The sequence below is a fragment of the Oerskovia turbata genome, assembly GCF_000718325.1.
GTDB lineage: Bacteria > Actinomycetota > Actinomycetes > Actinomycetales > Cellulomonadaceae > Oerskovia > Oerskovia turbata.
In genome coordinates this window covers 57,672-115,342 of record NZ_JOFV01000012.1, presented here as the reverse complement: position 1 = coordinate 115,342, position 57,671 = coordinate 57,672, and the positions used below count along the sequence as shown (strand labels likewise).

Here is a 57,671-nt window from a genome sequence, read left to right as displayed (position 1 = left end):
TCGTCGGTCTGGCCGGCGGGATCAGCATCGGAGCCATGGCGGTGCGGCTGTGACCCCCGAGGGCCACGCGGGGACAGGCGTGGCCCCCGGGCAGCGGACACCATCGCTCCCGGTCCGTCTCGCGGTCGTCGTGCCCGCCCTGAACGAGGCGCACGAGCACGGCATCCTCGCGACGCTGCGCGCCCTGCGTGTCCAGGAGGACCGGGACTTCGACCTGGTCGTGGTCGACAACGGCTCGACCGACGGCACCCCGGACCTCGTCCGGGCGACCGTCGCGGAGTGGGACGAGCCGCGCTGGCGCCTCGTGACCGAGGACCAGAAGGGCACGGGCGCCGCGGCGGACACGGGCATGCGCGCGGCGATCGCCGCAGGCGCGACCCACCTCGCGCGCACCGACGCGGACTGCGTGCCCCCGCCGGACTGGACGGTCCGCGTCAAGGCGGCGTTCGCCGTCGGGCACGACCTGGTGGCGGGGCGCATCGTCGCGCGCACCGACGACCTGCCCGTGTCCCGTGCGCGGCAGGCGATCCTGTCGGGGGCCGTGAGCCTCGCGAGCACGTTCGGGAAGTTCCGCCCGGGCAACCAGGACCCGTCCTACCAGGGGCCCTACGTCATGGCGCCCGGGTGCAACATGGCCATCACCGCCGACCTGTACGAGCGCGCGGGCGGATTCCCCCGCACGGCGATCGAGGACCTGCACGAGGACCGCGCCCTGGTGAACGCCGTGCGCCGCCTGACGTCGGCCTACGGCGCGCACCCCGAGGTCGTGGTGCGCGCCTCGACGCGTCGCGCGCACGCCTGGGGGCTCGTGCGGACCCTCGGCTGGTACGCCGACCACCGCTACAAGCCCGAGGTCGTGGACATCCGATGACGGCCACGTCCCCCCGGGCGCCGGGCGCCAGGTCCCGCACGGTCCCGGTCGCCGAGCGGGCCGCGCACCGTTGGGAGGAGCGCGTGCAGCGCGGCGCGCACCCCCTCGTCTACCCGGCGTTCCGTGCGCTCGCGCGCAGGGGTCCGGTCGTGCGCGTGCCGGGTCTCGGGGTCGTGGTGAACGACGCCGCCACGGCCCGCGAGGTGCTGCTCGACACCGAGCACTTCTCCAAGGTCGGCCCAGGGGCGCCGTCGGACCTGTGGACGCCCGTGCTGGGCCCGTCGGTCCTGCTCAACATGGAGGGCGAGGACCACGCGACGCTGCGGCGCGCGCTCTCCGGGCTGTTCACGCCGCGCTCGGTCGCGCAGCTCACCCAGGCCGAGGCAGGGATGTCGCTGGGCACGCTGGCGCCTCGGCTCCTCGCGGGCGAGACCGTGGACCTGGTGCGCGAGGTCGGGGCGCTCGCGGGCACGGTCATCTGCCGCATGACGGGGCTGCCGCCCACGGACGCCGCGGTGCGCGACGCGATGGTCGCGGCGCAGTCCGTCGTCGGGCTCGTGCGCCTGCACCGGCGCAGCCTCACGCCCGCCCAGGTGCGCTACGCCCGCGAGGTGCTGGGCACGCTGAGCGAGCCCGCCCGGGCCGCGTACCGCGACGGGGACCCCGCGACCGTGCCGGGGCGCATGCGCGGCCTCGGCCTGAGCGAGCGCGAGGCGCTGGGCGCGGTCGGGGCGTTCGTCATGACGGGCACGGAGACCATCCAGTCCTTCACGCCGCGTCTGGTCGCGCTCGCGGTCGACACCGGGTGGATGGACCGCCTCCTGCTCGCCGCACCCGACGACGCGCTGCGCGGCCGCGTGGTCGAGGAGGCGCTGCGCGTCACGGTCCCGACCCCTGCGATGCTCCGGTCCGTGCGCTCGGCCCACCGTGTGGGGGACGTGCCGGTGCGGGCAGGGGACCGCGTCGTCGTCGCGACCGTCACGTGCTGCCGGGCAGACGGGACGTTCGACCCCGCCCGCGACACCGACCCCGCGCTGCGCAACCTGTGGTTCGGTGCGGGCCCCCACTTCTGCCTGGGCATGCCCCTCGCGATGGCGCAGGTCGGGGCGGTCCTCGACGCGCTGCGCCCGGTCGCGGACGCGGGGCGCACGCTGCAGGTCGTGGGGCGCGAGGTCGCGCGGGGCGTCCTCATCCCGTCCTACCGGCGCCTGCGGGTCGCGTCGGCCGCGTCGTCCCCGGTGCCGGTGGAGGAGGCACCATGAGCGACCCGACGCCGGAGCACCTGCTCGCGACCATCGGCGCCCACGCGCACGGGCCTCGCGCGGACGAGGTGGCGCTGCGCTGGTGGGCGCGCCCCCCACGCCCGGGGCGTAGGCCGAGCCGATCCCGGAGCAGGGCTCCGAAGGACCGGGTCCGCGAGGAGGTCACGTACGCCGAGCTGCTGCGCCGGGTCGAGACCACGGCCGCTGCCCTGCACCGCGAGGGCATGCGACCGGGGGACCGCGTCCTGTTCTCGGTGCGCCCCCGCCCCGAGGGCGTCGTGCTCGTGCTCGCCGTCGTGCGGCTCGGCGCCGTGATCGTGTTCGTGGACCCCGGCTCGACCCCCGAGCTCTTCGCCGCCCGCGTGGGCGCCGCCGCCCCGCGGTGGGCCATGACCGAGTCGCTGCTCTACGCGATCTCGCGCGGGCCGCTGCGGCGCCTGGCACGCTCGCGCGGCCTCCTGCTGCCCGACTACGCGAGCCTGCCGCTGCGGCACGTCCGCTCGGGGCCGTGGCTGCCCGGGGTTCCGGCACGGTCGCTGTCAGCACGGGCGCTCGCGGCCGGGCCCCCTGCACCGAGCGGGCTGTCAGAACGAGCGAGCACCCCAGGGCACGCTCGTTCTGACAGCCCGCTCGGCGAGGGGGTCCCGCGCAGCGCCGACCTCTCGCTCGACGGCGAGGCGCTCGTCGTCTTCACGTCGGGCACCACGGCGGACCCGCAGGCCGTCGTCCACTCCGCGGGCTCGCTCGGCGCAGGCTGCGCCCTGCTGGGCGGGGCGTTCGAGCTCGCACCCGGCGACGTCGTGCACACCGACCAGATGCTGCTCGGCATCCCCGCCCTGCTCGGTGGCGGGACCTGGTCCGTCCCGCCGGGCACGCCGGCCCAGGACATCGAGACGTTCGCCCGGCACACGGCCGGGCGGGCCGGTACGTACCTGGTCCCGGCAGACCTCACGCTCCTGCTCGACGCCGTCGAGTCCGGACGCGCGCCCGTCGAGGGCCCGCAGGTCGCGCTCGTCGGCGGAGCGCCCGTCACACGGGCCCTGCTCGACCGGGCCGCGCGCCTGCTGCCCGGCACACGGTGGATCGGCGTCTACGGCATGACGGAGATCCTGCCCGTCGCGGTCGTCGAGGCCGCCGACAAGCTCGGCCACACGGGCGACGGAGACCTGGTCGGACGGCCCTTGCCCGGGATCGAGGCACGGATCGACACCTCCGGCGTCGAGCGCGATGACGAGCCGGGCGCGTCGACGGCCCGCGCCAGGTCGGCCGCGCCCGCACCGGTCGACCACGCCGTGGGCGAGCTCGTCCTGCGCGGTCCCTCCCTCATGACGGGATATCTCGCCAACCTCGACGGCGGACGGCCGCCCGTGACCGAGCACCGCACGGGCGACCTCGCACACCTCGACGAGCAGGGCCGGATCGTCCTCGTGGGGCGCACGCGCGACATGATCATCCGCGGCACGGTCAACATCTACCCGGGACTGTTCGAACCGCGGCTCGCAGCCCTGCCGGGCGTCGGCGAGGCCGCCCTCGTCGGCGTCCTGCAGGAGGACGGCGACGAGAAGGTCGTGCTCGTCGTCACCTCGGGCCACGCCACCACCTCCGAGGCGACGTGTCCGCCCGAGGCGACGTGTCCGCCCGAGGCGGGCGGCGCCGTCGGGCCCCGATCTCTCCCGGGTGGGCCCCGGCTGACCAGCGACCACCCCCTGCTCGCGAGCGTTCGCGCGGCCCTGCCGGACGTGCTCGACCACGGTGCCCTGCCGGACCTCGTGCTGCACGCCGACCGCCTGCCGGTCGCCGGTCGCAGCCGCAAGCCCGACCGCACGACGCTCTCCCGCGCCGCCGCTCACCACCTCGCCCGGGGAGGCCTCGCATGAGCCTGCGCATCGGGGTCACGGGGGCCTCGGGGTTCGTCGGGGGAGCGGTCGCCCGCCGCGCCGCGGCCGACGGGCACCAGGTCTGGACGTTCTCGCGCCGCGACGCGCGCGTCCCGGGCGCCGAGCACCGCACGTGGGACCTCGCCGACGGGCCGCTCGCCGAACCGCCCCCGCTGGACGTCGTCGTGCACGCAGGGGCCGCAGTGTCCGACTGGGCGCGCCACGACGTCGCACAGGCGACCAACGTCGAAGGCACGCGCGCCGTGCGGGACACGTTCCCCGCAGCACGGTTCGTGCACGTGTCCTCGGGCAGCGTCTACGACCCCTGCTCGCCCACGGTCCGCGGACGCGAGACCGAGGCACCCGTCCAGCGGTACCTCAACGCCTACGGCGCGACCAAGGCTGCCGCCGAGCGGATCCTCGTCGCCGACGCCCGCACACCCGGGCGCGGACCCGTCGTCGTGCTGCGCCCCCACGCCGTGTACGGCCCGGGAGACACGACGCTCCTGCCGCGCATCGAGCGCGCGATCCGGGGCAGGCGGCTCGTGCTCGTCGGGGACGGGTCGACGCTGCAGTCCCTCACGCACGTGGACACGCTCGTCGAGGCGGCGCTCGCGGCCGCGACCCGCGACCTGCCCGACGGGCCCCTCGTGGTCAACGTCGCGGACGCCGAGCCCGTGGTCCTGGGCGAGGTCGTCGTCGAGCTCCTGCGCCGCAGGGGGCACGACGGCGTCACGCTCGCCGGCATCCCGGCCCGCCCCGCGTGGATGCTCGCCACGTGCGCCGAGGCGCTCGCACGGTGGACGCGGCGGCCCGAGCCGCCGCGCCTGACCCGGTACGCCATCAGCCACCTCGCGGTCGAACGCACCTACGACCTGACGGTGCTGCGCGAGGTGCTCGGGGTCGAGCCCCGCGCCACGTCGCTCGCCGGGGCCGAGGACTGGTGACGCACGGGACGGGCCGCCCCGGGCCGGGTCAGAGGGCCCCGAGCGCCTGACGCACGGCCTGCGAGAGCGCCTTGCCGTCGACGCGGCCGATCCCGGCCGCCGCGGCCGTGGCCGTCTTCATGACCGTGCCCATGTCCTTCATGGACGAGGCACCGGTCGAGACGATCGCGGCCGTCACGAGCGCGTCGAGCTCCGCGGCCGTGAGGCTGGCCGGCAGGTACTTCTCGATGAAGTCGGCCTCGCGGGTCTCGTTGTCGGCGCGCTTGGTCGCCGCCGCGTCGGTGTAGATCTGGGCGCTCTCGCGACGCTTCTTGACCTCGGCGGCCAGGACGGTCTGGACCTCGGCATCGGTCATCTCGCGTGCGGTCGAGCCGGACTTCTCCGCGGTGCGGACAGCGCCGATGACCTGGCGCAGGGTGTTCTTGGCGAACTCGTCGCGGGCCTTCATGGCGGTCGTGAGGTCGGCTGTCATTCGCTCGATCGTGGTGGTCATGGGTCCATGGTGCCTGGTCCCGCGGCTCCGGCCCTACCGGATTGCCGTGCACGCACGGGGCGGGCCCACGTCGTCGGGCCGGACGTCCCAATCCCTGAGACGTCCGGCTCGACGCATGACATCGCCGGATCGAGGGCGTAGTGTGCACAACGTGCAGACGATCCTTCTCGTAGTACTTCCTGAGCGCGCCGGCTGAGGCCAAGCAACCAGGTCTCGTCAGCGCGCTCACCCCTCGAAGAGCCCTCACCGGGTACGAGGGGTTTTTTCATGTCACGACCACGACCGTCATGACCACCCCCTCCGGGCACACCCCGCTCCGGAGCCGGTCACCGGACCGCACCACCCCGCGGCAGAACAGCACGGAGAGCACCAGAAGTACCAGCACCACCACGGTGAGCTCGATCCAGCCGGTGGCAGCCAGTCGCCACCGAGAAACAGGAGATACCGATGGTCCAGGGTCCCCACCCGGCCCCGCCGACGCCGAGCGCCCCCGCGCCCGCCGGCGAGGCCGTGGCGCCGAAGCCAGCCCCTTCCCCCGCGAGCCTCGCAGCCCGCCCCGAGAACCGAGCACGCGCCTCGGTCACGGGCGAGCGCTCGGTGAGCGCCGCCGTCGGACCCGAGGAGGTCACGGGCGCGCAGTCGATCGTCCGCTCGCTCGAGGAAGCCGGTGTGGACGTCGTCTTCGGCATCCCCGGCGGAGCGATCCTGCCGACGTACGACCCGCTCATGGACTCCAAGAAGCTCCGCCACATCCTCGTGCGCCACGAGCAGGGCGGCGGCCACGCGGCCTCGGGCTACGCCCACGCGACCGGCCGCGTCGGGGTGACCATGGCGACGTCCGGCCCCGGCGCGACGAACCTCGTCACCCCCATCGCCGACGCCAACATGGATTCGATCCCGCTCGTGGCCATCACGGGCCAGGTCGGCGCGTCCCTGATCGGGACCGACGCCTTCCAGGAGGCCGACATCGTCGGCATCACCCTGCCCATCACCAAGCACAACTTCCTCGTCACCGACCCCGACGAGATCCCGCGCGTCATCGCCGAGGCCTTCCACATCGCCCAGACCGGGCGTCCCGGGCCCGTCCTCGTCGACATCGCGAAGTCCGCGATGCAGGCCCGCACCACGTTCTCGTGGCCGCAGGAGCTCCAGCTGCCCGGCTACCACCCGGTGACCAAGCCGCACTCCAAGCAGATCCGCGAGGCCGCGCGCCTGCTCGCGACCGCGCGGCGCCCCGTGCTGTACGTCGGCGGAGGCGCGATCCGCGCGAACGCCTCGGCCGAGCTGCGCCGCCTCGTGGACCTGTCGGGCGCGCCCGTCGTGACCACCCTCATGGCCCGCGGCGCACTGCCCGACTCGCACCCGCAGAACCTCGGCATGCCCGGCATGCACGGCACCGTCCCCGCGGTCGCCGCACTCCAGAAGGCCGACCTCATCGTGGCCCTGGGTGCGCGCTTCGACGACAGGGTGACCGGGGTGCTGTCGAGCTTCGCGCCGCACGCCACGATCGTGCACGCCGACATCGACCCCGCCGAGATCGGCAAGAACCGCGAGGTCGACGTCCCCATCGTGGGCGACCTGCGCGAGGTCATCACCGACCTGCTGCCCGAGCTCGAGCGCGAGCACGCGGCCAAGGGGCAGCCCGACCTCGGCGCCTGGTGGCGCCAGATCGACGACTGGCGGGAGACCTACCCCCTCGGCTACTCCGAGCCCGAGGACGGGCACCTCGCCCCGCAGCACGTCATCCAGCGCCTCGGCGAGCTCTCCGGCCCCGACTCGATCTACGTCGCAGGCGTCGGCCAGCACCAGATGTGGGCCGCGCAGTTCATCCGCTACGAGCACCCCAGGACCTGGCTCAACTCGGGCGGCCTCGGCACCATGGGCTACTCGATCCCCGCCGCGATGGGCGCCAAGGTCGGCCAGCCCGACAAGACCGTGTGGGCGATCGACGGCGACGGCTGCTTCCAGATGACCAACCAGGAGCTCGCGACCTGCACGATCAACGAGATCCCCATCAAGGTCGCGCTGATCAACAACTCCTCGCTCGGCATGGTCCGCCAGTGGCAGACCCTGTTCTACGAGTCCCGCTACTCCAACACCGACCTGCACACGGGCCGCGGCACGCAGCGCGTGCCCGACTTCGTCAAGCTCGCCGACGCGTACGGGTGCGAAGGCATCCGTGTCGAGTCCACGAGCGAGGTCGACGCCGCGATCAAGCGCGCCATGGAGATCGACGACCGACCCGTCGTCGTCGACTTCAACGTCTCGCGCGACGCGATGGTGTGGCCCATGGTCGCGTCGGGCGTGAGCAACGACAACATCCAGTACGCACGCGGCATCTCGCCCGCGTGGGACCGCGAAGACTGAGACCGGGGAGAGCCGCAACCATGTCCCGACACACCCTCTCCGTGCTCGTGGAGAACAAGCCCGGCGTGCTCACGCGCGTCGCAGGCCTGTTCGCCCGCCGCGCGTTCAACATCCACTCGCTCGCCGTGGGCCCCACGGAGCACGAGGAGATCTCCCGCATCACCGTGGTCGTCGACGTCGACCAGAACCCGCTCGAGCAGGTCACCAAGCAGCTCAACAAGCTCGTCAACGTCATCAAGATCGTCGAGCTCGACCAGCCGTCCTCCGTCCAGCGTGAGCTCCTGCTCGTCAAGGTCCGCGCCGACGGTGCCAACCGCACGGGCGTCCTCGAGGTCGTCGAGCTGTTCCGTGCCAAGGTCGTCGACGTCGTCCCCGACGCCGTGACGATCGAGGCCACGGGCACCCCGGAAAAGCTGAGCGCCCTCCTCGGCGCGCTCGACCCCTACGGCGTCCGTGAGATCGTCAAGTCCGGCACCGTGGCCGTCGGTCGCGGCGCCCGCTCCATCACCGACCGGGCGCTCGACCGCGCCCACCGGTCCGCCTGACCCCCAACCCTCCCGGTGGACGCGACCCCGCCGTCCACCGCCGTCGAACTATCGTGTTCGTCATCACCTCAAGAACCCAAGGAGTAACACCGTGGCAGAGCTCTTCTACGACGACGACGCCGACCTCACGATCATCCAGCAGAAGAAGGTCGCGGTCGTCGGGTACGGCAGCCAGGGGCACGCGCACGCGCAGAACCTCCGCGACTCGGGCGTCCAGGTCGTCATCGCGCTCAAGGAAGGCTCCAAGTCGATCGCCAAGGCGACCGACGAGGGCTTCGAGGTCAAGACCGTCGCCGAGGCCGCCCAGTGGGCAGACCTCATCATGATCCTCGCGCCGGACCAGCACCAGCGCTCGATCTACAACGACGAGATCAAGCCGCACCTGGCAGCCGGCAAGACGCTCGCGTTCGCGCACGGCTTCAACATCCGCTTCGGCTACATCGAGGCCCCCGAGGGTGTCGACGTCATCCTCGTCGCACCCAAGGCGCCGGGCCACACCGTGCGTCGCGAGTTCGTCGCGGGCCGCGGCATCCCCGACATCATCGCCGTCGAGAAGGACGCGTCGGGCCAGGCGTGGGACATCGCGCTCTCGTACGCGAAGGCGATCGGTGGCACGCGCGCCGGCGTCATCAAGACGACGTTCACCGAGGAGACCGAGACCGACCTGTTCGGCGAGCAGGCCGTCCTGTGCGGTGGCGTGTCGCAGCTCGTCCAGTACGGTTTCGAGACCCTGACCGAGGCCGGCTACCAGCCGGAGATCGCCTACTTCGAGGTCCTGCACGAGCTCAAGCTCATCGTGGACCTCATGTGGGAGGGCGGCATCGCCAAGCAGCGCTGGTCGGTGTCCGACACCGCCGAGTACGGCGACTACGTCTCGGGCCCCCGCGTCATCGACCCGCGGGTCAAGGAGAACATGAAGGCAGTCCTCGGGGACATCCAGAACGGCGCGTTCGCGAAGCGCTTCATCGACGACCAGGACGCGGGCGCCCCCGAGTTCAAGGAGCTCCGCGCCAAGGGTGAGGCGCACCCGATCGAGGCCACGGGCCGCGAGCTGCGCGGGATGTTCGCCTGGGCGAAGTCGGGCGACGACGACTACACCGAGGGCTCGGTCGGTCGCTGACCTTCGCTTCGCTGCGGCGAACCTTCTGAGGAGGGTGACCCGTCCTGCACGATCTTCCCTCCGGCCTGGCGGCCTCCCGCCAGACCTGACCACGATTGCGCAGGACGGGTCACCCTTCTCTGTGCGTCCGGCCAGCCTGCCGAGGGCGACGGCCCTGCCCGCCGAGGGTGACGACCCTGCCTGCCGAGGGTGACGTGCCCGCCTGCCGGGGGCGACGGCCCAGCCTGCCGAGGGTGACGACCCTGCCCGCCGAGGGTGACGACCCTGCCCGCCGAGGGGGACGTGCCCGCCTGCCGGGGGTGACGCATCGTCACCAAGGATGATGGTTCGACGGATTCGACGGTCACCGTCGGCGGGTTGCGCTGTCACCGTCGGCGGGCAGGGCCGTCACCCTCGACCGGGAGTGCGGTCACCGTCGGCGGGCTACGCCGTCACCCTCGACCGGGAGTGCGGTCACCGTCGGCGGGTTGTGCCGTCACCCTCGGCACGGCGAGGCACCAGGAGACACGGCGGGGCACCAGGGGAACAGGGTGGAATCGCCGACACCCCGTCGGTCAAAGCACGACAAGACGGGCACTCCGGGTGTCCGTGGTCCACCATGGACGTATGAGCCATCACGACGACCACGGACCGGACAGCACGAGCGAGGGCGCCGAGCCGGCGCCGCGGCCCGCCACGGGCGACGAGCACCCGGCGGTTTCGGACGTCCCCGCGGGCACGGAGAGCGAGCAGGGCGAGGACGACCCGCGCGGCGAGGAGATCCTCGAGTTCTGGGAGACCGCGCGCGTCCGTGCGGGGGAGGGCAAGGTGGGCGTCGTGACCGGCTTCGGGGTCTCGGCGACCGTGCCGCCGCCTGCCTGGTCCTTCGGGGACAACCCTGCCCTCGCCGACGGCCTGCTCACCGCGGTGCTGTCGGGCGACAAGACCGCGACCTCCTCGTCGCGCTGGGAGTACGGCGACGACGTGCCGCTGCCTCAGGTCGGCGAGCTCTCGATCATCCTCGACGGCGACGGGCATCCGCGGGCGCTCATCCGCACGACCTCGGTCGAGGTCGTCCCGTTCGACCAGGTCACGGCCGACTTCGCGGCGGCCGAGGGGGAGGACGACCGGACGCTCGAGTCCTGGCGCGCCGGCCACCGCAGGTACTTCACGCGGGTCCTGGTGGGCCACGAGTTCCGTGAGGACATGCCCGTGGTCTGCGAACGGTTCGAGCTGCGGTTCCCGCGGCAGCGCTGAGCGCTCGCGCAGCGGTGGGCGCCCTCGCGGCGCCGTCGGGCCCGACCAGGGCGGCGTGCCCGGTGGAGACGCGCACGGGTGACGGGCTCCGGGGGCTCGAGCGACGCCGTCGGGCAGCGAGCGCGCGGGGCGGGGGTGAGCGGTGGTCGCCGTCCCAGGCCGCGACCACCGCCCGTCGGGGCAGCGAGAGGAGCTACCCCGAGTGTGAGGACGCCGGAGCGCCGGTGGTCGCCGTGGCCGTGCGCACGGTCTGGACCGGCGCGCTGTGCGTGCCGTGGTCCGTGGGGTGGGTCGAGACGCGGTCGAGGAGAAGTGCGCGGACGTCGGCCGCGACGACCGCCTGGGCGCCGCGCAGGACGGGGTCCGAGGGGGCCAGGGCCGGGACGATCAGCGCCACGCCCTGCTCGGTGTCCGTGAGGTGGCTGCGGGTCACGTCGGCGAGGCGTTGTCCGCCCGCGATGCACGTCGGGCCGCTGAGCACGACGAGGTGTGGTTCGACGACCGCGACGACCGGCTGGACGACCGTGGCGAGGCGGCGTCCGAAGTCCTCGACGAGCGCGACGACGGCGGGGCTGTCCGGGTCGGCGGTCATGGCTGCGAGGTAGTCGGCGTAGCCCTCGCCGGGGACGCCGTACCACTCGGCGAGCTCTTCGAACCGGCGGCCGCCGACGAGGTCCTGGAGGTTGACCGAGTGGTCGTCGTAGTCGCGGACGGTCACCGGCACGGGGAGGTAGCCGAGCTCGCCGGCGGCACCGGTCGCGCCGTGGTGGAGCCTGCCGTCGATGAGGGTCCCGAGGCCGATGCCTCCACCGATCCAGAGCAGCGAGAAGCTCGCGTCGTCGCACCGGCCCGCGTCGTGCTCGGCGATCGTGGCGAGGTTGACGTCGTTCTCGATGTGGACGGGGACGCCGAACTCCTGCTCGAGGAGCGAGCGGACGGCGAGGCGGGGCCATCCCGGCAGGTCGCCGACGAGCCAGAGGTCTCCGGTCGTGGGGTCGGCCGCGGCCTGGACGCCGGCGACGACCGCGCCGACCCGGTCGACGGGCACGCGGGCGTCGGCACAGGCGGCGTCCCACGCCGCGCGGACGTCGCTCACGGCGGTGCGGTCGTCCGAGGTGGGGATCTCGGCGCCGCCGAGGACGGTGCCGTGGGCGTCGACGAGGCGGGCCTGCACCCCTCCGGGAAGGACGTCGAGCGCCAGCCCGACGACGACGTCGGTGCGCGCGGCGTACATGACCGCCTGCGGGCCGCGGGCTCCTTGGACGGCCCCGGTGGGCTCGATGAGCCCGGCCGACTCCAGTCGTGCCACGATCTGGGAGGATGTCGGACGGGAGACGCCGGTGAGGTCTCCGATCTGCGACCGGGTCATGGGGCCGGTGTCGAGCAGGAGCTCGAGCGCGGCGCGGTCGTTGATCGTGCGGAGCAACCCGGGGGTCCCCGGGACGTGCGTGCGGGACACGGCGTGGTGGCCTCTCTGCCAGCGTCTTAGGAAAGTTTCCTAAGAGTTGCGCACTCTGGCGGATTGTGCAAGTCGAGAGGCTCTTCTGCTCTTACCATCTTCGAGTGTCACGCCAGTTCCTGCTGGCGTAATGGGAGCGTGTCCAGTCATGACGTCGACCCTCGACCCGCGAGATGGTGCGGATCGCAGGACCCGACCCGCCCACGCTGTGAGATGGGCGTCCCGAGGACTGGCGCCGGGGCGTACGGTTTCGCCATGACGCGCAACATCGACTTGGCAGTGGTCGCCGGAGACGGCATCGGTATCGAGGTCGTCGAGCAGGGCCTCGCGGTCCTCGAGGCGGCGCTCTCAGGCTCGGACGTCAAGGTCTCCACGACGCCCTTCGACCTCGGTGCGCGCCGCTGGCACGCGACCGGTGAGACCCTCACCGACGAGGACCTCGCGGCGATCCGCACCCACGACGCGATCCTCCTCGGCGCGATCGGCGACCCGACCGTCCCGTCGGGCGTCCTCGAGCGCGGGCTGCTGCTCAAGCTGCGCTTCGCGCTGGACCACTACGTCAACCTCCGCCCGGGCAAGCTCTACCCCGGCGTGAAGTCCCCGCTCGCGGACCCGGGCGAGATCGACTTCGTCGTCGTCCGCGAAGGCACCGAGGGCCCCTACGTCGGCAACGGCGGCGCGCTGCGCGTCGGCACGCCCCACGAGATCGCGACCGAGGTCTCCGTGAACACGGCCTTCGGCGTCGAGCGCGTCGTCCGTGACGCGTTCGCCCGCGCCCAGGCGCGTCCCCGCAAGCACCTGACGCTCGTGCACAAGCACAACGTCCTGGTCCACGCCGGTCACCTGTGGCGCCGCACGGTCGAGGCGGTCAACGCCGAGTTCCCCGACGTCACGACGGACTACCTGCACGTGGACGCCGCCACGATCTTCCTCACGACGAACCCGTCGCGATTCGACGTCATCGTCACCGACAACCTGTTCGGCGACATCCTGACGGACCAGGCCGCTGCGATCACCGGCGGCATCGGCCTCGCGGCCTCGGCCAACATCAACCCCGACCGCACGGCTCCCTCCATGTTCGAGCCGGTGCACGGCTCGGCCCCCGACATCGCGGGCCAGGGCAAGGCGGACCCCACCGCCACGGTCCTGTCCGTCGCGATGCTGCTCGACCACCTCGGCCTCGCCGAGGAGTCGCAGCGCGTCGAGGCCGCGGTCGCCGCGGACCTCGCCGAGCGGGGGACCCGAGTACGGTCGACGGCCGAGGTGGGGCGCGAGCTCGCCGCCCGCGTCGCCGGCTGATCGGTCCTCCCGACCTGCCGCCGCGCCGCCGTCGGGCCCCCGCGCTGGGGCCCGACGGCGGCACGCACCCTCTGCCGTCCTCACCGCTCCCACGTCCTCGTCGAAGGCCCGGGAGTTCTCGCCCGCCCTGCGGGCGCCGAAGGGCGCTCCGTCATGGAAAACTAGGCGAGGAACCCACCCGGGTCGCCAGGTGAAAGGCCCATGACATGACTTCCCCCCTCACAGCGCAGCCCGCGTCCTCGGCCGAGGATCTCGTCGCGCTCTTCGACATCCGCACCTCGGACACCCCGACCTCCCCCGAGGCCAGGGCGGCCGCGATCTCCGCCCCGAAGTTCGGCACCGTGTTCTCGGACCACATGGCCCGGATCAGCTGGAACTCGACCGACGGCTGGATCGACCGCCGCATCGAGAAGTACGGCCCGCTCCAGCTCGACCCCGCGACCGCGGTCCTGCACTACGCCCAGGAGATCTTCGAGGGCCTCAAGGCGTACCGGCACCAGGACGGGTCCGTGTGGACCTTCCGTCCCGAGGCCAACGCCGCCCGGTTCGCGCGGTCTGCGCACCGTCTGGCGCTGCCGGCGCTCTCGGTCGACGACTTCATCGGCTCGATCACGGCGCTCGTGCGCACCGACGTCGAGTGGGTCCCGAGCGGCGAGGAGGCAAGCCTGTACCTGCGTCCGTTCATGTACGCCTCGGAGTCGTTCCTCGGCGTGCGGGCCTCGCTCGAGGCCGAGTACCTCGTGATCGCCTCGCCCGTGGGCCCGTACTTCTCGGGCGGCGTGAAGCCCGTGTCGATCTGGGTCGACCGCGAGTTCAGCCGCGCCGGTGCAGGCGGCACGGGCGACGCCAAGTGCGGCGGCAACTACGCGTCGAGCCTGCTGCCGCAGACTCTCGCGCAGGAGAAGGGCTTCGAGCAGGTCTGCTTCCTCGACTCGTCGACGGGCACGTTCGTCGAGGAGCTCGGCGGCATGAACGTGTTCGTCGTCAAGGCCGACGGGTCGGTCGAGACGCCCGAGCTCACGGGGTCGATCCTCGAGGGCGTGACGCGCTCGTCGATCATCCAGCTCCTCAACGACCGCGGTCACGAGGTCACCGAGCGGCGCATCCCGCTCGAGGAGCTCCTGGCCGACATCCGGTCCGGTGCGGTGACCGAGGTGTTCGCGTGCGGCACGGCGGCGGTCGTCACGCCGATCGGCCGCCTGGGCGGGTCGAACTTCGACCACACCATCGCCGACGGCGGCGCGGGCGAGCTGACCCTCGCGATCCGCGGCGAGCTCACCGACATCCAGAACGGTCGGGCGGCGGACCGCCACGGCTGGATGACGCGCCTGGCCTGAGCCGCCCGCTCACCGAGACGCTGGGTGCGGAGTGGTCGTCGCCGACCGACACGATCGGCGACGACCACTCCGCACTCAGCGTCTCGCGGGGCCTCAGACCGCCCGGCGCACGATCGTCCGGCCCGCGACGCCCGCGAGCAGCGACCAGACGGCGACCCCGATGAGCAGGTTCACGAGCCCGGACAGCGCGGCCGACGTCGTGTCCGTGGTCCAGGCGAACGGGAGGGCGGTGATGACGACGATCACGAGCGCCATGATCCAGCCGAAGAACGCCCGCGGGCGCGGGGTCGTGAGGATCAGCACGTGCAGCAGCCCAGCCGCGAGCAGGGCGAGGATCGCTCCGTCGATCGCGAACGCGGCCTGGTGCGAGGCGGTCGAGAAGATGTCCGGCGGCGGCACGAGCGTGAACGAGAAGATCCGTTCGAGGATGATCACGGCCACGAGGCCGATGAGCGCGGCCACCAGCGCCGTGGCGGCCGCTCCCGCCCAGAAGCGGCCGACCTCGACCGCGAGGCGGGGGTCCGCAGGGTTGACGGGCGGTGCCGGGAAGTCGGCGTGCGGGTCGGGCGGGACCGTGGGCGGGATGGCCGGCGGGACACCCTGGGGGTGGCCGGGGACACCGGGCTGCGGGGCGTTGCCGCGGGGCGGGAAGTTCGGGTCGCTCATGATGCGTCTCCTGTCGTTGCAGGCTGTCGTTCCGGGCGCTCGCTGGTTGGCATGCTCAGTCCGTGGACACCGTTCCATCCTGGCGGCTGCTGTGGCAGCATGTGTCCTGTGACACACCTCGTCTCCCACCTCATTATCGAGTAGCGCGCCCGGCCACCACACCGGACGCGCAAACCTCCCGCACCCTCGGGGGGTTTTTTTGTTGCCCGACACCACCGCCGTCGGGCACCGAAGCGCCGGGCACGAGCTTCACGAGAGCGACCGCCCGGCGCGTGGGAACGAGGAACCCGCGGCGAGCGCGGAAGCGGATCGCCCGATCCGCCTAGAGTGGTCTCGCCCCAGGCGGCACCGCTGGACCCCGAGATCTCCCCAGAGAGCGGCACGATGACTTCCCAGGTGAACCCCGTAGCTCCTGCCACAGCGAGCGCACCCTCGACGTTCCACGTCTACGACACGACCCTGCGCGACGGTGCGCAGCAGGAGGGCATGAACCTCTCGGTCGCCGACAAGCTCGCGATCGCCCCGCTCCTGGACGAGCTGGGTGTCGGGTTCATCGAGGGCGGCTGGCCCGGGGCGATCCCCAAGGACACCGACTTCTTCTCCCGCGCCGCGAAGGAGCTCACGCTCAAGAACGCGGTCCTCGCGGCGTTCGGCGCGACCCGCAAGGCCGGGATCACGGCCGCCGACGACCCCCAGGTCCGCGCGCTCGTCGCGTCGCAGGCGCCCGTGGTCACGCTCGTCGCCAAGTCCGACATCCGCCACGCCGAGCGTGCCCTACGGACGACGGGGGCCGAGAACCTCGCCATGATCACCGACACCGTCACGTTCCTCGTGGCCGAGGGGCGCCGCGTCGTCCTGGACGCCGAGCACTTCTTCGACGGCTACCGGTTCGACCCCGCCTACTCGCGTGCTGCGGTCGAGGCCGCGTTCGCGGCGGGGGCCGAGGTCGTCGCGCTGTGCGACACCAACGGCGGCATGCTGCCCGAGTGGGTCGGCGAGATCGTCACGGAGCTGCGCGACGCCGTCGGGATCCCGCACGGGCTCCACGCCCAGGCCGGCGACCCGCTGCTCGGGATGCACGCGCACAACGACTCGGGCTGCGCGGTCGCGAACTCGCTCGCGGCCGTGGCCGCAGGCGCCGCCCACGTCCAGGGGACCGTCAACGGCTACGGCGAACGCACCGGGAACGCGGACCTCATCACGGTCGTCGCGAACCTCGAGCTCAAGCACGGCCGGAGCCTGCTCGTCGACGGCGGCCTGCAGGAGACCACGCGCATCGCGCACGCGATCAGCGAGATCACCAACATCTCGCCGTACGCGCGCCAGCCGTACGTCGGGGCCAGCGCGTTCGCGCACAAGGCCGGGCTGCACGCCTCGGCGATCAAGGTCGACCCGGACCTCTACCAGCACATCGAGCCCACTCTCGTCGGCAACGACATGCGCATGCTCATCTCGGACATGGCGGGCCGCGCGTCGATCGAGCTCAAGGGGCGCGAGATGGGCTTCGACCTCTCGGACCAGGGCGACGTGCTCGCGCGCGTGACGCACCGCGTCAAGGACGCCGAGGCCCGCGGGTACACCTACGACGCGGCCGACGCCTCGTTCGAGCTCCTGCTGCGTGAGGAGATCGCGGGCGAGCGGCCGCAGTTCTTCCGGGTCGAGAGCTGGCGCACGATCGTCGAGCGGGCCGGGGGACGCGGCACCGAGGCGACGGCGGAGGCGACCGTCAAGCTGCACGCCGGAGGCAAGCGCATCGTCAAGACGGGCGAGGGCAACGGGCCGGTGAACGCGCTCGACCATGCGCTGCGGCTCGCGCTGCGGCGCGTGTACCCGGAGATCGAGGCGTTCGAGCTGATCGACTTCAAGGTCCGCATCCTCGACACCGAGCAGGGCACGGACGCCATCACGCGAGTCCTCATCGAGATGACCGACGGGGCGACGTCCTGGTCGACGGTGGGCGTCGGGCCGAACCTCATCGAGGCGGCCTGGGAAGCCCTGACGGACTCCGCGATCTACGGGCTGATCCACGCGGGCGTGCAGCCGCGCTGACCCTGCGCCCCGCGCACCGCTCCGGGCGCTGCGCCCACGTGTCAGAAGGAACGTGACCTCCGGGTCACGCTCCTTCTGACACGTCGGGGTGCGGGACCCGTCAGGGGCGGGTGGCCGCCTCGAGCAGCTCGACGACGTGCACGTAGTCCTGCCCCGTAGCCCGGCTCAGACCCATCTCGCACGTCCGGTTGCTCGACGCGTACGCGTCCGCGGCGCCGTGATCGCGCAGGTGGGCCGCGACCTCGGCGGCCTCGGCGCGCGTCGCCGCCGCGGTGAGCTCGGGGTGGAGCATCCCGCGGTCGCCCGCGAACCCGCAGCACCCCGCGTCGAGGGGGAGCACGACGTCGTCGGCCACCGCGCGTGCGACCGCCTCGAGGTCGCCGACGACCCCCAGGTGGATCGACGAGCACGTCGGGTGCAGGACGAGCGAGCCCAGCGTCGTCCCGGTGGCCCGGGGGGAGCGCCCGCTTGCCTCGAGCGCGGGCAGGACGTCGCTGCGCACGAACGTCACGGCGTCCACCACGCGCAGCCGCTCGAACCGCTCGCGCGCCTCGCCGGCCAGGTGGGACCCGACCCCTTCGAGCCCGTGCGTGCAGCTCGACGCGTCCGAGACGACGGGCAGGCGGCCGCCGTCGGTCGCGGCCCAGAGCGCGTCGAAGGTTCGCTCGGCCATCGCGGCGGCGCCGTCGGTCAGCCCCTTGGAGACCCACGGCGTGCCGCAGCACAGGCCCGCGATCCCCTCGGGGACCGCGACCGTGATCTCGGCGCGCTCGCACAGCGCGAGGAACGCCGGGCCCACGCCGCCCGGGCTGGGGGAGGCCTCGGCGGGGGAGAAGAGCGAGCCCATGCACGACTGGAAGAAGACGACCGACGCGTCGGTGACGGCCCCGGCCGACGCCACGCGACGTGGTCCCGGCCCGGGCAGGTCCGACCCGACGAGCGGCACGACGTCCGCGCCCAGCACGGCGCGCCCGACTGTCGAGGCCGCGGTCACGAGCGGCGTGGGCAGGCGGTCGACGACGCCGAGCGCCGCGCGCAGGCCGGTGACCGCGCCGCCCCAGTGGTCGGCCGCCGTGCGCCCGGCGCGCTGGACGAGCGCCCCGTGCCGCTGCGCGCGCCGGACCTTCATGACCTTGCCCGTGTCGATCCCGACCGGGCAGGCGGTCACGCACAGCGAGTCCACGGCGCACGTGTCGACGGCCGAGTACTCGTAGGCGCGTTCGAGCTCCGCGAGCTCGGACGGGTCAGCCGTGACCATCTCGCGCAGCAGCGCGATGCGCTGGCGCGGGGTCGTCGTGACGGTCCGCGACGGGCACGCGGGCTCGCAGTATCCGCACTCGACGCACCGGTCCACGACCTCGGCGAGGTCTCCTGCCGCGGACGTCCCGACGGGCGGCACGAGCTTGAGGTGCGCCAGGTGCGCCTCGTCGTCGTCCGTGAGGAGGACGCCCGGGTTGAGCAGACCGGTCGGGTCGCACAGGGCCTTGACCTCGCGCATCACGGCGTACAGGTCGTCCCCGAACTGCCGACGGACGAACGGCGCCATGATGCGGCCCGTGCCGTGCTCGGCCTTGAGCGAGCCGCCGCGGTCGAGCACCAGGGTCACCATGTCCTCGGTGAAGGCCGCGAACCGGTCGAGCTCGCCGTCGTCGGACAGGCGCGGGGTGATCATGAAGTGCAGGTTGCCGTCCTTGGCGTGCCCGAACGTCACGGCGTCGTCGTAGCCGTGCCGCTCGAAGAGCCCACCCAGGTCGCCGACGGTCGCGGTGAGGTCGGGGACCGGGACGACCAGGTCTTCCAGCAAGGCCGTGCTGCCGGGCGCGCGGGCGCCGGCCACCGCGGTGTACAGGCCCTTGCGCACACGCCACAGGCGCCCGCGAGCCGCGGGGTCGCGCGTGAGCTCGGCAGGCGTCGCGAGGGCGAGGTCGCCGATGACGCGGCGCGCGGCCTCCTCGAACGGTTCGAGGGCGTCGGGGGACGCGGCCTGGTACTCGACGAGCAGGGCCGTCTGGGTCGTCGCGGTCGCGAAGGCCCGCATCGACGCGTCGGCGAGCGGGTCGGCGGACGCGACGCGGAGCGAGGCCGCGTCGAGCAGCTCGATCGCCCGCGCGCCCGAGGCGGTGACGGTCGCCAGGGCGTCGGTCGCGTGCTCGAGCGCGTCGAAGACCAGGAGGGTGGTCGAGGCCGCGGGCAGCAGCGGCACGGTCCGGAAGGTCACGTCCGCCACGAACGCGAGCGTCCCCTCCGACCCGACGACCAGGTGCTCGAGGATCTTGACGGGGGAGTCGTGGTCCACGAACGCGTTGACGCCGTAGCCCATGGTGTTCTTCATGGAGTACTGGTGCGCGATCGTCGCGCGCATCGACGCGCTCGCACGCACCCGGTCGCGCAGCTCCGCGAGGCCGCGGTGCAGCGCGGGCTCGAGGGCCCGCAGCCGCTCGTCCGCGTCCGGGGCGCCCGTGTCGAGCACGGTCCCGCTGGGCAGGACGAGGGTCATCGACTCGATCGTGCGGTACGCGGTGTCGACCGTCCCGCATGTCATGCCCGAGGAGTTGTTGGCGACGACCCCGCCGATCGTGCACGCGATCTCGCTCGCCGGGTCGGGGCCGAGCCGCCGCCCGTGACGCACGAGCCGCGCGTTGACCGAGCGCAGCGTCACGCCGGGCTGGCAGCGCACGCGGGCACCGTCGTCGAGCACCTCGACGCGCGTGAAGCGCGTGCGCGTGTCCACGAGCAGCCCCGCGCCCGACGCCTGTCCCGACAGGCTCGTCCCGCCCGAGCGGAACGTGACCGGGAGCCCGCGGTGACGGGCCTCGGCGAAGGCGGCGACGACGTCGGGCACGTCGTGCGCGCGCGCGACCGCCTCGGGGCGCAGCAGGTAGTGCGACGCGTCGTGCGCCTGGGCGACCCGCGTCAGGAGGTCGGTCCGGATCTCGAGGGCCCGCGTCGTCGCGGCGGACACGCTCATGCGCGGGCCTTGCGCTCCCCGTCGAGCCGGTGGGGCTGGACCGCGTCGTAGGTCGCCTTGAGGTTGGCGCTGGTCTGCTCGTACAGGCGCTGGGCCACACGGACGAACAGGAAGTCGACGACCGCGAGCTGCGCGATGCGGCTCGACAGGGCGCCCGACCGGAACTGCGTCTCGCGCGCCGTGGTGCCCAGGACGATGCCGGCCTCCTGCCCCAGGGGGGACTCGGGGAAGTTCGTAATCGCGACGGTCGTCGCCCCGCGCGCCTGCGCGATGCCGAGCGCATGGTTGGTCTCGACCGTCTGCCCGCTGTGCGAGATCCCGATCGCGACCGCGCCCGGGCGCAGCAGCGCCGCGGACTGGAGCTGGAGGTGCGGGTCCGGCGCGGCGAAGCACACGAGCCCGATGCGCTGGAGCTTCTGCGCGAGGTCCTGCCCGGTGAGCTGGCTCGACCCGACGCCGAACACGTCGACCCGGGGCGCGGCCGCGACGGCCGCAGCGACCTGCTCGAGCGCGCCCAGGTCGAGCATGCGCGCGGTCTCCTCGATCGTGCGTGCCTCGTGGAACGCGATCTTCGCGACGACGTCCTCGGCCGTGTCCGTCTCGTTGATCTCGCCGTGCGCGACGTTCGAGCGCTCGAGCTCCATCTCGCGGCGCGACGTGGCCTGGGCGAGGTCGATCCGGAACTCGGGGTAGCCCGCGTAGCCGATCGCCCGGCAGAACCTCACGACCGTCGCCTGGGAGGCGCCCGCTCGCGCCGCGAGCTCGTTGATCGTGGACCCGACGACGGCGGTCGGGTCCGCGAGCACGGCCTCCGCGATCCGGGCCTCGGCCGGGCGGAGGGTCGGCAGGGCCTGCCGGATGCGGACGAGTCCATCACCTGTCATGTCGGATCTCCTGTGATCGGTGCGGGGTGGCTGGCGGTGTGGTTGTCGTCGCGGGGGGCGGTGCTGGAACCGGTGGCGGGTGCGGGGTCCGTGCGAGGACCCCCGAGGCTCAGCCAGGGCTCGTGCGCGACGAGGGAGGCAGTGCCAGCAGTGCCGGCAGTGCCACCGGTACCCCCGCTGCCCGTGCTCTCGGCGAGCAGCCGGGCCAGGTGCAGCGCACCGTCGAGCGGGGTGCCCGCGGAGGGGACGAGCTCGGCGTCGGGGCGCAGCGCGGCGAAACGGCGCGCGAGCGCGCCCGTCAGCGACGGGCCCGCTGCCAGGACGCCACCGGTCGCGGCGGCGAGCGGCGGTAGCCCGGGGACGAGGGCCGCCGCGAGCGACTCGGCCAGGTGACGGCCGGCCTCGGTGAGGATCTGCACGGCCGCCGGGTCACCCGCTGCGGCGGCCGCCGCGACGTCGGGCGTGAACGACCCGAGGACCTGGGCGCGGTCGGGGCGCGTGTAGAGCTGGGCGGGCCAGGTCGGGGCGGGGCCGAACCGTGCCGTGGCGGCGGCGAGGAGCGGGCGCGAACCGCCCGTCGAACGGCGGTCGTGCGCGGCGAGCGCCGCCCGCAGCCCGTGAGCGCCGATCCACGACGCCGAGCCGAGGTCGCCGAGCAGGTGCCCCCACCCGTCGACGCGCTGCCAGGTCCCGGCGAGGTCCGTGCCCAGGGCGATCGTGCCCGTCCCGACCGCGACGACGGCCCCGGCCCGGCCCCCGAGCGCGCCGAGGTGGGCGGTCAGGGCATCGGCCGCGACCGCGGTGCGCTCGGCGCCGAGGCTCACGCGGAGCGCGTCGTGGACGGCGGTCGGGTCCGGGACGAGGGTCGCGACGCCCGTCGCGCCGACCGCGGCGGCCGCGACGACGGGGGGCTCGCCGTGGGTCTCGGTCCAGGCAGCGACGAACGCCGCGCCGACGTCGTGCACGACCTCGGCGACGTCGCTGCCCTCGGGGCCGATCGCGACCGGGCGTCCGGTGAGGCTCGTGCTGTGCGCGTCGGCGTCGCTGCCGGGATCGCTGTCGAGCCTGGCCGCGACGAGGCGGCTGCCGCTCCCGCCGACGTCGATCGCGACGATCCAGCGGGGGGAGCCCGTGGTCGTCGCCGGGACGTCCGCACGAGCCTCCGGGCGGGCGGGGTCGGGGTCCTGCGTGCTGGTCACGCCTCATTGTGGCATGAAGTTTCACAATGGCGCCATAGTGCGGAGAAAAGTGCCAGACGGTTCACCCGGCCCTGTGCGGGTCTCACGTGGCGCCGTCGGCCAAGCCCCTTGGTCGGTGGCCGGAGCCCCGCTGCCTGGAGGCTACTCCTGCGTGTGGCCCAGGTCACCAGGTGTCCGCCGGGGTCAGGGCTCGTGGGGTGCTGTCCCGCGTCCCCCGGCACGTACCGTGGAGCCCATGAGAGGCGAGTACAAGGTTCCCGGTGGCAAGCTCGTGGCGGTCGACGTCGAGACCGACGAGGGGAGGCTGTCCCGCGTCGCGCTGAGCGGGGACTTCTTCCTCGAGCCCGACGACGCGCTCGACGACATCAACGCCGCCCTGACCGGGTTGCCCGAGACGTCGACCGTCGCAGACCTGACACGTGCGATCGAGGCCGTGCTGACCGACGACATCACCATGGTCGGCTTCTCGCCCGAAGCCGTCGCGATCGCCGTGCGCCGCGCACTCGGCCACGCGACCGGCTGGGACGACCACGTCTTCGAGATCATCCACGAGGGGCCCGAGCAGCCCGCGATGCACCTCGCGCTCGACCAGGTCCTCACCGAGGAGCTCGACGCGGGCCGACGCGGTCCCACGCTGCGCATCTGGGAGTGGGGTGCGCCTGCCGTCATCATCGGGTCGTTCCAGTCGCTCAAGAACGAGGTTGACCCCGAGGGGGCCGCGAAGCACGGTATCGCGGTGGTCCGCCGGATCTCGGGCGGCGGCGCCATGTTCGTCGAGCCCGGGAACACCATCACGTACTCGTTGACCGTCCCGGCCTCGCTCGTCGAGGGGCTGAGCTTCGAGCGCTCGTACGCGTTCCTCGACGACTGGGTGCTGGGGGCGCTCGCCGACGTCGGTGTGAACGCCACGTACAAGCCGCTCAACGACATCGCGTCCCCGGCGGGCAAGATCGCGGGCGCCGCGCAGAAGCGCCTGCGCGGGGGAGCGGTGCTGCACCACGTGACCATGGCGTACGACATCGACGCCGACAAGATGCTCGAGGTCCTGCGCATCGGTCGCGAGAAGATGAGCGACAAGGGGACCAAGAGCGCCAACAAGCGCGTCGACCCCGTGCGCTCGCAGACCGGCATGGCGCGCGAGGAGGTCATCGAGGCCTTCAAGGCGCACTTCCGGTCGCGGTACCGCACGGTGGACGGTGCCGTGAGGGCCGGCGAGCGCGCCCAGGCCGAGGAGCTCGTGCGCACGAAGTTCGGGACCGAGGGGTGGACCTCGCGCGTGCCGTGACGCTGTAGCCCGGGTTGTGCTCGGGCCGTGGCCACGTGCCTGAGCCCCGCCGGGGTTCACGCCACCGGGTCGCCGAGGTTACCAACAGGTCACAACTTCGCGACCGGCTTCCCTCTGCCCGAGGTTGGCGGTAATCTTCACGAACACCCAACCTGATGTAAGTTTGTTTCAGAGTCGAAGGGCGTCGGCGATCCGACGCCCCCACGAACGATCAGGTCCGCAGGGACGAACGGCTGGCCGCGACGCGGCAGCCGACCAGAAAGGAAGTCACGGCATGCAGCGACGCAGCACGGTGGCCGTCACGGGCACCCTCCTCCTGGCGCTCGGCCTCACCGCATGTGGCGGCGGGGACAACAGCGGCGGCGAGGCCACGGGGGACGCAGCCTCCGCCGACCACACCGGCGAGACCCTCACCGTCTGGATCATGGAAGGCACCAACCCCGACGGGGACGCCTTCTTCGACGAGGTCACCACCGCGTTCAAGGAAGAGACCGGCGCCGACCTCCAGATCGAGTTCCAGCCCTGGGCCAGCGCCCACGACAAGTTCACGACCTCCATCGCGGGCAACACCACGCCGGACGTCGCCGAGCTCGGCACCACCTGGACCGGTGAGTTCGCCGACGTCGGCGCCCTGTCCGACCTGACCGACAGGATCAAGGACGCGGGCCTCGAGGAGGACCTCGTCCCCGGGCTCGTCGAGTCCGCGACGCTCGACGGCGCGCAGTACGGCATGCCCTGGTACGCCGGCGTGCGCTCGGTCATCTACCGCAAGGACCTCTTCGAGGCGGCCGGCATCGCGATCCCGACGACGTGGGCCGAGCTCCAGGCCGCGGCCGAGACGCTCAAGGCCGCGAACCCGGGCCTCATCCCCTTCCCGATCGCCGGCGACTCCCAGTACGGCGCCATGCCCTTCATCTGGGGTGCGGGCGGTGACCTGGCCGTCAAGGACGGCGACACCTGGACGTCCGAGATCAACTCCGCGGACTCCGTCAAGGGCCTCGAGTTCTACACGGGTCTCGCGACCGACGCGGGTCTGTCGACCGCGGCGGCGACGACCTGGAAGGAGACCGACCTCCTGTCGAACTTCGAGCAGGGCAACGTCGGCATGATGATCTCCGGCAGCTGGACCCCGGGCAAGATCCTCACGGACGTCCCGGACATGGCCGACAAGATCGGCGCGTTCCCCATCCCGGGCGAGACCGAGGGCCTGTCGGACTCGTTCCTGGGCGGGTCGCACCTGGGCGTCTTCGCAGCCAGCGAGAAGCAGGACCTCGCGTGGGAGTTCGTCGAGATGATGACGACCGGCAAGTTCGCGCAGGAGTGGGGCAACCAGTCCGGCTACTTCCCCGGCCAGACCTCGCTCCTGGAGAAGGTCATCGAGGAGAACGACCCGCTCGTCGCGCCGTTCGCCCAGCAGATGGTCGAGGCCGGCGCCTCGGTCCCGGTGACGCCGCTCTACGGCCAGATCCAGGGCAAGAAGACCGTCGAGACGATGCTGCAGTCGATCCTCTCTGGCAGCGCCACGGTGCAGGAGGCCGCTGACACCGCGGCCGCCGACATGAACGAGACCTTCGGGTCCTGACGAGCCCATGGCAGATCTGCACCAGGTTCCCGGCGCGTCGGCCGACCAGCTGACGCGCCGGGCCCCGGCCCCGGCCCCTTCCTCCAGCCCGCGCCGCGGCGTCGGCCGACGTGGCATGCACGTGCTCGGCCACAAGTCGCCGCTGCGTCCCTGGCTGCTCCTGGCCCCTGCGCTCGGCGTCCTCGGCGTCCTGCTCCTGTGGCCTCTGGCCCGCGTCGTGATGATCTCGCTGCAGGACTACGGCCTGCGGCAGATCGCCTCGGGCGAGTCGAACTACATCGGCTTCGACAACTACGCCGCGATCTTCGGCGACTCGTTCCTGTGGACCGTCGTCCTGCCCAACACGATCGGCTTCGCGGTCGCGTGCGTGGTCCTGACGGTGGTCCTGGGCACGGCCGTCGCACTGTTCCTCAACAACCTCGGGACGCTCTGGCGCACGGTCTGCTCGACGGCGATCATGGTCGCCTGGGCCGTCCCCGCCATCACCGGCACGTACGTGTGGATCTGGATCTTCGACCCGCTCAACGGTCTGGTCTCCTCGGTGCTCGACTCGGTCGGGCTCATCGACCCGGCGACCACGAACTGGTTCACCGAGCGGCTGAGCTTCTACGCGATCGCGACCCTCAACGTCGTGCACCACGGCTTCCCCTTCGTCGCGATCACGGTCCTCGCGGGCCTGCTGACGATCCCCAAGGAGCTGCACGAGGCCGCGATGATGGACGGAGCCACGCCCTGGCGCCGGTTCTGGACCATCACCGCGCCGATCCTGCGCCCCGTCTTCGCGGTCGTGACGATCCTGTCGACCATCTGGGACTTCAAGGTCTTCACGCAGATCTACCTGATGCCCGGCGGCAACGGCGGCAACAAGGAGGTCTTCAACCTCGGCGTGTGGTCGTACATCCAGTCCTTCGCGCAGGGCAAGTACGGGATGGGCTCGGCGATCGCCGTGCTGCTCACCCTGATCCTGCTCGGGATCACCGTCGTGTACATGCGCACCCTGTTCAAGGAGGAGGAGCTGTGAGCGCCCTGACCGGTACCCCGTCCAGCACCCCGCCCACGGCCGGGCGCACGGGTCGCACGGGTCGCTCGGCGGCCGCGTCGATCGACGGAGACGCCCCGCGTCCCCCGCAGGTCCTGCGGGTCAAGGCGCGCAAGCGTCCCCTGCCCACCGCGGGCAAGGTCGTGGGCATCATCGCCCTGCTGATCTTCGCGCTGTTCCCCGCGTACTGGATGTTCTCCTCGGCGATCGACCCCGAAGCCCCGACCCGTGGTGCGCGGCTCCTGCCCGCCGGGGTCACGTGGGACAACTTCGTGACCGTGATCGACGACGGCGGGTTCGGCAACTACCTGCGCAACTCGATCGTCGTCGCGGCCGGCGCCGTCGTGTTCTCGTCGCTGCTCGCGCTGCTCGCGGCCGTCGCGGTGAGCCGGTTCAGGTTCCGCTTCCGCAAGTCGATCCTCGTGCTCGTCCTCATGGTGCAGATGGTGCCGCTCGAGGCGCTCGTCATCCCGCTGTTCCTCCAGATGCGCACCCTGGGCATGCTCAACTCGCTCCTGGGCCTGACGATCGTCTACATCGCCTTCTCGCTGTCGTTCGCGATCTGGATGCTGCGTGGCTTCGTCGCGGCGGTCCCGGTCGAGCTCGAGGAGGCCGCGTACCTGGACGGCGCCTCGTGGGGCCGGATGTTCTGGAAGATCCTGCTGCCGCTCGTCGCTCCCGGCGTGGTCGCCACGAGCGTCTTCTCGTTCATCACCGCGTGGAACGAGTTCATCTTCGCCCTGACGTTCCTGCAGCAGTCGGCCAAGTACACCGTGCCGATCGGTCTGCAGAAGTTCTTCGGCGAGAACACGACCGACTGGGGCGCCGTCATGGCCGCCTCGACCCTCATCACGCTGCCCGTGATCGTCTTCTTCGTCCTCGTGCAGCGCAACCTGTCCTCCGGCCTGACCGCTGGGTCGGTGAAGGGATGACCACCGTGCACCACGACGCGCTGCGGGCCGTCAACGGCGTCCTGCTCCCCGGTTTCACGGGGACCGACGCACCGGCCTGGCTCCTCGCGGCCTGCGAGGAGGGGCTCGCGGGAGTCGTCTACTTCGCGTACAACACGCCCGACGTCGCCACGACCGCCAGGCTCTCGGCCCACCTCCACGAGGTCTCGCCCGACCTGCTGATCACGATCGACGAGGAGGGCGGGGACGTCAGCCGGCTCGAGGCCGTCACGGGGTCGAGCATCCCGGGGGCCGCGGCCCTGGGGACGGTCGACGACGAGGACCTCACGGAGCGGGTCGCGCTCGCCCTCGGGCGGCTGCTCGCCGCGACCGGGGTGGACCTCGACCTGGCGCCCGTGCTCGACGTGAACTCCCGGACCGAGAACCCCGTCGTGGGCGTGCGTGCGTTCGGCGCGACGCCCGGTCTGGTGTCCCGGCATGGCGCCGCGTTCGTCCAGGGTCTGCACCGTGCGGGCGTCGGGGCGTGCGGCAAGCACTTCCCGGGGCACGGCGCGACCGACGTGGACTCCCACCTGTCGCTCCCCGTGGTCGACGACACGCTCGCCGCGGTCCGCGAGCGCGACCTGCCGCCGTTCGTGCGGGCCTTCGAGCCCGACGTCGACATCGACTCGATCATGACCGCGCACCTGCTGGTGCCCGCGATCGGTCCACGACCCGTCTCGCTCGAGCCCGCCGCGGCCGCGCTGGCGCGCGAGCTCGGCTTCGAGGGCCCGATCATCACCGACGCCCTCGACATGGGCGCGGTCACGGGCGGCGACGGGATCGGCGAGGTCGCCGTCCAGGCCATCGAGGGTGGTGCGGACCTGCTGTGCCTCGGCACGACGGTCGGCCGCGACGACGAGGCGCTGTTCCGCCAGGCGCAGTCCGCGCTCCTCGCCGCGGTCGCCGACGGCCGGGTCACGATCGAGCGCCTCCACGAGTCCGCGGCCCGCACCGCACGCACCGTGCGCCGGGTGCGCGAGCTCCAGGCGTCCGCGGGCGCGACCTGCGGCACCGCGGAGGCGACGGCCGCGCTCGAGGCGCTCGCCGCCGTCGGGCAGGAGGCCGCCGAGCGGGCCGTGCGCGTCCACGGTCCCGCCACGCACCTCGACCCGTCCGGTCCCGCACCCGACGTCGTCGACCTGCGCCAGCGGTTCGACCACGCCGCCGGGCGCACCGCCCAGCACGTCCAGTCGGCGCTCGTCGCGACCTTCCCCGGCACGACCCTCCACGCCTTCTCCGACCCGGCCGGGTGGGAGGACGCGCTCACCGCGGTCTCGGCACGGCCGTCGGACGGCCCCATCCGCCCGCTCGTCGTCATCACGCGTGAGCCCGTCCCGGGCAGCCGCGAGGCAGGCATGCTCGACGCCCTGCGCGCCGCCCGTCCCGACCTCGTCGCCGTCCACACCGGCTTCCCCGACGCCGTCCCCGCCTGGTTCGGGGACCGGACCACCGTGGTCGTCGCCTGCGGCACCGGACGCGCGAACGCGCGCGCCGCCGTCGGGCAGCTGACCGCACTCACCCCGGAGGTGACCCGATGATCGTCCTCGGCCTGTCCTCCGGCACGTCGGTCGACGCGATCGACGCGGCCGCCGCCGACTTCCACCTCGGCCCCGACGGGGTCCTGCGCATGCGGCCCCTCGGGCACACCGAGTACGAGTGGCCCGCCGCGCTGCGCGAACGCATCCTCAAGGCGCTGCCGCCCGCCGCGGTCGACATGGGCGAGGTCACGCAGCTCGACACGCTCATCGGGCAGGAGTTCGGCCGGGCCGGACGCCAGGCCGTCGACGACGTCGCCGGCGGTGACGTCGACCTCGTCGCGTCGCACGGGCAGACGCTCTACCACTGGGTCGTCGGCGCCCGCGCGCACGGCAGCCTCCAGCTCGGCAACGCCGCCTGGATCGCCGAGCGCACCAAGCGGCCCGTCATCAGCGACTTCCGCGTCGCCGACATCGCCGCAGGCGGCCAGGGAGCGCCCCTCGTGAGCGTCCTCGACGCGTTGTGGCTCGGCCGCGACCCGCAGTCGCCCGACGGCGCTCCGGCCGGGCTGAGCGCAGCGCTCAACATCGGCGGGATCGCGAACGTCACGCTCGTCGGCGAGGTCGAGGCGCCCGTGACCGGGTGGGACACCGGCCCCGGCAACTGCCTCATCGACCTCACGGCCCGTCAGCTCACGGGCGAGCCGTTCGACCGCGACGGCGCCCTGGGCGCCGCCGGGACCGTGGACCAGGCCGCGCTGCGCGCCCTGCTCGACGACCCGTACTTCGCGGCCAAGGCCCCCAAGTCGACCGGCCGCGAGCTGTTCGACGCGACGTACGTGCCGCGCAAGCTCGCGTCCGTGCGCCCCGATCTCACCGGTCCCGACCTCGTCGCGACCCTCACCGAGCTCACCGCGGTCACCATCGCGGAAGGGCTGCTCACGGTCGCCCAGTCGATCCCCGCCGACCGACGCAGCGCGGGCGACGCCGCCGCGGAACCCCAGCGCGAGGTGCGCCGCGTCGTCGTCTCGGGCGGCGGCGCGCACAACCCGACGCTGCTCGCACGGCTCCGCGCCTACCTGCCCGACGGCTGCGAGCTCCTCACGGCCGACCAGCTCGGGATGCCCATCGACGCCAAGGAGGCGTACCTCTTCGCGCTCCTCGGCTTCCTGTCGGCCCACGGGGTCGCCGGCACCGCCAAGGGGGTCCAGCGCCGCCGCTCCACCGGGGCGCGCCGCGCCGCGGTCCTCGGCTCGCTCACCCCACCCACCCCGCTCGTCTGGCCCGCGTTCACCGGGCCCATCCGCCGGCTCGTGCTGGCCAACACCCCGTTCGGGCTCGCCCCGATGCCGAAGGGAACACACCGATGACCGACACCCGTCCCGCCACCCCTGCGGAACTCTCGGCCCGGCACGCTACCGCCGCCGAGGACTGGCAGGAGGTGCTCCGGCTCGCGTCGCCGACCGAGGACCGCAACCCGCGCACCACGGACATCGACCTGCTGCCCACGGCCGAGGTCGTGCGGCGCATCACCGACGAGGACGCCGGGGTCGCCGACGCCGTGCGCGCCGAGGCGGACCGCATCACCGCGGCCGTCGACCTCGCCGTGGCCGCGCTCCGCGGCGGCGGGAAGGTCCACTACTTCGGGTCCGGCACGTCGGGGCGCCTCGGCGTCCTCGACGCGGTCGAGCTCCTGCCCACGTACGGCGTGGGGGACGAGTGGTTCGAGGCGCACCTCGCGGGCGGTGCGGGCGCCATGATGCTCGCGGTCGAAGGAGCCGAGGACGACGTCGAGCTCGGACGGCGCGACGCCGACGGGGTCCGGGCCGGAGACCTGGTCGTGGGCCTCGCGGCGAGCGGCCGGACCCCCTACGTGGGCGGCGCGTTCGACGTCGCCGCCGAGCGAGGCGCCGCGACCGTGCTCGTGAGCGCCAACCCGCAGGCGCGCCTCGCCTCGCGCGTCGACGTCGCGATCCTCCTCGACACGGGCCCCGAGGTCGTGACGGGCTCGACCCGCATGAAGGCCGCCACGGCACAGAAGCTCGTGCTCAACACGTTCTCGACCGCGACCATGATCCGGCTCGGCAAGACGTACTCGAACCTCATGATCGACGTGCGCCCGACCAACCAGAAGCTCCGCGCCCGCATCGTGCGCATGCTCGTCCAGGCCACCGGGCTCGGCACCGATGAGTGCGAGCAGGTCCTGCACCGGGCCGGCGGCGAGATCCACGTCGCGCTCGTCATGCTGCTCGCCGGCGTCGGCGTCGACGAGGCCCGCGAGGCGCTGCGCGGGGCCGGGGCACCCGGGGTGCGCCGCGCGCTCGAGCTGCTGGGGGCCTGAGCGCGACCGGGTCGCCGGGCAGCCGACCGGGCAACTGGGGTCCGGACGGCGGCCCGGCACCCGACGGAGGTACGGCCACCCGAGAGAAGCCGGGGCGGCCGGCGGGGCGCGGTCAGCCGACGGGCGCGGCGACGGCACGGGCCCCGAACACCGCGGTCCCCACGCGCACGATCGTCGCACCCTCGGCGATCGCCGCCTCGAGGTCGCCGCTCATGCCCATCGACAGCTCGCGCGCCTCACCCGTCCCCGGGGCGCCGCTCGCGAGCACCTCGTCACGGATCCGGCGCAGCCGCTCGAACCCCGCGCGCACCAGCGCGGTGTCGGGGGAGTTCGCCCCGATCGTCATGAACCCCGTGAGGCGAAGACCCTCCAGTGCGGCGACCTGACGGGAGAGGTGTGAGGCGTCGTCGGGCCCCACCCCCGCCTTGGACTCCTCACCCGACACGTTGACCTGGACCATGACGTCGAGCGTGCGGCCCTCGCGCGCGCAGCGGCTCGCGAGCGCGCCGGCGAGCGCGAGCGAGTCGACCGACTCGACGCCTGTCGCCGTCGCGAGGACCTGGTTGACCTTGTTGCGCTGCAGGTGCCCGATCATGTGGACCCGCACCGCGCCGTCCGCGACCAGGTCGGCGAGGTCGGGCGCCTTGGCGACGAGCTCCTGGACGCGGTTCTCGCCGATCAGCGTCGCGCCCGCGGCGACGACCGCGCGCACCGACGCAGCGTCCTGCGTCTTGGTCGCCACGAGGAGCTGCACCTCGTCGGGTGCCCGGCCGACGGCGATCGCCGCCGCGTCGACGCGGGCGCGCACGGCCGCATAGCGGTCGGCGATGGTCCGGGACGGCTCGGCCGGGACGTCGAGGGGCGAGGCAGGGGAGAGGGAGGGCACGGGAGCAGTCTAGTTTTCCGACGGCGTCACCGGGCTGGGCGTCCGGCTCACGTCCGTGAGGCAGAATCGGGGCATGAACGCGATCCTGAACGTCATCTGGCTCATCTTCGCGGGGCTCTGGCTCGCGATCGGGTACGTCGTGGCAGGGATCGTCTGCTGCATCCTCATCATCACCATCCCGTTCGGCATCGCGAGCTTCCGCATCGCCGGGTACGCGCTGTGGCCCTTCGGACGGACCGTCGTCGACAAGCCCACGGCCGGTGCGTTCTCCACGATCGGCAACGTGATCTGGGTGATCTTCGCGGGGCTCTGGCTCGCGATCGGGCACGTCATCACCTCGATCCCGCTGTTCGTGTCGATCATCGGGATCCCGCTGGGCATCGCGAACCTCAAGATGATCCCGATCTCGCTGCTGCCCCTCGGCAAGCAGATCGTGCCGACGAACGCGCGCTTCGGCGCCTGACGCGCGAGTATCGGGTGGTGGCCGCCGACGGTGACGCTGCTGGGCGCCGACGGTGACGGCGCTGGGTGCCGAGGGTGACGGCGCTGGGTGCCGAGGGTGACGGTGGCGGGCGCCGACGGTGACCGCAGGTGACGACGACAGGGGAGCCATGCGCGACGGGAGGCAGGACCTGAGCGAACGTCTGGGGCTGGGCCTGCGACGAACCTGGTGGCGTGCCCGCGACTACGCGTGCGTGCTGCACTGGCAGGCGACCGGGCTCGTGTCCCGCGTGAGCCCCGACGACCTGCGTCACCCCGACCGGCCGGTCGGGCCACCCGTCGTCCTCGTCCCCGGGGTGTACGAGCCCTGGCACTTCCTCCTGCCCCTGGCCACCCTGTTGCACGACGCCGGGGTCGCGGTCCACGTGCTCCCGGAGCTCCGGGACAACCGGCGACCTGTCACCGAGGGTGCCGTGCTTCTCAGGCGATACCTCCGCGAGCGGGACATGCGCGACGTCGTCGTCGTCGCGCACAGCAAGGGCGGACTCATCGGGAAGCTCGCCATGGTGCACGAGAGCCCGGACCGCCGGATCTCGTCGATGATCGCGATCAACACGCCGTTCGCGGGCTCCGCCTACGCGCGATGGTTCGTCACACCGGCCGTCCGGGCGTTCATCCCGAGCGACGCGACGATCGTCGCCCTGTCCGCCGAGCGCGCCGTCAACGAACGCATCACCTCGGTGCACAGCCACTGGGACCCGCACATCCCCGCCGGCAGCACGCTCGACGACGCGCACGACGTCGTGCTCGACACCCCTGGGCACTTCCGGCCGCTCGCCGACCCGCGACTCCACGACCTGCTGGTCGAGCGGATCGTCGGAACACGTCCGGGCTGACGCACCGAGTCCCGACCGACGATCCGGCCGAAGGCGTCCGAGCTAGCTGCGCGGCAGCTGCAGGACGCGCGTCAGGCCGGGGGAGTCCGGGTCGTCGACGATCTCGACACCGTCCAGCCACGACCCGATGACGTGCGCGAGCTCGCCCGGATGGCTGAAGTTGATCGCGTGCGCAGCGCCCTCGATGAGCGCGACCGTGGTGTGGTCGCCCGCGAGGCAGCTCACCTCCCGCACTCGCGCAGGAGGAGGCATCAAAGGGTCCCGGCTCCCGATGACCGCGAGCGTCGGCACGGTCGACCGGACGATGCGTTCCAACGACGGGAACCGGGTGAGCTCGCTGAACAGGTGGAACGTGTTGACCGGCCCGAACCTCACGTAGTCCGGGACCGCGACGCGAGCCATCTGCCGGCTCTCCCGCGGACCGTCCATCGCGAGCTGCCGGACGGCCCGGAGCAGGCCCTGGTTGTGCACGCCGCCCGCAGGCGACACGAGCACGATGCGCGCGACACGGTCGGGCTCGCTGTGGGCGACCTCGAGGCTGATGGGGCAGCCCATCGAGTTGCCGACCAGCACCACCTTCTCGAGCTCGAGCGCGTCGAGGATACGGATCAGTGCGTGCGCGAGGGCAGGGATACCGAGGGTGTAGTCCCACTTCTCGCTCTTGCCGTAGCCCGGCAGGTCCGGGACGACGTTCGTTGCGCGTGCGGCCAGCACGCGCGCCGTCGGCATGAGGTAGGTGCCGGAGATCGCGAAGCCGTGCACGTGGACGATCGGCAGGCTGCCCGGCACGTCGGCGCTGCGCCGGTAGAACACGGGGTGCCCCTCGACCTCGACGGTTCCCTCGGTCCAGCCGGTGGTGTTCGTGCCCATGAGGCCGATCGTGGCAGAGCGGGTGCGAGGGGGCCACCCGTGCGACGAACCGTGGGGTGGGTGTGCTGGTGGAGCTCGCCTCAGGGCAGGGGGTCGGTGACGAGGCGGGAGCGGGCTTCGTGGACCTGGAGGGGCGCGGCGGTGCTGGTGGTGGTCGCGGTACCGGAGATGGCGGTCCAGGTGGGGGCGCCGGTGATGCGGAATCGCGCGGTCCACGTGGTGGTCAGGGTGATGGTGACCTGGTCGGCGGGCTGGGTGTACGTGTGGTGCACGGTGTGGTCAGGGTAGGGGGCGCCGGGGTCGGTCGTGACCAGAGGTGGGGTGGTGTCGTCGTAGTCCCAGGTGAACGTGTCCGGTTCCACGCGCAGGGTGACGGGGATACCGAGGAGAGTCGTGGCGAGCTCCTGGGAGTCGTCGGTGGTGTGGGTGATGGTGGGGATGTTGACCAGGGTCCACCCGTCGGGAGGCTGGACGCTCACGGGGGAGGGAGTGATGTCCAAGGTGGCCAGGGCGCGCTCGGCTTCGGCGGTGAGATCGGCAGGGGTGACGCAGGACTGGTCGACGACGGGGTCCCCGGACGGCGACCACGCGCCCGGGACGCCGTCTGCGCCGATGGTGCGGGTCTGGCGGTACAGGGCGCCGAGATAGTAGGAGTCCGCAGCGCACTCGATGCCGGCCTCGACGAGACGCATGTGTTCCCCACACCCCCGCGAGAGATCGGTGTCAGCGTCGAGGCCGTCGAAGATCTCGCACTGCTCAGGAGTCGCCCGGAAGAACTTCTCCGTCGCCGGGCCGCCCGTGCCACCGGCCTCGAACGCGCTGCCGCCGCGGGTGGCGTACTCCGCCTCAAGATTGACCGACTGATTCTCGGCTTTCCCAGTGAATCCCCAGTCTCCTGAAGGAGCAGCGGTAGTCGTCGAGAACGGTGAGGGGAAGAACGGTGTTGCCAAGGTAAGGAGAACTGCGAACGTTCTGCCTCGGTGCCGGGGTAGTTGGAGTGACATATCCGCCTAGCCCTCCGGAACCGGTGCGATCTCGACGATCACCCAGTTGCCGTCGTTGCGCCCGACCTCGACACGGACGGTCGCGACGGAGGTCGGTTCCGAGGCGATCTCTGCCCCGTCGCCGTCGACGACAGTCAAGGCCTCTTGGGTCACTGTGACATCGAGAGGGTAGATCCCGGTCTGCTCGTCACGTACGTATTTGCCAGGGTCATCTACGGATGCGTCCAGCTGACCTCCGTCGTACGACCCACCTGACGAAGCAAGCCAAGCCACCTGTTCCAGGGTTTCCGAGCAGTACCCGCACGTCCCGTGAGACATCCCCTTCAAGTCTGAGTCGTCGACGGCGGCGAGTGCATAACCAGACAGCTCGATGTAGTACTCCGCCGCTGCGGCCGCGCCTTCGGCGTCGTCGGTGTCCATCGCGGCCGGTCGTTCGGGCTTGACGGGTCCGCTCGGCGTCGGTGTCGGGCTGGGGTCGGGTGCCGGTTCGTCGACGGTCGCGGGTGGGGGCGGCGGCGTCGGCTCCTGCGCGTTTGCGCACCCGGCGACCAGCCCGCTCGCGACGGCCAGGACGAGCGCTCTTCGTGCGCGCCGGATCGTGCGACGGGACGTGCGGGCACGACGAGACATGAGACCCCCTGCGTGGTGCGGACGACGATGCCGACGCCGGCACCCCCGCGAACTCCTCACAGAACCTAGCGAAGCGGGCCTTCCCAGGGAACCCCTCTGTCCTGACCTGTGGGCAACTTCTTGTCCTGTGCGCGCGTGGTGGCGGTGCAGCATCTCGAGGAAGTGCCCATGGAGAGGCCCGCACTCGAAGCGGGCGGGTCGATCCGACGAGGTCATGGCGCGTGGGGCGAGGTCGTCGTGGTGACCTCGCCCCCGCGGGTGTCGGGCGGGGCCCGTGCCTAGCGGGCGGTGAAGAACGCCGGCTCGCCCCATCCTGTCGTCACGGTCCAGAGGCCTGGGGCGCCGGCTGGGACCGCTACGCATGCGTTTCCTTCGGCGACACCGCCTGCGTAGAGCTCGCCGACGTCCTGGATGTTGTTCGGGATGACTCCGCAGTAGCCCTCGTAGGTGACGGCGTCGTCGCCGACGAACTTCACGGAGAGGTCGAGCCAGGGGGTGCCTGATGTCGCGCCCTGGTAGGTCGCGGTCAGGGGGACGATCCAGAACTCCAGTCCGGCCTCGGGCGGAGAGTTGAACTGGTTCTCTGCGCTGATCTCTCCCCAGGCCTCGCGGGGTGTGCCGACGACGATCGACCAGTCTTCGTTCCCGACCGTGGTCCCGACGGGGTGGGGGTTGGCGCGTGTCCCGGGGGCGGCCGCGGGCGGCTCCGGGGTGGTGGCGGGCTCGGCGGGAGCGGTGTCTGCGTCGGGCGTGGTCGATGAGGGCGGCTGCACGGCGGCCTCGTCCGAGGCGGAGAGGTTGTCCGAGCTCAGTCCGCAGCCGGTGAGGCTGATCGTGAGCCCGAGGACCGCAGCGGTCAGAGCCATGCTCCGGCGGCGAGGCCGGGATGTCGTGGTCGTGGGGTGGGTCGGCAGTTGCGAGGGCTGGGTGTGGTGGGTGATGGCGTTCATGAGTGGTCCTTTGGTGGGGTTCGACGGCGTCGCTGTCGTCGAGCGGTGTCGTCCGGCCGGACGGCCGCAGGTCAGAAGCGCGGAAGGCGCCACAGGTGGTCGCTCGTGCGACCGTCGACAGTTGTAGAGAGGGCGCGATGCCCGTGGTGATCGGTGCGGGCCACGACGTCGGCCTGGTGGTGGTTGCGTTCGTCGAAGGTCCGGAAGCGTTCGCCGGCCATGATGCGGCGGTGGACTCCGACGACGCTCGTGGCGGTCGTGGTGCCTGTGGTCGTCACCGAGTGGAGGACGGCGACAAGGTGCTCGACCGGTTCGCCACTGGGGTGCTCGTCCTCGCTGTCCGGGTCGAGCTGCATGGTGCGGATCGCACGGATGAACGGCATGTGCGGTCAGAAGTGGGGGAGGGTGAGCAGGTTGTTGGTCTCCCGGCCGTCGGCGACGGTGGCGATGTAGCGGGTTCCGGTCGGCGAGGTCTTGGGGACGACGTCGGCCTGGGTCTGCTGGGGGCTGAGGGACCGGAACGTGTGTCCCTCCGTGATCCAGGCGTGGACCTGTTCGCGAGTGGTGGTCGTGAGGGGGCCCGTTGGCGTCGCGGACCAGCCGACGTGGGTGATGTGCTGGTTCGAGGTGCCGGGGTGGTCGACGTAGATGGAGCGGATGTAGTTCATGGGGTGTTCCTCTCGTGCTGGGTGGTGATCTGGCTGAGAGGAGCGTTGCGGAGCCTGGGGTCCGGCGGCCATACCCACGGTGATAACCCCACTTATCGGTCATGGGCGCAACGAGCGAACAGTTCGCGCTACTGTCCTCCCAGCGAGCTCGCCCGGTGGCCGGCTCGGCCGAGATGAAGGCGCGACCGAGATGAGGGGAGATGATGTGACACCGTCCGTCCTCGACTCCCTCACGCTGTCCCTGCCGGACATCGCCGAGCTGGCACGCGTGCAGCGCCCCGTGGTGTCCATGTGGCGTCGGCGGTACGCGACCGCGGCCTGGCCGTTCCCGGAGGCGGTTGTGACCCGTCGTGACCAGCAGCGGTTCCGGGCCTCCGAGGTGACGGCGTGGATCGAGCGCAGCGGACTCGGCCGCAACCCGTCGTTCGCGGCCGACGTCGCGTTGCGGGCCGCGCTGGACGAGGTTCCCGGCCTTGATGCGGACGTGGCGCTCGACGGCCTCACGTCCCTGCTCCACCTCAAGTCGCAGACGGGCGAGCTCCTGGGCGCGCTCAGCCGTGCGGAGGTGCTCGACCTCGCGGACGAGGTGGACCCCGACGACCACCTGGCGTACTCGGAGATCGAGGCGCTGGGTGACCGGCTGGGTGTGCTGTGCGAGGTGGCCGACACGGCCGCCGACGCCGCCTACACACCGGCGGGCGCGTTGGAGGCCGTCCTGCTCGACAGGCACCGGGCCGGACGCAAGCTGCTCACCGAGTCGGCGGCATCCGCCGGAGCCCTCGACGTCGTGGCTCGGATCGTCCTTGTGCTCACGTCCGGCCGCGGGCCGCTCGTGCTCGCCAACCCCTACGCCGACTGCGGCGACCTGCTGGTGACCGTCGTCGGGGCGGTGGCCGAGGCGAGCGGTGAGCATGACGCTCCGACGTGCGCCGTACCCGGCACACGGACCGACCCGGCGGCCCGCCTCGCGCGCCGGCGCCTCGGCGCTCTCGGCGTCCGGGTGGTCGACCTCGACGCCGACGACGCCGTGGGCCACGCCGTCTCGTCCGGCGCGACGATCGTGGCTCAGCTCCCTCCGGTCGGCAGCACCCCGTGGTCCGACGACGAGGTTCTGCGCGCGGTCGAGACTCTCGCCGTGCAGCGTGAGCCGGGCCGGTTCGCCGTCGTGCTGGGGCCCGCGGGCGCGCTCGTGGGGGCGGTCGAGGGTCAGGCCGAGAAACTCCGGTCGGGACTGCTGCGGAACGGCGAGGTGCGGAGCGTCGTCGAGCTCCCTGCGGGGCTCCTCCCCGGGCGTTCGCGTGAGCGCCTCGCGATCTGGGTGCTGGGCGACCCGCCCGCCGACGTCGGCCTCGCCAAGCAGTGGATGACCGTCTCCGACCTCACGGGGGAGGGTGCGGTCGGGGGAGTGCTCGACGAGGGTGTGGTCGACGACCTCGTGACCGACGTCGTCGCGGCCCAAGGGGTGCTCGCCGATGTGAGGGCGCACGCCTTCCGGTTCACTCGCTTCGCCTACACGTCCGAGCTCGTCGCCTCACGGAGCGACCTCTCGGCAGACTTCCGCCGGCTCCGGGTGGGCCAGCGCGACGACGGCGGCCGCGCGGCCGTGCGTGCCCACGAGCTCGCCGCGGGACTCGGTCTCGAGGGGGCCGAGTTCGTCGTCGCCGGCCCGGGTCGAGACCCGCGCCGCGAGACGCTCCGGTCGCTCGAGGTCCGCGGGGGCGTGCGGAGGATCTCCGGGAACCGGCTGGACCCGCGCGCCGTCGGTGCGGTCGGCGAGGTGCCGGTCGTCGGCCCGGCCGAGCTGACCGGTGACGTCATCCCCGGCGAGCGCCGCATGGACCGGCGCACGTTCTCGGCACTCTCCGCCGCACGGTACACCGAGCCGGGCGACGTGATCTTCTGCACCGCGCCCTACCCGGCCGCGATGGTCGACCACGTCGGACTGTCCGTGGTCGAGTTCCCGGCGCAGGTGCTACGCATCGACCGGGCGGCAGCCCCCGGCCTCGTCCCGCACGTCCTCGCGGAGGACATCACGTCCCAGCGTGCCACCGCGAAGAGGTGGCGCACGTGGGAGGTGCGCGAGGTTCCCGAGGACCAGGTGAGTGCTCTCGAGGAGCTGCTCGCCGCCGTCGGGCAGCACGAAGCCCAGGTGCTCGACGAGGCCCGACGCCTCGCCGAGCTCCGCACGACCCTGACCCGTGGCGTCGCCGACGCCAGCATCCTGCTCAGAACGGTGGACAATGCCTGACGACGCCCCGACCCTGTTCGACGTCCCTACGACCCCGAAGAAAGCAGGACCCGTGCCTCCCCGCACCAAGGCAGCAGCCACGAGCAAGGCGGCTCCGGCGGCCCCATCGTCAATGAAGGAGCTCAAGGACACGCTGTGGAAGGCCGCGGACAAGCTCCGCGGCTCCATGGACGCCTCCCAGTACAAGGACGTGATCCTGGGGCTCGTGTTCCTCAAGTACGTCTCGGACGCGTTCGAGGAGCGTCGCGGCCAGATCCTCGGGGAGCTCGCCGCCGACGGCCTCAGCGAGGAGCAGAGCCAGCAGTTCCTCGAGGACATCGACGAGTACACGAGAGCCGGGGTCTTCTGGATCCCCGTGCGGGCACGCTGGGGCTACCTCGCGGAGAACGCGAAGGGACGCCCGGCCGCGATGGGCGAGCCTTTCGCGCCGATCGGGCAGCTGATCGACGACGCCATGGACCACATCATGGGGTCCAACCCGTCGCTCAAGGCGACGCTGCCGCGCATCTTCAACCGCGACAACGTGGACCAGCGACGCCTGGGCGAGCTGCTCGACCTGTTCAACTCCGCGCGGTTCACGGGTCAGGGGGCGTCCAAGGCCCGCGACGTGCTGGGCGAGGTGTACGAGTACTTCCTGGAGAAGTTCGCGCGCGCCGAGGGCAAGCGCGGCGGGGAGTTCTTCACGCCGCCGAGCGTCGTGCGGGTCCTGGTCGAGGTCCTCGAGCCGTACAGCGGGCGCGTGTACGACCCGGCGTGCGGGTCGGGCGGCATGTTCGTGCAGGCCGAGAAGTTCATCGAGCAGCACGGCGGCAGCCCGCAGGAGATCTCGGTCTACGGGCAGGAGCTCAACGAGCGCACGTGGCGCCTCGCGAAGATGAACCTCGCGATCCACGGCCTCACGGGCAACCTGGGGCCCCGCTGGGGGGACACGTTCGCGCGCGACCAGCACGCGGACACCCAGATGGACTACGTCATGTCCAACCCGCCGTTCAACATCAAGGACTGGTCGCGCTCGGAGTCGGACCCGCGCTGGCGCTTCGGTGTTCCGCCCGTGGGCAACGCGAACTACGCGTGGATCCAGCACATCCTCTCCAAGCTGACGCCCACCGGGTCTGCGGCCGTGGTCATGGCCAACGGGTCCATGTCCTCCACCTCGGGCGGGGAGGGCGAGATCCGCGCACAGATCGTCGAGGCCGACCTCGTGAGCTGCATGGTCGCGCTGCCGACCCAGCTCTTCCGCTCCACGGGCATCCCCGTGTGCGTCTGGTTCTTCGCCAAGGACAAGACGGCGGGCGCTCGCGGATCGGTCGACCGGACCGGGCAGGTGCTGTTCATCGACGCCCGCAACCTCGGGTACATGGTCGACCGCGCCGAGCGCGCGCTGTCCGACGAGGACATCGCCAAGATCGCGGGGACCTACCACGCGTGGCGCGGCACCCCCTCTGCGGTTGCCGCGGGCGCGGTGTACGACGACGAGCTCGGCTTCTCGCGCTCGGTCACCCTCGCGGAGATCAAGGAGGCGGGATACGCCCTCACGCCCGGACGCTACGTCGGCGCCGCCGAGGTCGAGGACGACGGCGAGCCCATCGAGGACAAGATCGCGCGGCTGACGGGCGAGCTCTTTGCTCAGTTCGAGGAGTCGGCACGGCTCGAGGCCGTGGTGCGGGAGCAGCTGGGGAGGGTTCAGTGATCCCGGTGTTGTGGGCACCCGTTGTGAAACTGAGTGACTTGCTTGAAGGGGGGCACGTTTCCTATGGAATCGTGCAGCCAGGCGCAGACACCAGCGATGGTGTACCCATTCTGCGGGTCAAGGACATTCGAGATGGTCGGATTAGCACTGAGCAGCCTCTTCGAGTCGATCCAGCGATCTCTGCGCGACATGCTAGAACTCTTCTGGTCGGCGGAGAACTCGTGATCTCCCTTGTCGGAACCGTCGGGGAGGCTGCGGTCGTCCCCAAGTCGCTCGCAGGCTGGAACGTTGCCCGCGCGGTTGCTGTAGTCAGACCGCAGTCTGTTTCGTCCGAGTGGCTTCGCCTAGCCTTTGCGACAAGCGCGGTTCGCGAACAGGTGACTGCCCTACTCAACACCACCGTCCAATCCACACTGAACCTGAGCGACCTCAAGCGAATCGATATCCCGATGCCAGTTGCGCGCGATCGTGAGGCGATTGTTGAAGTGCTGGGGGCACTCGACGACAAGATCGCGGCCAACACCAAGCTTGCCTCCACGGCCGACCGACTTGCTCGGGAGATATACCGGTCGATTGTGCGGGGCGCTGGAGTTGCTCCGTTGAGTTCGACGGCTCGTTTTGTCAATGGGCGAGCTTTTACGAAGGGGGCGACGGGGACGGGGCGGGTGGTGGTCCGGATCGCCGAACTGAACTCCGGCATCTCCGGATCAACTGTCTATAACGACATCGTCGTGGCATCCGAGAACGTTGCTCGTCCTGGCGACCTGCTTTTTGCCTGGTCTGGATCGTTGACTCTCCATCGCTGGTATCGCGACGAGGCAATCGTGAATCAGCATATTTTCAAGGTGATCCCGAACGTCGAGTATCCGATGTGGCTTGTCAATCAACTTGTCCTGGAGAGGTTGGACGAGTTCAAGTCGATCGCGGCGGACAAAGCGACGACGATGGGTCACATCCAGCGTAGGCATCTCGATGAGCCTGTCCGCGTGCCCTCACGTGACCTCATTGCCGCGAACGACGTGCACATGGATGCGTTGTGGAATCGAGCGCTTGTCGCCGAACGAGAGAACCTCACTCTCGCCGCCACCCGCGACACCCTGCTCCCGCAGCTCGTGTCCGGCAAGCTCCGCGTCAGGGATGCCGAGCGTATCGTCTCCGAGGTCGCCTGACCGCGATCCGCGGTACCGCCGCGATCCTGTGTGATCGAGATGCGGCCAACCGGGGTTCATCGCGATCGGAAGCCCCAGTTGGCCGCATCTCGATCGCCGCGTCCATCCTTCGCGGCTCGCGCGCGTCTGGGTATGTGCGCGGTGCCTGAGATCGCAGACCGGGCATCGTGCCAAGTCCTTCAGTCTTGGCACGTGAGGATCGTCGAGGTGCTGCTCGTTGCCGCATCAGGTGTTTGCGCACCGACAACCAGCAGCATCTCGCGAGGGCGCTGCCACGGGCCCCACCTCATCCGTCCGCCGCACGAGCCACCCGACAGCAGGAACCCATGAAGAAGCCGGCCGATGTCGCCGACACCGCACCGTCCGCCTACGCCCGGAGGCAGGCGGAGTTCGGCACTGGTGACGCCCGGCCCGGCTGGAACCGATGGCTGCTTCTCCTCACGGCTCTCCCGGTCGGCGCGCTCGGGCTTCTCGGGGGCCCCGCGATGATTGCCGTGCTGGTCGGGTGCGTCGTCTGGTTCGTGGTGAGCGCGGTCCTCTTCGGCCGACACCTGGACTACCGTCGCCCACGTCGGCCGTATCGGGCCGTCGCCAGGATGGGGCGGGTCCGCCGTGAGCCGGCGCGACAGATACCGCTCTACTCCCGGGTGTGCGTGATCTGCGGCCGGCCACTGACGAACCGCGAGAGCATGCGAGCCCGCGTCGGCTCGACGTGCATCAAGCGCTACGGTCCACGTTTTGCCTTCCGGGTGAACCCTGACCACGAGCTCTGGACCCTCGAGATGGTTCGCGCGCGGGCCGATCAGGCAGAACGCCAGGCTCGTCTCAACGTCGAGTTCGACCGCGCGACCGCCGCGTACCCGGGGCTCGTCGCGGCCTGGGAGGCCGAGAGAGCATCGGAGACCGGGCGCCTCCGACGGGATGCCCGTCGGCGAGCGGCCCCGATGTTCGTCTCGTCGATCGCGGCGTGTCTCGCCTCTGTCGTGGTCCCGGGATTCTTCGGATAGTTCACCCGGCCGACCCTGTCCGACGGTGACGGATGTGACTAATATCGGGCCCGCTGAGCACAAGACGATCGAAGCGTAGAACGGGCGGAACGCGGTGCGGAAGACAGGTGGTCTCGTCGTCTTGTCATTCCTCGGCCTCCTGACGACCGGCTGCACCGATCATGCGGCGAGCGGAACCAAGGCCCATGGAATCTGGGCCAACGACATTGATGACTTCGGAAACTACGAAGAACCTGCGATCGACGGACCCGACGAGGTCGTGCCGGACGAGCGCGACCTGGAACACCAGTGGGAACAGATGGCGCCCGAACAGCCGGCAGCCTGGTCGTGCTATCTCTCGATCACCTTCAACGACGACTGGCACGACGACGTCGAATGCAGCAATGGAATCGACCTCGACAGGCCGTACCTGCGCGAGTGGGACGACTTCGTGACCGAGGAGGAGCTCATGCAGTCCGCCTTCGAGTACGAGAACGCCCTCAACGCGGGCTGAATCGCCTCGTCGAAGATCCCGCTGGCGAGCCCAGCAGTCTGATCATCCCCTTATCACCATGCTCTTCGCGTTCCCTCCCTGCCCCACGGAGACTGATCGCGGGGTCGAACCGCTGAAACCCCTTTCCGTCGCGATCTCAGGAGAAGCCATGACCGATCAGCCCACTGCACCCACCCCGGATGCGGGCGGCCTCGCCGCCGACGTTCCTCCGCCCCCGCCCGCGTCGCCCGCCGATGACCAGGTCTGGGCGTCGCCGAGGGGAGAGGGAATCGCCGCCGTCGGGCAGGGGGCGCGACCCACATGGGTGCTGCCCGTCGTGACGGGAGTGATCGGCCTCGTCGTCGGTGCCGGCGGCATGGCCGCGATCGGCGCGGGGCAGGACGCGGCGGCGAGGACGGCGCAGAGCGCGGTGCTCGCGGACGCTGTCGAGACCTGCGACCTTGCTGGCGATCCGTGGTTCGTCGTTGCTGACGAAGGATCCACTCTGACGTTCGACAACAAGGGGGACGACGAGATCACGGGCGGATCGTTCGAGAATCTTGTCTGCCTGCTCGACGCGCTCGATGCGCCCTCGAGCGTGCGCTCCCACATGGGCCAGACGACGTCCTTGGACGGCCGCCAGGAGGCGAGCTGGGACGGTGTCGCGATCGCCTGGTCCTACCACCCGGACCGGGGGATGGACGGTGTCGTGACGGTGGAAACGGCGGACTGAGCGGGGGCCGTGTCGCGTCGGGCCAGGCGCTCGTCGCATTGCAGCAGGCCAAGAGTGTTGCGCATCCGCAACACTAACCTTAGGGTGGGGGCATGGACCTTGCGGAACGCGTCAACACACTCCGCCAGGTCAACGGGCTGTCCGTCCGTGACCTTGCGGGGCTCGCTGGTGTCAGCCCGTCGACGATCAGCCGCATCGAGGCCCGCAAGATGGATCCGAGCTTCGATCTCGCCACCACCATCCTGCAGGTCATGGGCATGAACCTCGGCGCGGTGGAGACCACAGACGTCGAGGCCCTGCGAGCCGCACGGTACGCGCTGGGCCAGGACACCGAACTGACTCCTGGTGCGCGGGAGTGGATCGCGCGCTGGACCCGCATCCGCATCATCGGCCCGGACGGGCGGGCCACCGCCGGTCGCGAGCCGGACGTCGCCTTCCGCGCCGCACGCCTGGCCCGCCTCGCCGACAGGCCTGGCGGCGCTGACTTCGCGCCGGCGGGTGTGGCCGTCGATCTTGTCGAGACGCTCGGTCGGGCCGGAGCCCCGTATGCGCTCACCGGCGATGCCGCCGCCGACCTGCTCGGCGCGCACGCCACCACGGCCTGGCCGGTGCTGTACGTCGAGGACGTCCAGCAGGCGCGCGAAGTCCTCGAACTGATACCGCTCGCCGACGGCGCGCGCGGTCGTCGGATCACCCTCGTCCCCTTCGACGGCCTCAGTGAACTCGGTGCGCGGACGGTGGGCGGCATCACTGTCGCTGCGACCGAACAGGTCGCCATCGACTGCTACAGCGGCCCTGGCCGGATGCCGGACCAGGCCGACCTCCTGCTGGGCGTGCGCGGATGACGGATCGAGGCGACGGCGGGATCCCTGGTACCGCGAACGAGTGGAGTCGACGCGCCCTGCTCAACGCCGTGCGATCGCTCCATCAGCACCGGGCTGCTCTGACCGTCGTCGGCGCGCACGCCGTGATCCTTCGCACCCAGGACGTACCGATCGAACCGTCTGCCACTGCGGACGCAGACTTCTCCGTCACGCCCGAGCTCGTGGCTGACACGAGCATCGAAGCGACGCTCGTGGGGGAGGGGTACGAGCTGCGGGCCGCTCAAGGAGTGCCGCCTTCCCGCCCGGGCCAGTGGGGGCGTGGGCGGATCGTCCAGCCCGACGGGTCCACCTCGTGGACCGAGACCGTCGACCTGCTTGCCGGACGCGCCATCGCAGGGAACGTGGGCAAGCGCACCCGCGGTGTGCCGGCTCTCTCACCCGTGCACGGCAAGATGTCGGTCGGGAACGCCGAAGGGGTGGAGCTGTGCTCCTACGACCGGTCCCCCCTGCTCGTCACCGATCTCACCGACCCGTCGGACAGTCTGGAAGTCAACGTCGCAGGTCATGGCGCACTGCTGATCGCGAAGGCGTACTCGGAACGGCTCGACGGCAACCCCGCCCGCTTGCGTGCCAAGGACTCGGGAGACGTCTGGCGGCTGTTGGAGGCCTGTGACCTCGACCAGGTCCAGGGCGTTCTCGACGAGCACTCCGACCATCCGACGATCGGTCCTGCCGTACAGAAGGGCATCGACCACCTTCGTCGCGTGATCGCCAGCCCTGTCGTCGTGCAGATGGCGGCGGAGACCTACGCCTTCGACCTGACGGTCGACGAGGTCGGCGCGACTTTCCACCGGGCAGGATCCGTGCTCGGCGATTGATCGCGCGGCACGCTCTCCCTCGGCGCCCCCTCGGTGCCGATATAGCCCTTATCACTTCACCCACCGTGCCCCGCCACGAGACCACCAAGAATGAGTCATGGCGCCGATAGGCTCCGCACAGCACCGCAGCGCAGCAGTCGCAGCACCGACTCCACGGAGGATCCATGAAGCTCACCGAGGACGCCTGGGAGCACCTGGCGCTCGACGACCTGAGCGAGCTCTTCTGGACCGTGAAGCACGGCAAGGAGATCGCGCCCGGGGCGAGCACCGCCGTCGGGCCGGACGGGCAGCCCGTCCCCGAGCGCGAGTCGTGGGACGAGCTCCTCATCCCCACCCGCCTGCGCACCGCGCTGCGCGCGCTCAACCCCGACGTGCCCCGCGAGTACCTCGACCAGGCGTTCGCGGCGATCGTCGCCCCGACGTCGAACGACGCGATCGCCGAGAACAAGCGCGTCCACGACTTCCTGACCGACGGCTTCCGCGGCATCAGCTACGTCGACGCCGACGGCCTCGAGCAGAACCCGACCATCCGCCTCGTGAGCAGCGAACCGTCGGAGAACGACTGGCTCGCGGCGAACCAGGTCACGGTCGTGCGGGGTGACGTCGAACGACGCTTCGACGTGGTCCTGTACCTCAACGGGTTGCCCGTGAGCGTGATCGAGCTCAAGAACGCCGGCACCCGGGCCGCCGACCTCGCCGCGGCCCACGCCCAGGTCGCGACGTATGTCCGTGAGCTGCCGCTCGTCTTCCGCTTCGTGGTCCTGACGCTCGTCTCCGACGGCATCACCGCGCGCTACGGCACGCCCTTCACGCCGTTCAACCACTTCTCGCCGTGGAACGTCGACGACGACGGCCGCCCCGTCGGGACGTCCGGCCGCCCGGACAGCACGCAGTGGCCCGACGACGCCGCACCCGCCGACGACGAGCCCGTCACCGCGCTGCGGCTCGCCCTCTACGGGGTGTTCGACCAGCTCCGCTTCCTGCAGCTCCTGCACGGCTACGTCGCGTTCGACGAGGGGAGCGAGGGGCTCAGCAAGCGCGTCGCCAAGCCGCACCAGTACTTCGCGGTCTCCAAGGCGGTCGAGAAGACCATCACCGCGGTCGCGTCCGACGGCAAGGCGGGCGTCGTCTGGCACACCCAGGGCTCGGGCAAGTCCATGGAGATGGAGCTCTACACCAACCAGGTCATGCGGCACCCCCGGCTGCGCAACCCCACGGTCGTCGTCGTGACCGACCGCACCGAGCTCGACGGCCAGCTTTACGAGACCTTCCGGCGCAGCCAGCTGCTGCCCGAGGAACCCCGCCAGATCCGCCGCCGAGAAGAGCTGCGCACCGAGCTCGCCGGCCGGGTGACCGGCGGCATCTACTTCACGACGCTGCAGAAGTTCGGGCTCTCGCCCGCAGAGAAGCAGGCAGGCACCAAGCACCCCCTGCTGTCCGACCGGCGCAACATCGTCGTCGTCGTCGACGAAGCCCACCGCAGCCACTACGACGACCTCGACGGCTACGCCTGGCACCTCAAGAGTGCTCTCCCGCACGCCACGCTCATCGCGTTCACCGGGACCCCCGTCAGCACCGCCGAACGCGACACGCGCGCCGTGTTCGGCGAGGACATCGACGTCTACGACCTCTCCCGCGCCGTGCACGACGGCGCCACGGTCCCCGTGTACTTCGACTCCCGCCTCGTGAAGGTCGACTTCGTCGACGGCGCCGACGAGTCCACGATCGACGCCGCCGCCGACGAGATGACCACGGGGCTCGACGACGCCGAGCGCCGTCGTATCGAGTCGAGTGTCGCTGTCGTCAACGCGATCTACGGTGCCCCGGCCCGCCTGGAGGCGCTCGCGGTCGACCTGGTCGCGCACTGGGAAGGACGCCGGGCCGCGATGTTCGAGTCGCTCGGCCGCGCCGGTCACGAACGCACCCCGGGCAAGGCGCTGGTCGTCGGCGCGACCCGCGAGATCTGTGCGCGGCTCTACGCCCAGATCGTCGCCCTGCGTCCCGACTGGCACTCCGACGACCTGGCGACCGGAAAGATCAAGGTCGTCTACTCGGGGACGCCGTCGGACCCCTTGCCCATCCGGGACCACGTGCGGCGCGACAGCGAGAACGCGGCCATCAAGCAGCGCCTCAAGGACCCCGACGACGAGCTCGAGATCGTGATCGTCAAGGACATGATGCTGACGGGGTTCGACTCCCCGCCCCTGCACACCCTGTACCTCGACCGGCCCATCAAGGGCGCGCTGCTCATGCAGACGCTCGCCCGCGTCAACCGCACGTTCCGCGGCAAGACCGCAGGCCTGTTGGTCGCCTACGCCCCCGTCGCGGAGAACCTCGCCGCCGCACTGCGCGAGTACTCGCCCCAGGACCAGGCGACCCGCCCCCTCGGCCGCCAGGTCGAGGAGGCCGTCGCGCTGGCCGAGCTGCTCGTGTCCCAGGTGCGGGCGACACTCTCCGGGTTCGACTGGCGTGCACGGTTCAAGCTCCCCGGCGAGCGGGCGTACGTCCTGGCCGTCCACGCGACCGTGAACCACCTGCGCGACCCCGGCACGGTCGGCAATCGACCGGAGGACGTCGAGGACGGCAGCGACACGCTCGGCGCGACCTTCCGCCGTCAGGCAGGCCAGCTGCACCGCGCCTGGGCCCTCGCCGGGGGAGCAGGCCACCTCAGCGACATCGCCGACGACGTGCGGTTCTTCGAAGAGGTGCGCGTCTGGATGGGGAAGTTCGACGCCGAAGACCGCCAGGCGCGGGGCGAGGCGATCCCCGACGACGTCCAGCGCATGCTCAACCAGCTCGTCGCCGAGAGCGTCGACTCGGGCGAGGTGCTCGACATCTACCAGGCCGCCGGCATGGAGTCGCCGCGCATCGACGAGATCGACACGTCCTTCCTCGCGACCGCCGCGCACGCCGAGAACCCGCACCTCGCGATCGAGGCGCTCCGCAAGGTGATCCAGGAGGAGTCTCGCGCTGCGACCCGCAACAACCTGGTGCGCCAGCGCGCGTTCTCCGACCGGCTCAACGAGCTCATGACGCGCTACACCAACTCCAACCTTACGTCCGCCGAGGTGATCGCAGCCCTCATCGAGATGGCGCACGAGGTCACGGCCGAGGGCGGGCGTGGTGATCTCTTCTCGCCGCCGCTCAACAGTGACGAGCTCGCGTTCTACGACGCCGTCGCCACGAACGAATCGGCTGTCGAGGTCCAGGGGGACGGGGTCCTCGCCGACATCGCCCGCGAGCTCCTCACCGTCCTGCGGCGTGACGTGCGCACCGACTGGACCGTGCGCGAGGACGTGCGCGCCAAGCTCCGGTCCTCGATCAAGCGGCTCCTCGTCAAGCACGGCTACCCGCCGGACAAGCAGCCGGGCGCGATCAAGCTCGTCATGGAACAGATGGAGTCGATGGCCCCGCGCTACGCGGAGCGCGAGGAGGGGGCGGCGTGATCGAGCTCGTGTCGGAGAAGGTCTGGGAGTCGCTGCGGGAGGTGACGTGGCCCGGGCCGGTGCGGGCCGCGATCGCCTACGTGGGACGTGAGGCTCCTGATCTGCTTCCTCTGGGCGCCGGGGACACACTGGTTTTCGACGGGTCCGACGAGTCGCTCGCCGGTGGCACCACGAACCCCGCAGCGCTCCAGGTGCTGTTCGACCGTGGCGTGATCCTGGTGTCAGTCGCCCGGCTGCACGCCAAGGTGATCGTCGCCGGGGTCGAGGAGACCGGTGAGCGCAAGACCCTCGTCGGATCGGCCAACGCCTCCGAGCGCTCGCGCACGTCGCTGCGTGAGGCGGCGCTCCTGACCGACGACGTCGAGGTCGCCGAACAGGCCGACCTCCAGATCGACGAGTGGTCGGGAGATCCCGAGGCCGAGTGGGTCGACCAGCAGTGGCTCGACCGGGCAGCGACGATCTACAGGCCGCGTCGTAGCGCGATCCCTCCTCGAAAGGTCCGACGTTCCGGCGATTCGAGCCAGCGGCTGTGGATCGCGCCGTGGACGTTTGACGAGATCCCGCTGTCTGCCGCGGTCGAGAGCGCGGTCGGGCACTACTCGGCGCGCTTCTCCGAGCTCGATGTCTGGACCTACCGACTTCTCGATGAGGGCCATGACGTCAAACCTTCGGACGAGCTCCTGGTCTTTGAGGTCAAGGATGACCAGGACGAGCCGCATGGAAACCGTCGGTCCTGGCCGCTGTCCCGGGTAGTTCGCGTCGTGGACGAAGCTGATGGACCCTCCCGCGTGGCGATCTGCGTCAGCCCCTTCGAAGGGGCCCGAATGACCTACGCTCACCTGGGGCGGGTGCTTGCTGACGAGGGCGGCGAGATCTCCGAAACAGGCCTCTTGTCGCCTGGCGCAGAGCGCGCAGTGCGCCGCGCTCTCGCAGTGCTCGAGATGCCTGCTGAGAAGGCTCTCGAGGCGGATCGCGACGCCTTGATCGTGCGTCCCATCAGCTGTCCTCGGTGCGATGCAAGGTTGCGTCTCGTCATTCGAGGAATGCCCCCTGGCCCTCCGGACCCCGACGTCTACGTGCTGGGCGGCTGCGTGGTCGGGCCGGGGCCGCTGCCCACTCACGCCTGTTCCTCGTGCGGGTGGGAAGGTCGGCGCCGCGACTGGTATCCCGAGCAGGTGCGGGAGATCGCGTCGCTTGACGACCTGTTCCGTCACCTCGGAGCCGATGACCTGGAGTCCCTCGCGGACAAGGTCACGGACGACCTCGACCACGACCCGGTCGGACTCGACGTGCACGCGGACGCCGACGGCAACGAGATCGGGGTCGAGGCGAACCTCGGTGGAACGGGCGTCGTGCTCGAGTTCCCCTTCACCACCGTCGACTTCTGGGACACCTGGGACGGGCTGCACGACGGCTGGCAGCTGCGGACGAGCAAGTGGGAGTCCGAGCTCGACGAGGCGTGAACGGACGGAGCGCACCCGGGTGAGATGGACCACCCGGGTGCGCTCCGTCGTCGGGCCGCTACCGAGCGGCGTCAGCGCATGAACGCCAGCGCCCATGTCTCGGGGCCGCGCTCCAGGTAGTCGACGGTGAACGTCCCGGGCCAGCGGGCGTCGATCTGTGCCAGGAGCGGCAGGGGGTCGTGCGGGGCGAGCAGGACCATGCCGGCGCCGGGTGCGACGCCGTCGAGCGCCCCGAAGATGGTCGCGTGCCGGATCGCGTGCGGTACGGCGCGGGCGTCGAGGACGGGGAGGTTCCCGGCGTCGTCGTGCCCGCCGCACCCGCAGGAGTGCCCGCCCGGGGCCGGGGCGGCCGGTGTGTCGGCGGCCGGTGCTTCCGTGGTGGTCGCAGCGCCTCCGCCGCAGCCTCCGTTGCCGCATCCGCATCCGTCGCCTGCTGCGTCGGACGCCTTGTCGTGGGAGTGCTCGTGCCCGCCGAGGAGTTCGTGCATCCCGTCGAGGACGGTCGCGAGCGACACGGCGGTGGACTGGGCCAGCAGGGGCAGGATCTGGTCGTTCTCCTTGGTCATGTGCACGTCGAAGAGGACCTGGAGGGCGCGGCCCAGCGCGGCGGCGCGCACGGGGCTCGTCGCGTCGGCGAGCGAGTCGACGAGGCCGCTGATGACGCCGTGCTCGGTGATCATGGCGTCGACCAGGAGGCGGGCGTGCTCGTCGCGGTGCGCGTGCGGGTACATCGCGTCTTCTTCGGCGAGCGCGTGCGGCAGCAGGTCCGTGCGGGTCCAGTCGACGAGGCGCTGGTGGGCGGTCGTGCCGGCGGTCGCGTCGCCTGCCTCGACCGCCTGGACGAGCATCTCGACGAGGAGGGTGAGGGTTCCGTTCATCTCGGTGTGGTGTGCGACGACGGCCTCGACCGCGCGTGAGTCTTCGGCCGACGTGGCCAGGACGATGGTGCTCATGACGTGAGTCCTCCGGGGCGGGCGTGGTTTCCGAACACCTCCGACATTAGTACACTTTATTCCGTGGAAAATACGGAGCCTCTGGGTCAGGCAGGACGAGCGACCTCCCCGCGTCCGGGGTACGGCCCCCCGCCGGTCCGACGTCCGCTGCGCCCCGCCCGACTGTCCAGGGCGCGGCTCGCAGTGCTGGACGTCCTCGCGTCGCAGCCCGAGCCCTGCTCGGTCGCCTCGGTCGCGAGGGCGCTCGACCAGCACACCAACACGGTGCGCGAACATCTCGAGGGCCTCGTCGAGGCCGGGCTCGCGACCAGCGAGAACGCGCCGGCGCACGGGCGCGGACGCCCGGCCCGGCTCTACACACCGGCCACCGAGTCCCCGACCACGGCGGGAGCCGCCGAGTACGCGGGCCTGGCATCGGCGCTCGCGGCCCAGATCGCCCGGTCGAGCGCCGACCCGGTCGGCGACGCCCTGGCAGCAGGCCGCGCGTGGGGCTCCGACCTCGCCGAGACGGCCGAGACGGCCGAGACCGCGGCAGGCCCGCACGGTGCGGGCGGTGCCACCCCGCCACCCGACGACGTCGCGTCCGCCGCGCGCCACGACGTCGTCTCCCTGCTGGACAGGCTGGGCTTCGCACCCCGGGCCGACGACGACGCGGCCTCGGTCGCGCTGACCCGGTGCCCGCTGCTCGAGGCCGCGTACCGCAACCCGGAGGTCGTGTGCGCGGTGCACCTCGGTCTCGCCCAGGGTGCGCTCGAACGCCTCGGCGCCCCGAGCGAGGGCACGTCGCTGCTGCCCTTCGCCGAGCCGGGCGCCTGCCGTCTGCACCTGCGCCCGCAGCCCGCGCCCGGCTCCCGGGACAGGGCGTCCTGATGCGCCGCGCCGTCTTCGTCGTGCCCGCCGGTCTCGCGCTCCTCGCGGGGCTCGACGCGGCCCTGCTGCTCCTGGACCTCCCGGCCCCGATCGCGACCGACCGCCTGCCCGTGATCCACGGCGTGCTGCTCGTCCTGGGGTTCGTCGGCACCGTCATCGCGCTCGAGCGCGCCGTCGCGCTGCGCACCCGCTGGGGGTTCGTCGCCCCAGGCCTCCTGGGGGCGGGGGCGCTGGCGCTGCTGAGCCCCGCGCCCCTCGTCGTCGGGCAGGTGCTCCTCGTCGTGGGGTGTGCCGCGCTGTGCGCGGTGTACGTCCCGCTGTGGCGCCGCCAGCACGACGACGCGGTCCTCGTCCAGCTCATCGGCGCACTGCTCGCGACGGGTGGCGCCCTGCTGTGGCTCGGCGGGGTGGGCGTCGCGGACGTGCTGCCGTGGCTCGCGTGCTTCGTCGTGGCGACCATCGCGGGCGAACGGCTCGAGCTCGCCCGGATCGCTTTCCTCGACCGAGGCGCGGGAACGATCCTCTGGGTCTGCTGGGCGCTCGCGGTGGGGTGCGTGGCCACGTTGCTGTGGCCGGGCCCCGGCTACGCGATCCTGGGTGCGGCGGTCCTGACGCTGTGCGGCTGGCTCGCGGTGCACGACGTCGCGCGGCGCACCATCCGCTCGACCGGCCTTGCGCGCTGCATGGCCGCGTGCCTGCTCGCGGCCTACGTATGGCTCGCGGTCGCCGGGGCGGTCTGGCTCCTCGGCGGGAGGCAGGACACGGGGCCCGGATACGACGCCGTGATCCACGCGGTCTTCCTGGGGTTCACGATCTCCATGATCATGGCGCACGCGCCCGTGATCCTGCCCGCCGTGCTGCGGGTCCGGCTGCCGTACACGCCCCTGATGTACGGACCGGTCGTGCTCCTGCACGTCGGCCTCGTGGTCCGGCTCGGGCTGGGCGACGCCCGTGACCTGCCCGTGGCGCACCAGGTCGGCGGCGCCCTGAACGTCGTCGCGCTGCTCGCCTTCGTCGGCCTCATGGTGACCGTCGGGGTGCGCGCGAACCTGCGCCACGCCGTGCCCCCCGCCACCGCCGCACCCGGCCGGTGCGACGCCGTCGGGCCCGTTCCCGCCGAGGAGACCGCCCCGTGAAGCTCGACCTGACCGCCGCTCCCGCCCCGCTGCGACCCCTGACCGACCGCAGCGCCTGGCACCTGCGGGCCAACGCGCCCGTGGTCGCGTGGCTGCTGGCCACGGTCGTCGTCGCCGTCGCCCACCGGTGGATCCCGGCGTCGCCCTGGCTGCTCGTGCACCTGCTGCTGCTCGGCGCGGTGACCAACGCGATCTGCGTGTGGAGCCAGCACTTCACCGACGCGCTGCTCAGCCGTCGGGTCACGCCCGCGTCGCGGCGGTGGCAGGTCGCGCGCCTGGTGCTGCTCAACGTCGCGGTCGTCGCGACCGTCGCGGGCATGGTGACCGCGACGTGGGTCGTCACCCTGGTCGGGGCGGTCGGCGTCGGAGTAGCGGTCGCGGCGCACGGCACGGCCCTGTGGCGGCAGTCGCGCCGGGCGCTCGCGGCCCGCTTCCGGATCTGCGTCGCGTTCTACGTCGCCGCGGCCTGGCTCCTGCCGTTCGGGGCCGGGCTCGGCGCGACGCTCGCGCGCGGCCTCGACGAGGCGTGGCACACGCGCGTCGTGCTGGCCCACGCGGGCGTCAACCTGCTCGGGTTCGTGGGCCTGACGGTCATGGGCACGCTCATGACGCTGTGGCCGACCATGCTGCGGACCAGGATGGCCGACGACGCGCCGCGCGCCGCGCGCACGACGCTCGCCCTCATGCTCGGCGGGCTCGCAGCCGGTGTCGCCGCGGTGCTGCTCGCGGCGCCGCCCGTCGCGGCCGTGGGTCTCGCGACGTACCTCGCGGGCGTCCTGGTCTCGGTGCGCCCCCTGTTCACGGCGGCCCGACGGCGACCGCCCGCCACCTTCGCGACGTGGTCGGCGGCGTGCGCGCTCGCGTGGCTCGTAGGGGCGCTCGCGACGCTGACCGGTGTGCTCGCGCTCAGCGGAGGCTGGGAGACGGCCGCCGGTCGCGTCGGCATCGTGACCGTGCCGCTCGTCGCGGGCTTCGCGGCCCAGGTCCTGCTGGGGGCGCTGACGTACCTCGTGCCCGTGGTGCTGGGCGGGGGACCGGCCGCAGTGCGCTCGACCACGGCCGTCCTCGAACGCGGGGCCGTGGTGCGGGTCGTGCTGTTCAACGGCGCGCTCGCGTTCTTCGTGCTGCCCGCGCCGAGCCTGGTGCACGTGCTCGCGTCGCTGACCGCGCTGGGTGCGCTCGTGGCCTTCCTGCCGCTGCTCGTCGGCGCGGTGCTCGCTCATCGCCGTGCACGGCGTACCCCGTTCGTCCCGCCGACCGCCGACGACGTCGCGGCGGCCCACGCCCTGGGACAGGACCTGCATGCTCGGGCCGGTGCCCGCCAGGGGCCACCCGTCGAGGCCGTGACCGGACCACGCCGCAAGGGCTCGGCCGTGGCCGCGCTGAGCGTCCTGCTCCTCGTCGCGGCCGGAGGGGTCGCCCTGGACCCGGCCGCGCTCGGCACGGGCAGCGGTGCGACGTCGGCCGCGGCCGGTGCCGCGGGGACCGTCGCCGCGACGGGCCGCACCACGACGGTCGAGGTCGAGGCCGCCGACATGCGCTTCGTGCCGAGCGAGATCGAGGTCCCGGCCGGCGACACGCTCGTCCTCGTCGTGACCAACACCGACACCACGGTCCACGACCTCGCGCTGGACACGGGTCGGACCAGCGGCCGGATCGCGCCGGGCGCGACCGAGACGTTCGACGTCGGGGTCGTGGGGCGCGCGATCGACGGGTGGTGCACGGTCGTGGGGCACCGGCAGATGGGCATGGTGCTGACGATCACGCCGACGGGCCCGGGGGCCGTGCCCGACGCCTCGGCGTCAGGGGCTCCCGACGGGAGCGCCGGGGGCGCGGGCGACCACGAGGGCATGGCCGGGATGGACCACGGCTCGGGCGGCGCCGCGTCCAGCGCCGCCGAGGACCTGGACTTCATGGCCACGCCGGGTGAGGGCTTCACGGCCCACCCGGCCGAGCTCGCGCCCGCTGGACCGGAGACGGTGCACCGCGTGCGCCTGCCGGTCGCGGAGGCCGTGACCGAGGTCGCGCCGGGTGTGACGCAGCGACTCTGGACGTTCGGCGGTACGGCGCCCGGCCCGACGCTGCGCGGGAAGGTCGGGGACCGCTTCGAGATCACGCTGGTCAACGACGGCACGATCGGGCACTCGATCGACTTCCATGCGGGTGCCCTCGCCCCCGACGAGCCCATGCGCACGATCGCCCCGGGCGAGGAGCTGACGTACTCGTTCACGGCGACCATGTCGGGCGTGTGGATGTACCACTGCTCGACCATGCCCATGTCGGCGCACATCGCGAACGGCATGTTCGGCGCGGTCGTGATCGATCCCCCCGATCTCGCGCCGGTCGACCGCGAGTACCTGCTGGTCCAGTCGGAGTACTACCTCGGCCCCCAGGGCGGCGAGGTCGACATGGACCGGCTCGCGACGGGCGATCCCGACGTCGTCGCGTTCAACGGCTACGCCAACCAGTACGACGCGGAGCCGCTCCCGGCCCGGTTGGGCGAGCGCGTGCGCATCTGGGTGCTGCCCGCGGGGCCCCACCGGGGGACGTCGTTCCACGTCGTGGGCGGCCAGTTCGACACGGTCTTCAGCGAGGGCGCCTACCAGCTGCGGCCCGGCAACGCCGAGGCGGGCGGCTCGCAGGTCCTGGGGCTCGCGGTCGCGCAGGGCGGGTTCGTCGAGATGGCGTTCCCCGAGGCGGGCAGGTACCCGTTCGTGAGCCACGCGATGATCGACGCCGAGCGCGGCGCGCACGGGGTGTTCGCCGTCACGGGACCGTAGCGCGCCGGGCCGGGGCCCGGCGTCGGCACCGGGTTCCGCGACCGTGGGCCCGCCCGACGTAGGGTGTCCTCGGTCCGCTCGTACCGATCACCGGAGGCAGCATGCACGTCGACACCACGAGCCTGCCCGCATGAGCGAGGTCCGCATCGGCCGGTGCGAGCAGTGCGGCGGCGACGTGCAGTGGCTGCCGTGCTACGACGGGCGCCGTCGGGCCTTCGCGCTCGACGAGGTCCGCAGCCAGCACGCGGGGGACGAGGTGCGCTGGTTCCTGACGTCGAACCGGGGGGCGGTGCCGGGCACGCAGCTCGAGTACAAGGCGACCATGCCGTTCCGGGTCCGGCACGTGTGCCAACGCCAGCCCCAGGGGTACGGCGCGGGGGGCGAGGACGGTCTCGACAAGGCC

General features: G+C 71.9%; 49 protein-coding genes (2 of these 49 cut by a window edge). 35 read left to right on the top strand and 14 right to left on the bottom strand.

Translation table 11 applies throughout. The annotated features are described in order from the left end of the window. The 5 genes from IE95_RS0113710 to IE95_RS0113690 form a co-directional block, all read left to right on the top strand. Window positions 1-53 carry the end of a 3-oxoacyl-ACP synthase III family protein gene (locus IE95_RS0113710; protein WP_240666430.1) on the top strand. The gene continues 1,102 nt to the left of window position 1, outside the view, so the window shows 53 of its 1,155 coding nt (coding positions 1,103-1,155); the start codon falls outside the window, past its left edge; the stop codon is at window positions 51-53. A gap of 77 nt (window positions 54-130) precedes the next feature. Then, complete coding sequence (locus IE95_RS0113705; RefSeq protein ID WP_030152185.1) at window positions 131-871, top strand: glycosyltransferase family 2 protein; 741 nt, start codon at window positions 131-133, stop codon at window positions 869-871. Beyond that, window positions 868-2,133 carry a cytochrome P450 gene (locus IE95_RS0113700; RefSeq protein WP_129429493.1) on the top strand — a complete coding sequence of 422 codons (1,266 nt, stop codon included), beginning with the start codon at window positions 868-870 and terminating at the stop codon, window positions 2,131-2,133. The genes IE95_RS0113705 and IE95_RS0113700 overlap by 4 nt, the downstream gene beginning before the upstream one ends. Further along, on the top strand, window positions 2,130-4,010 hold the full coding sequence (locus IE95_RS0113695; RefSeq protein WP_051703116.1) for a class I adenylate-forming enzyme family protein: 1,881 nt from the start codon (window positions 2,130-2,132) through the stop codon (window positions 4,008-4,010). The genes IE95_RS0113700 and IE95_RS0113695 overlap by 4 nt, the downstream gene beginning before the upstream one ends. Beyond that, window positions 4,007-4,957 (top strand): NAD-dependent epimerase/dehydratase family protein, encoded by a 951-nt coding sequence (locus tag IE95_RS0113690; RefSeq protein ID WP_240666431.1) that lies wholly within the window; start codon window positions 4,007-4,009, stop codon window positions 4,955-4,957. The genes IE95_RS0113695 and IE95_RS0113690 overlap by 4 nt, the downstream gene beginning before the upstream one ends. A gap of 28 nt (window positions 4,958-4,985) precedes the next feature. Here the strand turns inward: IE95_RS0113690 and IE95_RS0113685 are convergent, their stop codons facing one another. Then, complete coding sequence (locus tag IE95_RS0113685) at window positions 4,986-5,450, bottom strand: GatB/YqeY domain-containing protein (protein WP_030152181.1); 465 nt, start codon at window positions 5,448-5,450, stop codon at window positions 4,986-4,988. 447 nt (window positions 5,451-5,897) lie between these two features. On the opposite strand from IE95_RS0113685, the gene IE95_RS0113675 reads away from it, so the two are divergent. The 4 genes from IE95_RS0113675 to IE95_RS0113660 all read left to right on the top strand — a co-directional run bounded on the left by IE95_RS0113675 (window position 5,898) and on the right by IE95_RS0113660 (window position 10,718). After that, window positions 5,898-7,817 (top strand): acetolactate synthase large subunit, encoded by a 1,920-nt coding sequence (locus IE95_RS0113675; RefSeq protein WP_030152180.1) that lies wholly within the window; start codon window positions 5,898-5,900, stop codon window positions 7,815-7,817. Between the two features lie 20 nt (window positions 7,818-7,837). Continuing rightward, window positions 7,838-8,362 (top strand): acetolactate synthase small subunit, encoded by a 525-nt coding sequence (gene ilvN, locus IE95_RS0113670; protein ID WP_030152179.1) that lies wholly within the window; start codon window positions 7,838-7,840, stop codon window positions 8,360-8,362. A gap of 91 nt (window positions 8,363-8,453) precedes the next feature. After that, window positions 8,454-9,482, top strand: a complete 1,029-nt coding sequence (gene ilvC / locus IE95_RS0113665; RefSeq protein ID WP_030152178.1) for a ketol-acid reductoisomerase — start codon at window positions 8,454-8,456, stop codon at window positions 9,480-9,482. Window positions 9,483-10,088: 606 nt separating this feature from the next. Then, window positions 10,089-10,718: an ASCH domain-containing protein gene (locus IE95_RS0113660; protein ID WP_084690274.1), complete on the top strand. Its 630-nt coding sequence runs from the start codon at window positions 10,089-10,091 to the stop codon at window positions 10,716-10,718. Window positions 10,719-10,911: 193 nt separating this feature from the next. Here the strand turns inward: IE95_RS0113660 and IE95_RS0113655 are convergent, their stop codons facing one another. Continuing rightward, window positions 10,912-12,177 carry an ROK family transcriptional regulator gene (locus IE95_RS0113655; RefSeq protein WP_084690273.1) on the bottom strand — a complete coding sequence of 422 codons (1,266 nt, stop codon included), beginning with the start codon at window positions 12,175-12,177 and terminating at the stop codon, window positions 10,912-10,914. Between the two features lie 255 nt (window positions 12,178-12,432). Here IE95_RS0113655 and IE95_RS0113650 point away from each other — a divergent pair, with 255 nt between their 5' ends. Further along, complete coding sequence (locus IE95_RS0113650; protein WP_030152175.1) at window positions 12,433-13,476, top strand: 3-isopropylmalate dehydrogenase; 1,044 nt, start codon at window positions 12,433-12,435, stop codon at window positions 13,474-13,476. Between the two features lie 206 nt (window positions 13,477-13,682). Beyond that, the gene (locus tag IE95_RS0113645; RefSeq protein WP_030152174.1) at window positions 13,683-14,813 is read left to right on the top strand and encodes a branched-chain amino acid aminotransferase; all 1,131 of its coding nucleotides are present in this window, start codon (window positions 13,683-13,685) and stop codon (window positions 14,811-14,813) included. 93 nt (window positions 14,814-14,906) lie between these two features. Here IE95_RS0113645 and IE95_RS19060 read toward each other — a convergent pair whose 3' ends face one another. Then, on the bottom strand, window positions 14,907-15,479 hold the full coding sequence (locus IE95_RS19060; protein ID WP_051703114.1) for a DUF6069 family protein: 573 nt from the start codon (window positions 15,477-15,479) through the stop codon (window positions 14,907-14,909). Window positions 15,480-15,863: 384 nt separating this feature from the next. Here IE95_RS19060 and cimA point away from each other — a divergent pair, with 384 nt between their 5' ends. After that, complete coding sequence (gene cimA, locus IE95_RS0113635) at window positions 15,864-17,528, top strand: citramalate synthase (RefSeq protein ID WP_030152172.1); 1,665 nt, start codon at window positions 15,864-15,866, stop codon at window positions 17,526-17,528. Window positions 17,529-17,628: 100 nt separating this feature from the next. Here the strand turns inward: cimA and IE95_RS0113630 are convergent, their stop codons facing one another. From IE95_RS0113630 to IE95_RS0113620, 3 genes are read right to left on the bottom strand one after another with little or no spacing between them, the layout of a single operon-like run. Next, a complete protein-coding gene (locus IE95_RS0113630) occupies window positions 17,629-20,496 on the bottom strand; it encodes an FAD-binding and (Fe-S)-binding domain-containing protein (RefSeq protein ID WP_051703113.1) in 2,868 nt (955 codons plus the stop codon). Next, complete coding sequence (locus IE95_RS0113625; RefSeq protein WP_030152170.1) at window positions 20,493-21,380, bottom strand: MurR/RpiR family transcriptional regulator; 888 nt, start codon at window positions 21,378-21,380, stop codon at window positions 20,493-20,495. Before IE95_RS0113625 ends, IE95_RS0113630 begins: the two co-directional genes overlap by 4 nt. Further along, window positions 21,377-22,579 carry an N-acetylglucosamine kinase gene (locus tag IE95_RS0113620; RefSeq protein ID WP_051703112.1) on the bottom strand — a complete coding sequence of 401 codons (1,203 nt, stop codon included), beginning with the start codon at window positions 22,577-22,579 and terminating at the stop codon, window positions 21,377-21,379. The genes IE95_RS0113625 and IE95_RS0113620 overlap by 4 nt, the downstream gene beginning before the upstream one ends. 235 nt (window positions 22,580-22,814) lie before the next feature. Here IE95_RS0113620 and lplAB point away from each other — a divergent pair, with 235 nt between their 5' ends. The 7 genes from lplAB to IE95_RS0113585 all read left to right on the top strand — a co-directional run bounded on the left by lplAB (window position 22,815) and on the right by IE95_RS0113585 (window position 31,254). Continuing rightward, the gene (gene lplAB / locus IE95_RS0113615; protein ID WP_030152168.1) at window positions 22,815-23,864 is read left to right on the top strand and encodes a lipoate-protein ligase LplAB; all 1,050 of its coding nucleotides are present in this window, start codon (window positions 22,815-22,817) and stop codon (window positions 23,862-23,864) included. A gap of 274 nt (window positions 23,865-24,138) precedes the next feature. Next, on the top strand, window positions 24,139-25,446 hold the full coding sequence (locus IE95_RS0113610) for a sugar ABC transporter substrate-binding protein (protein ID WP_030152167.1): 1,308 nt from the start codon (window positions 24,139-24,141) through the stop codon (window positions 25,444-25,446). 7 nt (window positions 25,447-25,453) lie between these two features. After that, window positions 25,454-26,467: a carbohydrate ABC transporter permease gene (locus IE95_RS0113605; protein ID WP_084690272.1), complete on the top strand. Its 1,014-nt coding sequence runs from the start codon at window positions 25,454-25,456 to the stop codon at window positions 26,465-26,467. 140 nt (window positions 26,468-26,607) lie between these two features. Then, window positions 26,608-27,417 carry a carbohydrate ABC transporter permease gene (locus IE95_RS0113600; RefSeq protein ID WP_030152165.1) on the top strand — a complete coding sequence of 270 codons (810 nt, stop codon included), beginning with the start codon at window positions 26,608-26,610 and terminating at the stop codon, window positions 27,415-27,417. Continuing rightward, window positions 27,414-28,976, top strand: coding sequence for a glycoside hydrolase family 3 N-terminal domain-containing protein (locus tag IE95_RS0113595; protein WP_051703111.1), 1,563 nt, complete (start codon window positions 27,414-27,416; stop codon window positions 28,974-28,976). Before IE95_RS0113600 ends, IE95_RS0113595 begins: the two co-directional genes overlap by 4 nt. Continuing rightward, window positions 28,973-30,283, top strand: a complete 1,311-nt coding sequence (locus tag IE95_RS0113590; protein WP_051703110.1) for an anhydro-N-acetylmuramic acid kinase — start codon at window positions 28,973-28,975, stop codon at window positions 30,281-30,283. The genes IE95_RS0113595 and IE95_RS0113590 overlap by 4 nt, the downstream gene beginning before the upstream one ends. After that, window positions 30,280-31,254, top strand: coding sequence for an N-acetylmuramic acid 6-phosphate etherase (locus IE95_RS0113585; protein ID WP_084690271.1), 975 nt, complete (start codon window positions 30,280-30,282; stop codon window positions 31,252-31,254). The genes IE95_RS0113590 and IE95_RS0113585 overlap by 4 nt, the downstream gene beginning before the upstream one ends. A 112-nt stretch (window positions 31,255-31,366) precedes the next feature. Here IE95_RS0113585 and IE95_RS0113580 read toward each other — a convergent pair whose 3' ends face one another. After that, window positions 31,367-32,140 carry a YggS family pyridoxal phosphate-dependent enzyme gene (locus IE95_RS0113580; protein ID WP_030152161.1) on the bottom strand — a complete coding sequence of 258 codons (774 nt, stop codon included), beginning with the start codon at window positions 32,138-32,140 and terminating at the stop codon, window positions 31,367-31,369. Window positions 32,141-32,213: 73 nt separating this feature from the next. Between IE95_RS0113580 and IE95_RS0113575 the strand changes: the two genes are divergently transcribed. Then, a complete protein-coding gene (locus IE95_RS0113575; protein WP_030152160.1) occupies window positions 32,214-32,603 on the top strand; it encodes a YccF domain-containing protein in 390 nt (129 codons plus the stop codon). Between the two features lie 148 nt (window positions 32,604-32,751). Continuing rightward, window positions 32,752-33,477 (top strand): esterase/lipase family protein, encoded by a 726-nt coding sequence (locus IE95_RS0113570; protein WP_030152159.1) that lies wholly within the window; start codon window positions 32,752-32,754, stop codon window positions 33,475-33,477. 42 nt (window positions 33,478-33,519) lie between these two features. On the opposite strand, the gene IE95_RS0113565 is transcribed toward IE95_RS0113570, so the two are convergent. From IE95_RS0113565 to IE95_RS0113540, 6 genes are all read right to left on the bottom strand, one after another. Beyond that, entirely contained in the window at window positions 33,520-34,347 is an 828-nt protein-coding gene (locus tag IE95_RS0113565; protein ID WP_030152158.1) for an alpha/beta fold hydrolase, read from the bottom strand. A gap of 80 nt (window positions 34,348-34,427) precedes the next feature. Beyond that, window positions 34,428-35,039 (bottom strand): hypothetical protein, encoded by a 612-nt coding sequence (locus IE95_RS19705; protein WP_051703109.1) that lies wholly within the window; start codon window positions 35,037-35,039, stop codon window positions 34,428-34,430. Between the two features lie 318 nt (window positions 35,040-35,357). Beyond that, a complete protein-coding gene (locus IE95_RS0113555; RefSeq protein ID WP_276319047.1) occupies window positions 35,358-35,981 on the bottom strand; it encodes a DUF6318 family protein in 624 nt (207 codons plus the stop codon). A gap of 278 nt (window positions 35,982-36,259) precedes the next feature. Further along, window positions 36,260-36,931 carry a hypothetical protein gene (locus tag IE95_RS19700; protein WP_129429492.1) on the bottom strand — a complete coding sequence of 224 codons (672 nt, stop codon included), beginning with the start codon at window positions 36,929-36,931 and terminating at the stop codon, window positions 36,260-36,262. A 71-nt stretch (window positions 36,932-37,002) separates the two neighbouring features. Next, window positions 37,003-37,314, bottom strand: coding sequence for a hypothetical protein (locus tag IE95_RS0113545; RefSeq protein ID WP_030152154.1), 312 nt, complete (start codon window positions 37,312-37,314; stop codon window positions 37,003-37,005). 6 nt (window positions 37,315-37,320) lie between these two features. After that, window positions 37,321-37,599 carry a DUF3892 domain-containing protein gene (locus IE95_RS0113540; RefSeq protein ID WP_051703108.1) on the bottom strand — a complete coding sequence of 93 codons (279 nt, stop codon included), beginning with the start codon at window positions 37,597-37,599 and terminating at the stop codon, window positions 37,321-37,323. A gap of 205 nt (window positions 37,600-37,804) precedes the next feature. Here IE95_RS0113540 and IE95_RS0113535 point away from each other — a divergent pair, with 205 nt between their 5' ends. The 10 genes from IE95_RS0113535 to IE95_RS19690 all read left to right on the top strand — a co-directional run bounded on the left by IE95_RS0113535 (window position 37,805) and on the right by IE95_RS19690 (window position 51,529). Then, window positions 37,805-39,847, top strand: a complete 2,043-nt coding sequence (locus IE95_RS0113535; protein ID WP_030152152.1) for a hypothetical protein — start codon at window positions 37,805-37,807, stop codon at window positions 39,845-39,847. Between the two features lie 112 nt (window positions 39,848-39,959). Next, a complete protein-coding gene (locus tag IE95_RS0113530) occupies window positions 39,960-41,537 on the top strand; it encodes a class I SAM-dependent DNA methyltransferase (protein WP_051703107.1) in 1,578 nt (525 codons plus the stop codon). Beyond that, window positions 41,534-42,706 (top strand): restriction endonuclease subunit S, encoded by a 1,173-nt coding sequence (locus IE95_RS20185; RefSeq protein WP_084690269.1) that lies wholly within the window; start codon window positions 41,534-41,536, stop codon window positions 42,704-42,706. The genes IE95_RS0113530 and IE95_RS20185 overlap by 4 nt, the downstream gene beginning before the upstream one ends. Window positions 42,707-43,032: 326 nt before the next feature. Then, a complete protein-coding gene (locus IE95_RS0113520; protein ID WP_030152149.1) occupies window positions 43,033-43,713 on the top strand; it encodes a DUF6011 domain-containing protein in 681 nt (226 codons plus the stop codon). Between the two features lie 121 nt (window positions 43,714-43,834). Continuing rightward, window positions 43,835-44,206, top strand: a complete 372-nt coding sequence (locus IE95_RS0113515; protein ID WP_129429491.1) for a hypothetical protein — start codon at window positions 43,835-43,837, stop codon at window positions 44,204-44,206. A gap of 58 nt (window positions 44,207-44,264) precedes the next feature. Further along, complete coding sequence (locus IE95_RS19695; protein ID WP_129429490.1) at window positions 44,265-44,918, top strand: hypothetical protein; 654 nt, start codon at window positions 44,265-44,267, stop codon at window positions 44,916-44,918. A 92-nt stretch (window positions 44,919-45,010) separates the two neighbouring features. Beyond that, window positions 45,011-45,763, top strand: a complete 753-nt coding sequence (locus tag IE95_RS0113505; RefSeq protein WP_030152146.1) for a helix-turn-helix transcriptional regulator — start codon at window positions 45,011-45,013, stop codon at window positions 45,761-45,763. Window positions 45,764-46,143: 380 nt separating this feature from the next. Then, on the top strand, window positions 46,144-46,620 hold the full coding sequence (locus IE95_RS20470) for a hypothetical protein (protein WP_129429489.1): 477 nt from the start codon (window positions 46,144-46,146) through the stop codon (window positions 46,618-46,620). Window positions 46,621-46,784: 164 nt separating this feature from the next. Then, entirely contained in the window at window positions 46,785-50,066 is a 3,282-nt protein-coding gene (locus IE95_RS0113495) for a type I restriction endonuclease subunit R (protein WP_030152144.1), read from the top strand. After that, on the top strand, window positions 50,063-51,529 hold the full coding sequence (locus IE95_RS19690) for a phospholipase D-like domain-containing protein (RefSeq protein ID WP_051703105.1): 1,467 nt from the start codon (window positions 50,063-50,065) through the stop codon (window positions 51,527-51,529). Before IE95_RS0113495 ends, IE95_RS19690 begins: the two co-directional genes overlap by 4 nt. A gap of 71 nt (window positions 51,530-51,600) precedes the next feature. On the opposite strand, the gene IE95_RS21320 is transcribed toward IE95_RS19690, so the two are convergent. Continuing rightward, complete coding sequence (locus IE95_RS21320; protein WP_030152142.1) at window positions 51,601-52,482, bottom strand: DUF2249 domain-containing protein; 882 nt, start codon at window positions 52,480-52,482, stop codon at window positions 51,601-51,603. 63 nt (window positions 52,483-52,545) lie between these two features. On the opposite strand from IE95_RS21320, the gene IE95_RS0113480 reads away from it, so the two are divergent. The 4 genes from IE95_RS0113480 to IE95_RS0113465 form a co-directional block, all read left to right on the top strand. Then, a complete protein-coding gene (locus IE95_RS0113480) occupies window positions 52,546-53,352 on the top strand; it encodes a helix-turn-helix transcriptional regulator (RefSeq protein ID WP_206053267.1) in 807 nt (268 codons plus the stop codon). Beyond that, window positions 53,352-54,488 carry a hypothetical protein gene (locus IE95_RS0113475; RefSeq protein ID WP_051703104.1) on the top strand — a complete coding sequence of 379 codons (1,137 nt, stop codon included), beginning with the start codon at window positions 53,352-53,354 and terminating at the stop codon, window positions 54,486-54,488. Before IE95_RS0113480 ends, IE95_RS0113475 begins: the two co-directional genes overlap by 1 nt. Continuing rightward, complete coding sequence (locus IE95_RS0113470; RefSeq protein ID WP_240666179.1) at window positions 54,485-57,268, top strand: multicopper oxidase domain-containing protein; 2,784 nt, start codon at window positions 54,485-54,487, stop codon at window positions 57,266-57,268. The genes IE95_RS0113475 and IE95_RS0113470 overlap by 4 nt, the downstream gene beginning before the upstream one ends. A gap of 130 nt (window positions 57,269-57,398) precedes the next feature. Then, on the top strand, window positions 57,399-57,671 hold the start of the coding sequence (locus IE95_RS0113465) for a hypothetical protein (RefSeq protein ID WP_030152138.1). Its footprint extends 273 nt past the window's final position; the window shows 273 of its 546 coding nt (coding positions 1-273); its start codon is at window positions 57,399-57,401; its stop codon lies off the right edge, out of view.

Bases quoted from the DNA above. Each gene is read 5' to 3' on its own strand.
- IE95_RS0113700 (WP_129429493.1), top strand. From the start codon at position 868: ATGACGGCCACGTCCCCCCGGGCGCCGGGCGCCAGGTCCCGCACGGTC.
- IE95_RS0113695 (WP_051703116.1), top strand. From the start codon at position 2,130: ATGAGCGACCCGACGCCGGAGCACCTGCTCGCGACCATCGGCGCCCAC.
- IE95_RS0113690 (WP_240666431.1), top strand. From the start codon at position 4,007: ATGAGCCTGCGCATCGGGGTCACGGGGGCCTCGGGGTTCGTCGGGGGA.
- IE95_RS0113685 (WP_030152181.1), bottom strand. From the start codon at position 5,450: ATGACCACCACGATCGAGCGAATGACAGCCGACCTCACGACCGCCATG.
- IE95_RS0113675 (WP_030152180.1), top strand. From the start codon at position 5,898: ATGGTCCAGGGTCCCCACCCGGCCCCGCCGACGCCGAGCGCCCCCGCG.
- ilvN (WP_030152179.1), top strand. From the start codon at position 7,838: ATGTCCCGACACACCCTCTCCGTGCTCGTGGAGAACAAGCCCGGCGTG.
- IE95_RS0113660 (WP_084690274.1), top strand. From the start codon at position 10,089: ATGAGCCATCACGACGACCACGGACCGGACAGCACGAGCGAGGGCGCC.
- IE95_RS0113650 (WP_030152175.1), top strand. From the start codon at position 12,433: ATGACGCGCAACATCGACTTGGCAGTGGTCGCCGGAGACGGCATCGGT.
- IE95_RS0113645 (WP_030152174.1), top strand. From the start codon at position 13,683: ATGACTTCCCCCCTCACAGCGCAGCCCGCGTCCTCGGCCGAGGATCTC.
- IE95_RS19060 (WP_051703114.1), bottom strand. From the start codon at position 15,479: ATGAGCGACCCGAACTTCCCGCCCCGCGGCAACGCCCCGCAGCCCGGT.
- cimA (WP_030152172.1), top strand. From the start codon at position 15,864: ATGACTTCCCAGGTGAACCCCGTAGCTCCTGCCACAGCGAGCGCACCC.
- IE95_RS0113630 (WP_051703113.1), bottom strand. From the start codon at position 20,496: ATGAGCGTGTCCGCCGCGACGACGCGGGCCCTCGAGATCCGGACCGAC.
- IE95_RS0113625 (WP_030152170.1), bottom strand. From the start codon at position 21,380: ATGACAGGTGATGGACTCGTCCGCATCCGGCAGGCCCTGCCGACCCTC.
- lplAB (WP_030152168.1), top strand. From the start codon at position 22,815: ATGAGAGGCGAGTACAAGGTTCCCGGTGGCAAGCTCGTGGCGGTCGAC.
- IE95_RS0113610 (WP_030152167.1), top strand. From the start codon at position 24,139: ATGCAGCGACGCAGCACGGTGGCCGTCACGGGCACCCTCCTCCTGGCG.
- IE95_RS0113605 (WP_084690272.1), top strand. From the start codon at position 25,454: ATGGCAGATCTGCACCAGGTTCCCGGCGCGTCGGCCGACCAGCTGACG.
- IE95_RS0113595 (WP_051703111.1), top strand. From the start codon at position 27,414: ATGACCACCGTGCACCACGACGCGCTGCGGGCCGTCAACGGCGTCCTG.
- IE95_RS0113590 (WP_051703110.1), top strand. From the start codon at position 28,973: ATGATCGTCCTCGGCCTGTCCTCCGGCACGTCGGTCGACGCGATCGAC.
- IE95_RS0113585 (WP_084690271.1), top strand. From the start codon at position 30,280: ATGACCGACACCCGTCCCGCCACCCCTGCGGAACTCTCGGCCCGGCAC.
- IE95_RS0113575 (WP_030152160.1), top strand. From the start codon at position 32,214: ATGAACGCGATCCTGAACGTCATCTGGCTCATCTTCGCGGGGCTCTGG.
- IE95_RS0113570 (WP_030152159.1), top strand. From the start codon at position 32,752: ATGCGCGACGGGAGGCAGGACCTGAGCGAACGTCTGGGGCTGGGCCTG.
- IE95_RS0113565 (WP_030152158.1), bottom strand. From the start codon at position 34,347: ATGGGCACGAACACCACCGGCTGGACCGAGGGAACCGTCGAGGTCGAG.
- IE95_RS19705 (WP_051703109.1), bottom strand. From the start codon at position 35,039: ATGCGTCTCGTCGAGGCCGGCATCGAGTGCGCTGCGGACTCCTACTAT.
- IE95_RS0113555 (WP_276319047.1), bottom strand. From the start codon at position 35,981: ATGTCTCGTCGTGCCCGCACGTCCCGTCGCACGATCCGGCGCGCACGA.
- IE95_RS19700 (WP_129429492.1), bottom strand. From the start codon at position 36,931: ATGAACGCCATCACCCACCACACCCAGCCCTCGCAACTGCCGACCCAC.
- IE95_RS0113545 (WP_030152154.1), bottom strand. From the start codon at position 37,314: ATGCCGTTCATCCGTGCGATCCGCACCATGCAGCTCGACCCGGACAGC.
- IE95_RS0113540 (WP_051703108.1), bottom strand. From the start codon at position 37,599: ATGAACTACATCCGCTCCATCTACGTCGACCACCCCGGCACCTCGAAC.
- IE95_RS0113530 (WP_051703107.1), top strand. From the start codon at position 39,960: ATGAAGGAGCTCAAGGACACGCTGTGGAAGGCCGCGGACAAGCTCCGC.
- IE95_RS0113520 (WP_030152149.1), top strand. From the start codon at position 43,033: ATGAAGAAGCCGGCCGATGTCGCCGACACCGCACCGTCCGCCTACGCC.
- IE95_RS19695 (WP_129429490.1), top strand. From the start codon at position 44,265: ATGCTCTTCGCGTTCCCTCCCTGCCCCACGGAGACTGATCGCGGGGTC.
- IE95_RS0113505 (WP_030152146.1), top strand. From the start codon at position 45,011: ATGGACCTTGCGGAACGCGTCAACACACTCCGCCAGGTCAACGGGCTG.
- IE95_RS0113495 (WP_030152144.1), top strand. From the start codon at position 46,785: ATGAAGCTCACCGAGGACGCCTGGGAGCACCTGGCGCTCGACGACCTG.
- IE95_RS21320 (WP_030152142.1), bottom strand. From the start codon at position 52,482: ATGAGCACCATCGTCCTGGCCACGTCGGCCGAAGACTCACGCGCGGTC.
- IE95_RS0113475 (WP_051703104.1), top strand. From the start codon at position 53,352: ATGCGCCGCGCCGTCTTCGTCGTGCCCGCCGGTCTCGCGCTCCTCGCG.